The organism is Nocardiopsis endophytica (assembly GCF_027706725.1).
Lineage (GTDB): Bacteria > Actinomycetota > Actinomycetes > Streptosporangiales > Streptosporangiaceae > Nocardiopsis_A > Nocardiopsis_A endophytica.
Genome location: NZ_JAQFWQ010000012.1, coordinates 1 through 55,792, shown reverse-complemented (window position 1 = coordinate 55,792; position 55,792 = coordinate 1). Strand labels below are relative to the sequence as shown.

Genomic DNA, 55,792 nt, shown 5'->3' with positions numbered 1-55,792 from the left:
ACGCCAAGCAGGAGAAGGTGTTCGACCCGGCGCTGAAGCACTTCGTCTTCGCCTTCCGGCCGAGTGAGCCGGTGTTCGAGGACCAGGACCTGGGGGCCGAGTGGTGGCAGATGCAGGGGTTCGCCATGGAGCACGTGCTCGCGGCGATCTCGGCCACGCCCTGGCGGGACCACCTGGTGCTGCGCGGCAGCGCGCTGATGCCCCTGTGGGTCGGCCCCGCGGCGCGCCGCCCGCGCGACCTGGACTTCGTGGTGGTGCCCGCGGACATGGAGCCGATCGGCGGGGACGCCGAGCGGATGATCGAGGACATCGTGGAGGAGGTCTGCGACGGGGTTCCGGACATGCCGGGGCTCACCTTCGACCGGGGCGGGGTCAGCACCGAGAGCATCTGGACCTACGAGCGGGCGGAGGGGCGGCGGGTCGTCATTCCGTGGTCGTGGGAGGACCTGCCGCGCGGGTCGGTGCAGATCGACGTGGTGTTCCGGGAGCCGCTGCCGGAGGAGCCGGTGCGGGCGGTGGTGGGCCGCGAGGAGGTGCTCGCGGCGAGCCCGGAGCTGTCGCTGGCGTGGAAGGTGCTGTGGCTGTTCACCGACACCTACCCGCAGGGCAAGGACCTGTACGACGCGGTCCTGCTGGCGGAGAACTCCTCCCTGGACCGTGACCTGCTGATGCGGGTGCTGGCGGGGCCGATGGCCGAGGAGCTGGGCGTCGACGCCGAGACACTGGACGAGGGCTTCCTCCTGGCCGAGGGGACGGACGCCCACATCGACGCGGAGTGGGAGCACTTCGTGCGCGAGTGCCCATGGGTCGAGGGCACGTGCGCGGAGTGGCTGGGGCGGTTCGAGGCGGCGATGGCGCCGGTGTTCCGCCGTAAGTGACGGCGGCACGAATCCGAATGGAGAACGACGGTTGAGCGACCGGACCACCGCCGGCGCGGCGCCCACCCCTGCGCCCCGCCGCCCTGAGGCCTTCTTCACGGGTGGACGCCGCTTCCGCCACGAGGACATCAAGGGTGAGGCGTTCACGACCGAGGTCCTTCCCCGGGGCGAGCTGGTGTTCCCGACGGGACGGCTGATCGCGGGCGACCCCACGGGGGTGGAGTTCCCGGAGGACTACGCGCCGTATGTGCAGGAGATCCCGCCGGGCCGGTACCCGCTGCACATCGTGGTCGCCCGACGCGACGGGGAGGAGGGGGAGCCCGAGGGGAACCGCGGCGCGAGGGTCTGCGCGGCGGTCCTCATGCTGCGCGACGAGCCGGTGGCGGAGTGGGAGATGGCCCTGCTTCCAGGTGAGGACCCGGCCGACCTGGCCGTCGGAGAAGAAGAGGATGAGGACTTCATCTTCTTCGGGTTCGGGGTGGACGGCGGTATGGGGTGCTTCTTCGACGCCTCACTGCTGGACCACTTCTCGGGAATGCTCGCCGACGACGATCCGGCCCCGGAGGCACCGAGCTGGATCACCCTGCTGTGCGGAGGCGGCCCCTACCCGCGTGTTCAGGGGACCGACACGGTGACCTTGGAAGCCCCGGACGGAACACCGGGCCTGACCGCCTTCGAAACCGGCTTCGGCGACGGCGCGTACCCGGTGTGGTTCGGACGCACGACGGATGGAGAGGTGGCGGCCGTGGTGGCCGACTTCCTGATCCTCTACGACGCCGTCCCCGAGGGAAGGGGCTGAGAGGCGCCCCTCCCCTGCCGTCAGGGGAGGGTGTCCGCCTTGAGGAGAGTAAGAAGTGCGGCCCAGTCATGACCAGCAAAGGAGAGATGACCAAGGTCAGGTGACTTGGAGTCCCGAACAGCGGCCCCGCCCGCGGACTCGGCCACCTCTACACAGTTGCCGCCGGCGTTGCTGTAACTGGCCTTATGCCAGTTCGGAGCTTCGCTCACCGGTCGAGCATGATCTTCCGATCCGAACATCATGACCTCCACACATGCGGCTTCGCTTTGAGAGTAGCTGGACTTATACCATCCACCCAGCGCCCGCCGTCCTACACTCTCGACCACGTCAGTCCTGTTCTCTCTCGAGGTCGCGAACAACCTGTTCCAGCACTCGCGACGTCGCCTTTCCTTCATCCAATGCCGATGCCCTCAACCTGTTGAAGATCGATGAGTAGTGGGCAATATTCTCCTCGTTGGTCAAGAACTGGTGCTGAGTGGCCCCCTGCAGATAGACGGTCTCCAAACCGTGCTGGTCCACTCGGAGGACCACGAATGATGTGAGGGTCAGGGCCGCGTGCGCGCCCGCGGAAAACGGTAGGACTTGCAGGGTCACCCGCGGCCCCTGAGCCAGGTCCATCAGATGGCGCACTTGGTCGGCCATCAGCCAGGGCCCACCGATCTGCTGACGAAGGGCCGCTTCGGTGACGATCATCCATACATTCGGCGGATCAGAGCGCTGAAGGATCTCCTGTCGAGTGAGGCGCACCTGGAGTTCACGCTCCACGTCGCTCTCCGGCCGACGGGTCGCCTCGATCACCGCGCGAGCATAGTCCTCCGTCTGGGCCAGACCGGGGATGAGCTGAGACTGATACATCTCCAGCGAAGTGGCCTGGGCCTCTATGTTCGCGTAGCTACGGTAGCTGCGCTCCAAGTCATATGGCTGCCACTGGTCCGGCTCCCGCGCCTGCTTCCGCAGCTCCAACAACCGGTCGAGTTGGTCCGTGGCCCCATAGATCTGGAGCAGCCGTTCGATGGTCCCTGCTCCGGGCACGGCACCACCATCCCCCGGCGTCTCCCAGCGGGCGAGGCTACTCGCTGCCGCCCGCATCGCCTTGACGACGTCGTTGAACTTCCTGTCACCCCGGAGAGCCCGCAACTCCTGCGCGAGCTGCCACTGGGCGAGCGTCGGATTAGCGCTCATTCGCACATACTCCACTTTCCCCACATCGCCGACAAACCAGGCTACTTTCAAAAGCTACTTGCACATGCTGCTGGCAGTGCGCTTCACTGTATTCACGCTCGCACAGAGCGTGCCACTGATCGCCACTGCACGGGGTGAGTACCGATGCCCCTCACACACGACTTCCCGCCCAACGTCACCACGCTGTTCCTGCCGGGCCTCTACCTGGACGAGGTCCGCACCGCACGTGACTATGTCTCGCTCGTCCTCCGTGACGAGACGGACGACTCCCGCTCCACCGCCGCGCTGCTGACCAGCGAACTCGTCACCAACGCGCTCGTCCATGGCGATGCCCGCAACTCCGCGTGCCCCAGAACCGGCCTGCTCGCCCTGCGCCGTCCGCTGCATGTCACCGTCGAAATCCTCGGCGCCCGCATCTGCGTCCTGGTCTGCGGCTCCGGCTCCCGCCGTGCCCGCGTCGCCCCTCGCCCCACCCTCACCTGGGAGTCCTCGGGCCGGGGACTGGCCCTCGTCGCCGCCCTCTCCGCCGAGTGGGGCACCCACGGCGACACGGCGTCGCGCACCGTCTGGTTCGCCCTCGACCGCGCCAAGGCCGTGGCCGCCTGACCACCACCACGCCGAGACGACACGCCCCCGTCGCCCCGGCGTTCCCCAGGCGTCCGCCCCGCCCCAGGGAGGGGGGGGGGCGGACGCCGTCCACACCCGACACGAAAGAGACCAGGTGAGACGCTCATGCCAGCCCTGCCTCCACCGCCACCGCAAGGCCAGCCCGACACCGCGACCACCGCCCGCCTGCGCGCCGTCACCGCGCGCCCGCGCGGACGCCGCTTCGCCCCCGCCGGATCCCGACAGCGCACCTATGCCGCCGCCCCGCCACCGGCATCAGCGCGCCGACCGGCGCCGGCCGTCGGCCCGGCGCCCAACGCACCGGCCTCCTACCGGGCCGACCACACCGCGCTACCTCCGTGGATGCGCCGGACGATGGAGGAACTGGGGCCCAGCCGCCCCGTCGTCGTCTCCCCGGCGCCGGCCCGGCGCCCGCGTCCCCTGAGAACACCTGCGGTCGACCACGCACCGGCCCGGCTCGCCGCGACGCCCCTTCAGCCCGCCGCCTTCGCCATCCTCTGCGCCGCCGTCCTGACCGCCTACGCGATCGGCCTGTTCGCCTGACGCCCAGCGCCCCATTCCTCACCTAGCTTGGTGCGCGGACGCGGGTGGTCAGTGGCCGTTGGGCTCAGGGCTGGAGCGTTGGACCGGCACCTGGGCAGGCAGGATCCGCAAGCGGTCGGACAGTGCCCGGACGGCCGGTCCGGGGGCCGGGTCAGAGGCCAGATCTCCTTGGAGCGAGCGCAGGCGGCGCCGGGTGGTCTCTGCGCAGCGACGCCGCGGGAACCGCCTCCAGGACCTCGTCTGCCAGCGCACAGGCCCCCTCGGCGTCACGGTCGGCGGCGGCCGCACGGGCGAGGACCACGGTGGCCGCCGCCCACCCGCCCGAGCCCGCCTGCTTGATGGCGCGGGCGTTCTGGGCGTGCCGCCGGGCCTGAGCCGAGTCCCCCAGGGCCAGGTGCGACTCCGCCAGGTGCTGATGCAGCTCGGCGCGGTCGAACCCCCAACGGTCCCGCGCGTCCTCTTCTGCGGCGTCCATGCGCAACTGCGCCCGGCGGGCCGCGTCCCGCGCCTCGCGCTCCAGCCCCATCCGCGCCAGCGGGCGCAACTCGGCCCACGCAGTCATCTGCGCCTGCTGAAGCGCCCCGCGGGCCAGGGCGGAGGCCTGGGCCGCCAGTTCAACGGCCTCGGGATCGCGCCCTTCGCAGCACGCGACCGGTCACCGGTGTGTAGTTGACTCGTCCCCGTGCGACACGACGACTTCCGAGACAGGTTCCGCCGACTGTGCGTCGACCAGCTCGGGCCCAGCATGGGCCCACGGGTCGCCGCCCTGCTCCGCAACGGCTACACCCTCCACGCCACAGAGCTGGGGCAGGCGCCCACCGGCCGGTGCCGCCTGGGCGGCCCGGCCTTGCTCGACCCCGGACACGCCTGGCCCGAGTCCGAGGACGGCCCGATGACCCTGCTGGCAGTGATGGACCTCGACGCCCTGGCCCCGGGGCTCAACGTGGCCCTGCCCGAGGGGGCCGGGGTGCTCAACTTCTTCTTCGCAGGCGATGGCGACAATTTCGACACCTACTCCGGCGACTTCGTCTTCGTCTTCGAGGACGAGTGGGACTGGAAGGTGGTGCCTGCTGCCACGGACACCGCTGTGCAGGTCGCGCCGCCCCCCACGGCGCTGGCCCTGCCTGCACGCCCCCTGCGGGCTGAGCCCGTGCTCGCCCTGCCCGACCCGGAAAGTGCCTTTGAGCGCCATAAGCAGGACCCGGAGGAATTCACGGTGTGGAAGGCGTTCGTGCAGGTCGCTGCCCGGCTACAGGAGATCGTGGACGCGGGACCGGACCCCGAGGCGTGGCCGTTCCTCAACGTCCCCCAGGCATTCGTCGAGGACATGGTGTACGGGCACCGGGCGTTCGGCTGGCCCTGGTCCATGCCGGGAGACCCCTGGCCCGACGAGCACCGGGTCCTGCTGCTCCAACTCGACTCCTTGGACGACCTGCGCTGGGCCAACGGCGGCACGGTCACCTTCGATGTCGATGCCGCAGGACTGCGCGAGGGCGACTTCAGCCGGGTGGATTGCTACATCGCTTGGTGCTGAGGCCCCTGCCCGCTCGGGCGGTACGCCCTGCCGCCGCGCCGTGTCCCGGCGCTACGGCTGACGCCCCATGACGGCGGGGGCGTCCTGCGGGGTATGCACCAGCGCCGACGGCAGGTAATCGGAGGCCACGGCCAGCCCCCGTGCCCAGAAGGCGGCATTGAGCAGGTGAAGACGGGGGGCGACCGTGGCGCGGGGCCGCCCGGCGCCCAGCACCTGCCCGCCCTGTTGGAGCAGGCCCCGTCCGACGCGGCGGTGTGTGTTCCACACCGCCGTGACCGCGCACTTCACCGCCGAGGAGCGCGCCGAGCACGTCGAGCTGCTGCGCGAGCTGTCCAAGAGGCGGCGAATCCTGTGGCTGCGCGCCGAGCCGCACGAAGAGCCGCGGCTGTGCTTCAGCGACCTGGACGGCGGGGCCGTGAGGGCCGAGGTCCTGCTGGGCGGCTACCACCCGCACGGCGCCTGGCTCGAATGGCAGGCCGCTTGACCACCGCGGTGTCGAGAGGACACGGCCCTGTCGCCCCGGCCGGGCAGATTCGACGACCACTTCGGCGGGCGGTGGGGATGCAACTCCGACCACGGAGATCATTCACGCCCGCCTACGCGATCGGCCTGTTCGCCTGAGGTTCCCGGCTACGCGCCGTCCTTCAGGTTCTTGAAGTACCGCGCCACCGGCCAGCGTTCGAAGCCGACGGCCTCGTAGGCCGCGCGGGCCGGGGCGTGGCCGGGGTCGTCTCCCGTCTCGACCATGACCATGCTCATCCCCGCGGACTTGATCCGCTCGAACGAGTGCTGCATGAGCGCGTTCCCGACGCCCCGGCGCTGGTACTGCGGATCCACCGCGAGGACGCTGACCTCGCCCATCCGGTCCTCGGGGTGCAGGCGGGTGCACACCCATCCCGCGAGAACGTCATCGACCAGGGCCAGGTCCACGTTCTCCGGTTCGCCGTCGATGACGGCGGCCATGTCGCCCACCTGACGGGCCTCCCACCCCTCCGGGTAGAAGGCGTCGTAGACGAATCCGGGCACGGCGGCCCTGGTCTTCGGGAAGACGGGCGCCCACGCGCGAACACTGAGGTCGAGCACCTCCGTGCGCCGGTCCGCGGAGTAGGGCGTGATGATCATCGTGCTTCCCCTGTTCGATTCGTCGAGCGACCCGGTTCCCCCCGGCGGCGATCATCATGCCATCCCCCTCTGGCACCCGGGTCCCGAGCATGCCGCCCGGGTGCCCTCCGGACGCCCGCGGGCCGCGTTATGTTCGCGGGATGCGACAACCTCCGGAACGACCCCCAGCGCCCCTCGACGGCCCAGCCGTCGACGTCTCCGACGCCCATGACCTGCTCACCGGTTACCTGGAGTGGTACCGCGAGGCTCTGATGCGCAAGCTGGCCGGGCTGTCCGACGAGCAGCTCCGCGCCCCCGTCGGACCTCTGGGGTGGTCACCCCTCGGCCTGGTCCAGCACCTCGGCTGGGTCGAACGGCGGTGGCTGCGCTGGGGGTTCGCCGCCGAGGACGTCCTCGCCTACCCGCCGGGCGGAGACACCGCCGAGTGGACCGTGCCCGCCGACACCCCCACCGCGGAGGTCATGGCCGCCTACCGGGCCGAAGTGGCTGCGGCGAGCGCCTGCGCGTCCGGCGCGGCCATGGACGACAGGGCCCGGCTCGGTGGCCGGTTCACCGCCCCTGACCAGGCCCCCTCGCTCGGGCGGATCCTCTTCCACCTGCTCCAGGAGTACGCACGGCACGTCGGCCACCTCGACATCGCCCGTGAACTCATCGACGGCGAAACCGGCGAGTGACACCGGGGCGGTGGGCTCAGTGGACGGGCCGCCCCGATGCAAAGAGGGCTGACTCGGGCCGCCAGTTGTCGCGGAAGTCCGCATGATCGGCGAAGCGCAGCGCCAGCGCGCGGACCGCGGGACACGGCCACGCCGGAACATTGATGTGAACGTAGTCGGCGAACAACGTATAAGGAGGAATCCGCGAGCACACGCCGCACCCGGTGAAGTCGACACCCCGTGTTTCGCAGCGGCCGCCGCCCGTTTCGAGGTAGGCCGCGTACATCCTCCGTGGTTCGTGTGTGATCAGGAAGAGGAGATCCTCCTCCTCGCTCATCCGTGTGAGCAGGAAGTCGAGGAATTCCTCAACGAGCCGGTCGTAGCGGGGCACTCCGCGAGCCTGCCATGACGTGCCCTGGACCGGCCACCCCCTCCGTCACGCGGTCGGGGTCGCCGCCTACGGCCTACGGTCACGCCCGGCCGTCTCGCCTCAGTAGTAGCCCTTCGTGCCGTCGAGGAGTTCGCGGACGAGGTCCGCGTGCCCTGCGTGCCGTGCCGTCTCCTCGACGAGGTGGATGAGCATCCAGCGGAGATTGGCGCCGCCGGCGCGGAAGTCCGGGTGGCGGCCGACGTCGTCCAGGGATGCCCTGGCGGCGATCTCGTTGCTGCGGGCGCACTGGGCCTCGTACTCTGTGAGGAGCTCGGCGAGAGGCCGATCGTCGACGTGCCAGTCGGAGTCCTCGTTCTCCCGGTCGAAGGCCGGGTTCTGCTTCTCATCGCCGCCGAGGAACAGCACCTCCAGCCACATGTGCTCGACCCAGCGCATATGGGAGACGAGACCGGCCATCGTCATGGAAGGCGACGTCGGGACGACCGAACGGTGCGCGTCCTCCTCACTCAGCCCTTCGCACTTCCAGCGAAGGATCTGCCGCTGAAGGTCCAGCCAGCCGATCAGAGCGGTTCTTTCGTCCGCCTGGAGCGGGGGGCGTTTCATTCCCGATGCCACGTCGCCGCACACTACTGGAGCTGCCGGGAGGAGGCACCTGAATTCTCGGGACGCCCTCCGGCGGCGACGGCGAGGCTTGAGGCGTGGCCCGGTGGTCTCCATGGCCGGGACGGCGGCGGGCCGAAGCGGACGCCGCACGCCCGGGGGTGGGAGGGCCCGGGCGGCTTCGACCACCCCCGCGGCGAGCGGTGGGGATGCAACACCGACCACAGACCACTCACACCCACCAACGGCAACGCACACGGCCACACCGTGGGCGGAGAGCTCAGGCCGCCCCGACCACCACGGCGGCGAGCGGCGGGGAACGCCCTCACCCCATGTGCGGGTAGCGCCAATCCGTCGGCGGACGGAATCGGCCTGTTCGATGGTCGCTGCGGCGGGCGTCGGGGGGCGACCCGCCCCCGTTCGCGCTCGCCCGCCTCGGGCCCTCCTAGTCCAGCTGGGTCTCGCCGCCGGCCTCAGGTGGGGCGTCGCGGCCGCCCTGCCGCTTCCAGGCCTCGGAGATCTCCGCGGGGAAGCGTCGGCCGCTGCGGCCCAGATGCACGCCCGGGACGATCTCCACGAGGTCCTGCGGACGCATGGCCGTCCCCTTCGTCCCGCTCAGCGGCTTCCACGTCCCCTCCGGCCGCGGCTCCGGGCGCCAGATGCGCGACCCGTGCCGCCCGAGGTTGCGCAGCCGCAGCGTGTCCTTGTCGACCGTCGCCTCCAGGTGCTTGCGGCTCATCTTCGGCAGCAGCCGCTCGGGGACCAGCGAGTGCAGGGCGATCCCCCCGTCGCCGGGCAGCCGTCCCACGACCACGGACGTGTCGACGTCCAAGGTGAAGCGCTCCACGCACTCACCGTCGACCAGCAGCTTGAGCTGGGCGATCCCGGTCCGGGGACCGTCGTCCCGAAGTTCGACGCGGTGCAGCTGGCAGATGGGCCTTCCCCTGCGCAGCCGGGGCAGCATGACCGAGCTGCCCTTGCGCCGGTCGTAGAGCGAGCACCGGTGCTCCGGGCACCGCCAGTGCCGGCCCACGATGTCCGTCCGGGGCTTGCGGTGCGACCCCTGCAGCAGTCCGAGCGGCTTGAGGTCGTCCTCCTCGCCCTTGCGGGAGATCTCCTCGGGGGTCTTGACCCCCATGTCGCGCGCCTCCAGCGCGACGGTGCGGCCGGGTGCGGGGACCGGGCGCAGGAACTGCTCGGTGTTGCCCTGGATGAAGGGGTGGCTGATCCGGTGCCCGGCGAAGCCGTCCCGCGTGATGACCGGCACGGCCGTCATCTCCGCGAGATCGAGCAGCCGCTCGTCGGCGTCCGGCAGCTCCTCGACCAGCCCTTGGCCGATCCACGACCGCAGCCGCTTGACGTCCCCGCCGTCGGGGAACTCGTGGGCCGCACGCGCCAGGCTCTCGTCGGCCACGCAGTAGACGGTGGCGCCCCGGTCGCCGATGAGCCCCGCCAGGGCCTCGATGACCAGCTCCAGCCGTTTGAGGCAGCGCTCCCCCGGCGGCCCGATGTTCTGCTGGCGTACGACGTTCGACAGGTCGACGAGGGCGTCGGCGGTCTGCGCGGAGCGGGAGAGGTGTCTCTCGACGTTCATACGGGGGCTTCCTCGGTCACCAGGCGGCGGGTTCGGAGCGGGTACGCACGAAGCGCATGACGGCCATCGGGCCGACGGCGAGCAGGGGGAGCGCGGCGAAGAACGTCAGCGGCCCCACGGCCGTCACGGCCATCGCCCACACGTTCCCTTCGTCGAAGGCGTACAGGTGCTGGCGGTTGACGTAGCCGATGGCCGTCAAGGCCGCGCAGGCGACGACCAGGAACCAGTACACGCACACGGCCACGGCCCAGTCGTGGACGGCCCGGACGCTCTTCTGTTCCAGCAGCCGCCTGTGCCGGTGCAGGACCACCGCGGCCGGTGCGAGGGCCAGAGCGACGACCAGGTTGACCGCCGTGTTCCCGACGGACGGCGCGTCGCCGAACGACGGGCCGAGGGCGGACTCGGCGGCGCTCCCGGACAGGACGAGCATGAGCAGGTCGGTGACGATCGTCAACGGCAGCCACAGCAGGCCGAAGAGGGGGCGGCCGATCAGCCAGGACCGGACCCAGGGGGCGACCTCGACGCGCCGCCCGGTGCCCGGCCCCGGCGGCGCGGAGCCGGTGGGCGCCGACGGCCCCTCCCACCCCTGACCGCCGAAGGAGGAGTCCATGACATCCCAGGGGTCCCAGCCGCCTGTGGTCCCGGACCACGGATCGGAGGCAGAGGAAGCGCTGGACGCGGAGAAGGCGTCGGAGGCATGGGACGCGTGACCGGGACCTGTCGTGGCCCCGTGAGGGTTTGAGGTGGCGGAGCCGGCGCCTCCCCAGGGTCCGGACCCGGGATCCGTCGTCCCGCCGTAGGGCGCCGAGGTGCCCCCGCCGCCTGAAGGCATGGAACCGGAGCCGCCTCCGGTCGGAGCCGTCGACGCCCCCGGGTCGAAACCCCCGGGCGGTCCCCCGGTTCCGGAACCGGTGCCAGTGGGTGCGGGGCCCGGACCACCGGGGTCCGTGGCGACACGCCCGCGCGCGGTCTCGGTGCCCAGGGCGAGCATCTGCTCCCCCATATTGGCGATGGACGTGACGACGTGCTCAGGGAGCCAGTGCCGCCCCGCACGGTCATGCTCCTCCGCCACCGCCAGTACGCGGGCGGCGGAGGGGCGCCGATCGGGTTCGGCTTCGAGGCACTCCTCCACCAAGGGGCGAAGCCTCTCCGGGACGCCGTCCAAGCCCGGGAACACCCCGCCCCTGGTCGGCATCGTCCCCGTGGCCGCGAAGGCGAGCACCAGGCCGAGGCTGTAGATGTCGCTGGCGCCGGTCAGCCGGTGTCCGGCGGTCTGCTCCGGTGAGGCGAACCCCGGTGTCCCGGGGTGGCGCCCCAGGTCGGTGATGGCCGTCCGCCCGTCCGCGTGCACGATGCCGAAGTCGATGAGCATCGGCCCCTGGGCGGAGAGCAGGACGTTGGAGGGTTTGAGGTCGCGGTGGTACAGCCCCTCCCCGTGCATGTCCTGCAGCGTGGCCGCCAGCCCGCGCGCCAGGCGCCACACGGTCCCCTCGGGCATCGGTGCGCCGTCCTCGACGGCGTGGCCGAGGGAGGGGCCGAGGACGAAGTCGGTGGCGTACCAGGGCCGTTCGGCGTCGACATCGGCCGCGACGAGGGGCACCGTGCCCCGGCCCCGCACCCGGCCGACGGTCTCCACCTCGCGGCGGAAGCGCGCCAGGGCCGCCGGGTGCTCGACCAGGCGCTCGTGAGCGGCCTTCAGGGCGACCCGGTTCCCCCAGCGGTCGACGGCCAGGAAGACCTCGCCCATCCCGCCCGCACCGAGCCGCCCCTTGAGGCGGTAGCCGCCGATCTCACGGGGATCGCCGGGGCTCAGCGGCTTCACCGCCGCGCCTCCTCTCTACGGAATCGCAGGAAGCGGACGACGGCCGCGGGCACCAGGTAGAAGGAGGCCGGGATCGCCAGGACCAGGCACAGCGACGCGTACGGGCCGAACTGGAAGTACGCATCCGTGTACTGGTCGAGAAACCAGCCCCCGCCGACGAACAGCCCGAACACCGCCCAGTGCACGAGCAGACCGGTGTGCCACAACCGCGCCAGGAACGGCGTGGGCGAGGGGAAAAGGCTCTTGACGGCCTGCAGCGCCCCTGCGAGGACGAGCAGTCCCACGTACACGCCCAATGTCGTCTTGACCAGCCACAGCTGTTCGGAGAACTGTGGTTCTCCCGCCAATGGGCCGGTCGTCACCTCGATGATGCCGAACACCATGGCGAAGATCGGGATGACCGTCAGTACGGCCCCCCAGAGGGGGTTGCCCACCACCCCCTTGTCCGAGGCCGGGCGACGGGGCGGCGACGACCGGGGACCGCCCGCGCCCGGACCCGCACCGGGGCGGGCAGCTGGGCCGGGCGGAGGGGGCGGCGGAGGCCCGGCGTCCCACCCGTCCGGCCGCACCTGTGTCCCCGCGCGGTACTGCGCGTGCGTCCACTCGCGGTACTGCGCGTGCGTCCACTCGCGGTACTGCGTGTGCGTCCACGCGCCCGGGGGCCGCTGCGCGCCCGGACCGAACCGCCCCTGCCCGCGGAACGGCCGCCGCCCGTCGGGGGGATGGGTCCCTGGGCCGCCTTCCTCCCGCAGGTTCAGATACCGCCGGCTGATCTCCCCGATGGACTCCTGGATCGCCTTCGGCAGCCAGTCGTCGGTCGGTGTGGCGTCCTGGCCGCGCGTCCAGGCGTGCAGGTCGTCCGCGCTCGGCCGGTCGGACGGGTCGTGGGCCAGGCAGCGCCGGATCACGCCCGCGAACGGCTCGTCCACCCCCTCCAGGCGGGGCTCGCTGCGCGCCGGAGGCGGGGCCCCCGTGGCGGCGTAGGCGAGGACCAGCCCGAGGCTGTAGATGTCGCTGGCCCCGCCGACCCGCCCCCCTTCGAGCTGCTCGGGGGACATGTAGGCGGGGGTCCCGATGCGGGCGCCCGTCGCGGTGAGCGTGGTGGCCTCGACGGCGTGCACGATCCCGAAGTCGATCAGCTGCGGCCCGTTCATGGACAGGACCACGTTGGCGGGCTTGATGTCGCGGTGGACGAACCCCTGCCGGTGCACGTGGCCCAGGGTCTCGGCGAGATCGGCGGCCAGCCGCCAGAGCGCGGGGAGGGGGAACCGGCCCACCTGCTTGACCGCCCCCTCCAGCGAAGGCCCGGGCAGGAACCGGGAGGCGTACCACGGGCGCCCGCCCAAGGTCCCGGAGTCGACGACCGGGAGCGTCCCCGGGGCGTCCAGCCGCTTGACGGTGGCGACCTCCCGCTCGAACCGCCGCAGGTATTCCGGCTTTCCGGAGTGCTCGGCCTGGATCGTCTTGATCGCCACGAAGTGGCCCTCGTCGCTCCGGCCGATGTAGACCGAGCCCATACCCCCGGCCCCGAGCCGTTCCAGAATGCGATAGGGCCCGATCTGCGGGGGCACCTCCCCTGGAACCCCCACCTTCCTTCCTCCGTCCCACTTTCGCCCCGCCGAACGCCGCGACGAATTGTGGCACAACGAGCCCCGAATTCCCTATACCGCGGGCAGCATCCGGCCACCGGTCCGCGGCGCCCGACGCCCTTCGTCACCGGCGGACACTCCAGAGTGACGAAAATGGAAACCGGAATCGGAAACGCGGCGGGGCCGCCCCTTCCGTGAATCGGAAAAGGCGCACCCCGCCTCACCCCATGTGCGGGTAGCGCCAATCCGTCGGCGGGACGAAGGACTCCTTCACCGCCCTGGGGCTCGCCCAGCGGACCAGGTTGAAGATGGACCCGGCCTTGTCGTTGGTGCCGGAGGCCCGCGCCCCGCCGAAGGGCTGCTGGCCGACGATCGACCCGGTCGGCTTGTCGTTGATGTAGAAGTTCCCGGCCGAGAAGCGCAGCGCCGCGTCCGCCTGCTCCACGGCCGCCCGGTCGCGGGCGATCACCGCGCCGGTCAGCGCGTACGGCGCCACGTCGGCCATCTGGGCGAGCACCTGCCCGTACCGGTCGTCGTCGTAGACGTGCACCGCCAGGATCGGCCCGAAGTACTCGGTGCGGAACACCTCGTCCTCGGGGTCGTCGCACTCCAGCACCGTGGGCTGGACGAAGTACCCCTCCGAGTCGTCGGCGCCGCCCCCGGTCAGGATCGTGATCGCGTCGGTGGCCTTGGCGCGGCGCAGCGCCTCGGCGTTCTTGGCGAACGCCCGGTCGTCGATCACCGCCCCCATGAACGTGGACAGGTCGCCGGTGACATCGCCCATGGTCAGCGCCTCGGTCTCGGACAGCAGGCCGTCCCGGAGCCGCGCCCACACGCTGCGCGGCACGTAGGCGCGCGAGGCCGCCGAGCACTTCTGCCCCTGGTACTCGAACGCCCCGCGGATCATGGCGGTGCGCAGCACGTCGGTGTCGGCCGAGGAGTGGGCGACGATGAAGTCCTTGCCGCCCGTCTCCCCCACGATGCGCGGGTAGGAGTGGTAGCGGTCGATGTTCTCCCCGGCGGTGCGCCACAGGTGCTTGAAGGTGCGGGTGGACCCGGTGAAGTGGATCCCCGCCAGGTCGGGCTGGGACAGCGCCACCCGGGACACCGCCTCGCCGTTGCCGGTGACCATGTTGATCACGCCGGGCGGCATCCCCGCCTCCTCCAGCAGCCGCATCAGCCACCACGCGGCCGTCGTCTGCGTCGGCGACGGCTTCCACACCACGGTGTTGCCCATCAGCGCCGGCGCGGTGGGCAGGTTCCCGGCGATCGCGGTGAAGTTGAACGGGGTGATCGCCAGCACGAAGCCCTCCAGCGGGCGCAGCTCCTGGCGGTTCCACACGCCGCGCGGCGACAGCGGCTGCTCGGCGTACAGGCGGCGGGCGAAGTGCACGTTGAACCGCCAGAAGTCGATCAGCTCGCAGGCGGCGTCGATCTCGGCCTGCTGCACCGACTTGGACTGGCCGAGCATGGTGGCGGCGTTGACCGTGGCCCGCCACGGCCCCGCCAGCAGGTCGGCGGCGCGCAGCAGCACGGCGGCGCGGTCGTCGATCGACATGGCCCGCCAGCCGGGCGCCGCCTCCCGGGCGGCGCCGATCGCGGCGCGCACGTCGTCGTCGGTGGCCTCGGGCATGCGGCCCAGGACATGGGAGTGCCGGTGCGGCACGACGGCGGGGAGGGTGGGACCGGCGCCCATGCGGCGCTCTCCCCCGATGGTCTGGTCGAGCTCGGCCTCGCCGCCGCTCAGCCGCACGATCTCGGCCTCCAGCAGGGCGCGCTCGGGCGTTCCCGGGGCGTGGGTCAGGTTCGGCTCGTTGACGGGCTCGGGCACGCGGGTCACGGCATCCATCGTCGCCTCCAGGACGGGTCTGCCGACTGGCATACCCTGCTCCGCGGCGCGGGTCACGCCCCGGCGGCCGACCATCGCCATCAGATCCCGACCTGCGGAAACGCGGCTTGAAGGTGACGCGGCGTCACGTTCTACGCTCGGTCCATGGCTCCCGGCGAGGCCGTCTACAAGGTCGGCGAACTGGCCCGGGCGTCCGGGCTCACGATCCGGACGCTGCGCTACTACGACCGGATCGGGCTGCTGCGGCCCACCCGGCGGACCGGTGGCGGGCACCGGGTGTACGGCGAGGGGGAGGTGCGGCGGCTCTACCGCATCCTGCTGATGCGCGGCGCGGGGCTGTCGCTCGGGGAGATCGGGCGGGCGCTGGACGACCCCGGCTGGGACCTGCCGGGGGCGGTCCGCGGCCACCTGTCCTCCCTGGACGGGCGGCTGGCCGCCGCGCACCGGCTGCGGGACCGGCTGTCGGCGATGGCGGCCACGCTCGACCGCGCCGACGTGCCCACGGCGGTGGAGTTCTTCGAGGCGATGGAGGAGATGACCATGCTGGACAGCGCGGTGCGGCGCCGGGTGTCGATCCTGGTGTACGACGACATCGAGGCGGTCCACGGCCACCTGGTCCGGGTGTTCGGCCTGGGCGCGGGGCCGCTGGCCCACGACGACGAGGGCAGGTGCGTGCACGGGGAGGTGGACGCGGGCGACGGCGTGATCTGGCTGCACCGCGAGGCCCCGGAGTACGGGTTGGAGTCCCCCCGGACCCTGGGGGCCGCCACGGCGACCACGGCGGTGATGGTGGAGTCGGTCGACGAGCACCACCGCCGCGCGGTCGCGGAGGGCGCGGAGATCGTGTACCCGCCGGTGGACCAGCCCTACGGGTACCGCGAGTACTCCGCCCGCGACCCGGAGGGCGGCCTGTGGTCGTTCATGGCGCCGCTGGGGTGAAGGCCTAACCGGAACCCCCGGGGAGGCGGCGGGGCCGCAGCGCGTTGTTCGAACCGCGCTGCACTGAGTAGCGTCGGACACCGACAGGAGACGCCCGCGCTCCGCTCCGCCCCGCCGTCCCCCCCTGGAGCGATATCCGCATGCCCCACCCCGCCCCGCTGTCCATCGAAGACCCCACCGAGATCGGCGGGTAGGGCACGCCCGCTACGGGCCCCTACTCCACCAGGTACTTCAGCTCCTGGACCGCGTACCACATCAGGTCGTGGTCGTCCTGGTGCCCGGCCTCGGGGTCGGCGACGGCACGGCCGATGCCCTCTTCGGCTCCGGCGTCGTCCACGTGCGCGGACGCCAGCTTCTTGTACGGCACCGACCCGTCGACCCGCACCGCCGCGGGGCCGCCCAGGTCGGCGTCCTCAGTGATCGCGGCCTCGGGCATGTCGGCGGCGAGCACGACGCGCCGCCGGGGCGCGCCGGGGTCGGCGGCCAGCAGGCGCAGGGAGGCGTCACCGGCCGAGAGCATGGCCTCGTACTCCAGCTCCTCGTCGTCGCCCCCGGTGGCCCGCAGGGCGCCGGTGACGGCGAACGCGGTCAGCGGCTCGCCCCCGACCCGCCCCTCGGCCAGGATCTCGGCGAGGACGGGCAGCGTGCACGGCAGGTAGATGCGCATGGGAGAAGTCTGCCAAAACCCACCCCCTGGACAGCCCGGGGACAGGCCGACCTGTGGACGACGTCCCTACCCGGCCGCCCGCCTCGGCGAGGAAGAGGAACGGCCTTCGCCTGTGGAGGAACGAACGGCCCCGCTGTTGTGCACACGGCCCCCGGCGTGCCTGGCCTTCTGGGCCGCCGCACGGAGCTGTGAGACACGCTGGTGCGAGATGCCGAGCATCCGGGCCGCATCGCGCTGCGACGCGCCTTGGGTCACGAGGGCCTCGATGGCCGCCCTCATGGCCTGCCCCTCCTCGGCCGCGGCCCGCTCCCGCTCGGCACGCGCCCGCTCCAGCCGTGCCAGCTCGTCGGCGACTGCCGTGATCTCCAATTCGACCTCGACGTCCGTGATCGGAAGGTCGAGAACGCCTGCGATCGCGTCGCGAGCCATCTCCCTCGCGTCGTCGAGGTCCCGTCCGAAGGTGTGGACACGGAGTTCGGGAACGTCGACAAGCCAGTGACGACCGTCCTTCTCACACTGGGCCCGGTAGGTCTTCACAGGTCCTCGACCTCCTTGATGATCCGGCGGGCAGTGGGTTCCGCGATGTCGGCATGGCGGGGTATGGCGAACCGGAAGCCGCTGACGCTGTAGATGTCGTGTCGACCGCCGTGCCGCACGAACACCAGCGTCGCCCCCTTGTCCGCCGCCGCCTTGCGCAGTGTCTCCAGTAGCTTCCGCTGCTTCATAGAGACGTGTCTATGTTACTAGGCACAACACGGCTAGCCATATAGACAACTCCGCAGTCCGCAGCGGGGAGATGCCGGGCATACCCCCTGACACCTCCCCGATGAGAGCGGTTCACCCCCGGGCCTCCGGGACACCCGAAACCACCCCGAGACGCGCCCGGGTCAGGTCCTCGCGGGGTGGAGGTCCGCTCCGAAGGCCTCGGCCAGGAGGTCGCGGGTGGTCGCCACGTCGGTGTGCAGGATGCCGGTCATCCCGAGCTCGATCGCGGCCGCGACGTTGTGCTCCAGGTCGTCGATGAACACGCACTCCCGCGGCTCCAGGCCCGCACGTTCGGCGGCCAGGTGGAAGATCTCCGGTTCGGGCTTGCGCATGCCCACCTCGCCCGAGATCACCACCGCGTCGAAGACTTCGGCGAACCGCTCGCGCGGGTAGCCGTTGCCCCACGAGTTCGACAGCAGCGCGGTCCGCACGCCCCGGCCGCGGGCCAGGCCCAGCACCTCGTACATCTCGTCCACGGGGTGGAAGGCCGAGAACATCCGGGCGATGAGCCCTTCCGCGGGGACCGGGCCGCCGTCCACCAGGCGCAGTTCGGCGGCCAGGGTCCGCTCGAACTCGGCGACGGGGAGCTCGCCCCGCTCCAGGGCGTGGATGGCGTTGCCGCCGCCCTCGGTCTCCCGCAGCCCGGCGAACCACTCCCGCATGACGGCGCCGTAGTGGTCGCGGTCGATGCGGTCGGCCGCCAGCCATGCGTCGATGGTGGGGCCCAGCGGGTCGGTCAGCACCCCGCCCCAGTCGGTGATGATGCCGCGCAGCGCGTGGGGCATGCGATCGCCTCCTCCGCCCCCGGGGGTCGGCGGTACCGGGGGACCGGCATTCTTCCCCGCCGGCCGCCCGCGAACCCTTCCCCCGCCCCGGGAAAATCGTCCGCCACCGGAAGATACCGACCGGTCGGTGAAGTGGCATACTCGACACCATGGACTTCGGACTCAGCCCCAAGGCCCGCGACCACCTGGCCCGCCTCGAAGAGTTCATGGACGACTGCGTCTACCCCGCCGAGCCCGAGTACCGGCGCTGGCGCGCCGAGGCCGGCCCCGACGACCACCGCCTCCCCCCGGTCATGGAGGAGCTGAAGGCTCAGGCGCGCAAGCGCGGCCTGTGGAACCTCTTCCTGCCCGACGTGGGCGGGCTGAGCGTCTCCGAGTACGCCCCGCTCGCCGAGGTGACCGGCCGCTCCCCCCTGGCCCCGCAGGCGCTGAACTGCTCGGCGCCCGACACCGGCAACATGGAGGTGCTGCACATGTTCGGCACCCCCGCGCAGAAGGAGCGGTGGCTGGAGCCGCTGCTGGACGGCCGGATCCGGTCCGCCTTCGCGATGACCGAGCCCGACGTGGCCTCCTCCGACGCCACCAACATCGCCACGTCGATCGTGCGCGACGGCGACTCCTACGTGGTCAACGGCCGCAAGTGGTGGATCAGCGGCGCCGCCGACCCGCGCTGCGAGGTCTTCATCCTCATGGGCAAGACCGACCCGGACGGCCCGGTGCACCGGCAGCAGTCCATGATCCTGGTGCCCCGGGACACCCCGGGCGTGGAGATCGTGCGCGCCCTCCCGGTCTTCGGCTACCAGGACCAGGAGGGCCACTGCGAGATCCGGTTCACCGACGTGCGGGTGCCCGCCGAGAACCTCATCTCCGGGGAGGGCGACGGCTTCATGATCGCCCAGGCCCGGCTCGGCCCCGGCCGCGTCCACCACTGCATGCGGGCGCTGGGCGTGGCCGAGCGCGCGCTGGAGCTGATGGTCGACCGCGCGAAGAACCGCGTGGCCTTCGGCGCCCCGCTGGCCGAACAGGGCGTGGTGCAGCAGCAGATCGCCGAGTCGCGGCTGGCCATCGACCAGGCGCGGCTGCTCGTCATGAAGACCGCCTGGCTGATCGACGAGTACGGCACCAAGGAGGCCCGCAACGAGATCGCGGCCATCAAGGTCGCCGCGCCCCGCGCCGCACTGGAGACCGTCGACCGCGCCATCCAGGTGCACGGCGGCGCCGGCGTGAGCGACGACGTCCCGCTGGCCCTGATGTACGCGCACACCAGGGCGATGCGCATCTTCGACGGCCCCGACGAGGTCCACCTGCGCTCGCTGGCGAAGCGGGAGCTGAAGAAGCGCTCCTAACGCTTGTTGATCTCGGGGAAGTCGGGCCTATGGTGTCCGTTTTTACCCCGAGTTCCCCGAGATCAACGGCAGGGGCGCGGGCTCAGTACGACAGGCCGTCGCCGTACTCCATCCCCGTCTCCGGGATCGGGACCGGCAGCTTCCCCTTCGGGTCCACCTCTCCGGCGATGGCGCGGGCCGCCGCCGTCCGGGACACCGGGACCGACGAGTACACCGCCAGGTACGCGTCGACGTCCGGAAGCGCCTGCAGGTCGTACGGCGTCCCCTGGGCCACCACGGCCACCGGCGCTCCCCCGGACGCCGCCTTCTCGACGGCCCGGCGCTGCTCGGCGTCGCCGCGCGCCCCGTTCGTGCCGACCACCACCAGGTCCGCACCGGACGCCGAACCGGTGGTCCGCACGCCCAGGTCCTCCAGCGCCGCCGAGATCTCCTCGGCCCCGGCGCCCTGCACTGCGACCTGCGCCCCCTCGTCCACCGGCAGCACGCCGCCCTCGTTGCGCAGCATCGTCACCGACGCGTCGGCGAGGTCCTGGGCGGCCTGGGCGGTGTCGTCGGAGGAGAACACCTCCGCCGCCTTGCCCGCGTCGACCGGCCCGGCGTCGAGGATGCCCCGCTTGGCCTTCAGCTCCAGGATCCGGCGCACCGACTCGTCCAGCCGGTCCTCGCTGATCCGCCCCTCGTCCACCGCCGAGCGCACCGCGGAGAACGCCGCCTGCGGGTCCGGCGGCATCAGCAGCTGGTCGGCCCCGGCCTCGACCGCCCGGACCGCGACCTCCCCGTCGTCGTGGGTCTGCCGCACGCCCTCCATGTTGAGGGCGTCCGTGGTGACCACCCCGTCGTAGCCCAGCTCGTCGCGGAGCACCCCGTCGATGACCTTCGGCGAGAGCGTGGCCGGCTCACCCGAGTCGTCGAGCGCGGGCATGACCACGTGCGCGGTCATGATCGCGTCGGCCCCGGCCTCCACCGCGTCGGCGACGGGCGGCAGGTCGTCGCGCTCCCAGTCGGCCCGGTCCTTCTCGATGACGGGCAGGCCGGTGTGGCTGTCGGTGCCGGTGTCCCCGTGCCCGGGGAAGTGCTTGACCACCGGCACCACGCCGCCGTCGGCGAACGCCCCCGCCTCGGCCGACGCCATCTGCCCGACCAGCCCCGGGTCGGCCCCGAACGAGCGGATGCCGATCACCGGGTTGTCGGCGTTCGTGTTCACGTCGGCGACCGGCGCGTAGTCCAGATTGATGCCCACCGCCGCCAGCTCGGCGGCGGTGGCCGAGGCCAGCGCCTCGGCCTGCCCGGTGTCCCGGGTCGCGCCGACCGCCATGGCGTCGGGGAAGCGGGTGCCCTCCTCCAGCCGGGCCACCATGCCCTGCTCCTGGTCGACGCCGATCATCAGGGGCACCCCGGCCCCCTCCGCGGCGGCCGTCTCCTGCAGCCCGTTGGACAGCTCGGCGATCTCGGCCGGGGAGCCCAGGTTCTCCGGGAAGTAGATCAGCCCGCCGGGCCGGTGGTCGGCGATGGCCCGGGCGTTCTCGTCCGGCGTGGTGCCCGCGGCGTTGAGCACGAACAGCTGCCCCACCTGGTCGTCCAGGGACATCTCCCCCAGCACGGACTCGGCGCGCTCGGCCGCCTCGGCGTCGGTGGCCGGGGGCGCCGACCCGCCGCCGTCCCCGGGCCCGTCGCCCCCGGAGGTGCAGGCGGTGGTCAACAGCAGCAGGCCCGCACCGAGCGGCGCGAGGCGGCGGAGCGCGGACATGGCGGTCTCTCCGGCGGGGTCGACGGGAACGGTCGGCGGGGGAAAGGCGCGGGCCGCGTCCTGGGCCCGCTGATGGACTGTACCGCCGCCGACGGCCCGCACCGGCCCGCGCTCCGGCGCGTCACCCGCCCGACGGCACCGTCCGTGTGTAGTGGTCGGCGATCTCGTCGCTGGTGGTCAGCCACACCCCGGGGTGGTTGGCCACGTACTCCAGGGCCCGGTCGAGGTACTTGTGCCGGAACGCCTGCCCGATGACGAACGGGTGCAGCGCCAGCGCCATGACCCGCCCGCCGTCGGCGGCGTCCTCGTAGAGCTGGTCCACCTGGTCCTCGACGATCCGGACGAAGTCCGGGCCGCTCAGGCTCTTGCCGAGGAACAGGCCGATGTCGTTGAGCTCCACCGAGTACGGCACGCTCAGCATCCCGGGCACCTTCAGCCGGTAGGGCCGGTCATCGTTGGTCCAGTCGAGCACGTAGTCCAGGCCGAGCTCGGCCAGCAGCCCCGGCGTCCGGAAGGACTCGGTGAGCGCCGGCCCCATCCACCCGCGGGGCCGCCGCCCGGTGGCCCTCTCGATGGTGCCGACCACCTCGGCCAGGTAGGCGCGCTCCTCGCCGGGGTCCACATCCTGCTGGAAGACGGCGTTGTTCCTGCCGTGGGCGAGCCAGGCCCAGTCGCGCTCCCGCCCCGCCTCGATGATCTGCGGGTAGTGCACGGCGGCCTCGGAGTTCAGCAGCGCGCTGGCACGGATGCCGTGCCGGTCCAGGGCACCGAGCAGGCGCCAGAACCCCACCCGGGGGCCGTAGTCGCGCCAGCCGTAGTTCAGCGGGTCCGGCACCAGGTGCGCGGTCCCCGGGAAGGTGCTGGTCGAAGGGGCGTCGACCGGGTAGTGCTCGATGTTCAGTCCGACGTAGAACGCCACCCGGGCACCCCCGGGCCACTGGAGCGGTTCCCGCTCGGTGATGGGGCTGTAGTCGAAGAGCTGCTGGTCCATCTCGGATCCCCTCGCAATGCGGGCGTCGCTGCTTTCGGGGACTACCCTCGAACCCTCACACATGTGTGAAGGTCAAGGGGGGACATGCGGATCGGAGAGCTGTCGCGGCGCACCTCGACGTCGCGCCGACTGCTGCGCTACTACGAGGAGCAGGGGCTGATCGCCGCGGATCGCGCCCCCAACGGCTACCGGGAGTACGACGAGCGCTTCGTCGACCGGGTCCTGCAGATCAGGGGGCTGCTCGACGCGGGGCTGCCGACCAGGATCATCAGGCAGATCCTGCCCTGCCTCGACAAGCCGCGGACCATCTACTTCCCCGACGCCACCCCCGAGATGCTCGCGACACTGCGCCACGAGCGGGACCGGATGACCGAGCGGATCCGGTTCCTGACCCGCAACCGGGACGCGATCGACGACTACCTGGACGCGGTGATCGCCTACGGCGGAGGGGACGGAGGACCGGACTCCGACGTGGGCCCCCGTCCGGCCGCGCTCACCTGAGCTCCTGGGCCAGAGCGATGATGACGCCCTCGGGGCCGGTCATGTAGCAGAGGCGGTAGACGTCCTCGAAGTCGGCGATCTCGCCCACGAGCTCGCCCCCGTGGCCGCGCAGGCGCTCCACGGTGTCCTCGATGTCGTCGACGGCGAACATGACGGTGCGCATCCCGATCACGTTCGGCTGCGAGGGCCCCGGCTCGGGGACGGCCGCCTCCGGGGCGCGGTACCGCGCCAGCTCGATCTTCCCGTTGCCGTCGGGGGTCCGCAGCATGGTGACCTCCGACCGCATGCCCTCGATCCCGACGACGCGGCCCGCCCACTCGGCGTCGATGGGCATCGCCCCCTCGACCTCCATGCCCAGCTCGACGAAGTACGCCGTGGCCGCCTCGATGTCGCCGACGACGATGCTGACGTGGTCCATCCTCTGAATCGCCATGGGGCGACCGTAGAGGGCACCGACGACGGTTTCCGGGAGGAACGGCGCCGGGGCCGCCCACCGGGTCGGTGGGCGGCCCCGGGCAGGTCCCCTACAGCCCCAGCTCGGCCACGCCGGGCAGGGCCTCGCGGGCCGCGCGCTTGGCCTCGTCGGCGCCCGGAGCGTCCAGGGCGGCGCTCGCGGCCGCCTTGCACTCCTCCAGGGTCGCGCGGCCCAGCGCCGCACGGACCAGCGGCAGCGCCGACGCCCCCATCGACAGGGTGGTCACCCCGGCGCCCACCAGGACGCAGGCCAGCAGCGGGTCGGCGGCGGCCTCCCCGCACACCCCGCACGGGCGGTCCGCCGCGGCGGCGGCGCGCGCCGTGGTGGCGATCAGCTCCAGCACCCCCGGCTGCCAGGGGTCCTGGAACCGGCCCAGCCCGCCCGCCTCGCGGTCGGCGGCGCAGGCGTACTGGGTCAGGTCGTTGGTGCCGATGCTGAAGAAGTCCGCGCTGCGGGCCAGGTGGCGCGCGCCCAGCGCGGCCGCCGGAACCTCCACCATGACGCCCGCGTGCTCGATCCCGGCCTCCCGCGCGCGCTCGGCGAACCAGGCGGCGTCCTCGGCGTCGGTCACCATCGGCGCCATCACGTTGAGCACCGCCTGCGCACCGCCGGCCGCCTCGGCCAGCGCCGAGAGCTGGGAGGAGAGCATCTCCGGGTGGCGGCGCATCATCCGCAGGCCGCGCACGCCCAGGGCCGGGTTGGGCTCCTCCCCGGGCGGCGGCAGGAAGGCCAGCGGCTTGTCGGCACCGGCGTCCAGGGTGCGCACCACGACCTTGCTCCCGGCCGGGAACGCGTCCAGCACCGTCCGGTAGGCCTCCACCTGCTCCTCGTGGCCGGGGGCGTCGCCCCGGTCCAGGAACAGGAACTCGGTCCGGTACAGGCCCACCCCTTCGGCGCCGTTCTCCAGCGCCGCCGGGAGGTCCTTGGGACCGCCGATGTTGGCCAGCAGCGGCACCCGGTGGCCGTCGGCGGTGGCGCCGGGCCCACCGCTGTTCGCCGCGGCGGCCTCGCGGGCGGCCTGGCGGGCGGTGGCCCGCCCGACCTGCTCGTCCGTGGGGTCGGCGACGACCAGGCCGCCGGTCCCGTCGACGAGCAGCTCGGTGCCGTCGGTGATGCGGTCGGCCGCCTCCCCCGCGACCACCGCGGGCAGCCCGAGGGAGCGGGCCAGGATCGCCGAGTGGCTGGTGGGCCCGCCCTCGCGGGTGACGAACGCCAGGACCTTGGCCGGGTCGAGGGTGGCGGTGTCGGCCGGCGCCAGGTCGGCGGCGACCAGCACGAACGGGGTGTCGGACTCGGGCACCCCGGGGACCGGCACCCCCATCAGCCGGGCGACGATCCGGTCGCGCACGTCGTCCAGGTCGGCGACCCGGGCGGCCATGTACTCCCCGGCCGAGGCGAGCATGTCCCGGTACACGGCGAAGGCGTCGGCGACCGCGCGGGCGGCGGCCGCGCCCTCGCCGACGCGGCGGCGCACGTCGTCGGCCAGGGCCGGGTCGCGCGCCATCAGCGCCTGCGCCGACAGCACCTCCTGGGCCTGCCCTCCGGCGCGCTCACCGCGCGCGGACAGGTCCTGGGCGGTGGCCTCCATCGCCTCCAGCGCCCGGTCCGTCTCGGCCCCGGCATCGCCCTCGAAGCCGCCCGCGGGCGGCTCGGGCACCGAACGGGCCAGGCGCAGCGCCGGGCCGTGCCCGACGCCGGGGCTGACCCCGGTGCCCTGCAGCTCCTCGCCCGCCGACCGCCCCATCAGGCGGCACCCGCGATCTCGGCCAACCGGTCGAGCACCGTGTCGGCGTCCTCGCCGTCCACGCGGATGGTGATCTCGTCACCGTGGCGCACGTCCAGGCCCATCACGGCCAGGATGCTCTTGGCGGACACGGGGGCGCCGTCCCCCTTGGCGACGGTCGCCTCCCCCGGCGCCTTCGAGGCGGCCTCGACGAACAAGGCCGCGGGGCGGGCGTGCAGCCCGACCTCGGATTCGACTTTCACGCGGCGCTCTGCCACAGCTGGCTCCTTGGTTTCCTCATGCCTCGGCGCGGCCGGTCCCGGCGGGCGGGGGCCAGCCCGTCTCCGTCAGGTGATCGACCACCAGGTCGGCACCGTACAGTGTCTCTCGGGCGTGGGTGGTGGTGATCCCCACCACACCCATTCCGGCCCTGCGGCCGGCCTCCACCCCGGCGGGGGTGTCCTCGAAGACGGTGATCCGCTCGGGCGGCACCCCCAGGATCCGCGCCCCCGCCAGGTACCCCTCCGGGTCGGGCTTGCCCGCCGCCACGTCGCCGGCGGTGACCAGCCCGGTGAACAGCTCGGCGATCCCGGCCATGCCCAGCGCGGTCTGGGCCCACTCGCGCCCGGCGGAGGTCACCAGCGCGATCGGCACGCCGCGGGCGTGCAGGGACTGCACGAACTTCACCGACTCGGGCAGCACCTCCACCGGCGGCAGGTCCGGCGCGGACCCGATGCGCTGCAGCTCGACCAGGAGCACGTCCCAGGTCACCCCGGGGAACAGGGAGGGGTCCTCGGCGATGACGTCGGGCCCGCGCCGCCCCATGAAGCGGTGCAGCACCTCCCGGTCACAGGGCCGTCCGTGCTCCTGGAGCAGGCGCGCCCAGACCTCCATGGACCGGGGCTCGCTGTTGACGATCGTGCCGTCCAGGTCGAAGAGGGCACCGCGCCCGGCGGCGCCGTCCGTGCTCACCGCCATGCGAACAGGGCGGTGGCCCCGGCCTGCACCGCGCCGGACTCCACCGTGTCCAGCACCGTGTCCTTGGGGGCGTCCAGGGCGACGACGGGCACCGCCGGGGAGCGGCCGCCCTGCTCGACCTCGGCGGGGTTCCAGCGCACCAGCGGCGCACCGGCCTCGACCGCGTCGCCCTCGGCGGCCAGGGTCTCGAAGCCCTCCCCCTTGAGATCGACGGTGTCGATGCCCAGGTGGACCAGGACGCCCTTGCCGTCGGCGCCCGCGATGACGAAGGCGTGCGGGTGCAGCTTGACGATGGTGCCCGCGATGGGCGCGACCGCGGTCTGCGGGGCGCGCTCCGGGTCGACCGCGGTGCCGGGGCCGACCATCCCCTGGGAGAAGACGGGGTCGGGGACGCCGGCCAGTCCGGTGGCGTTCCCCGGGACGGGAGAGAGGACTTCGAGCATGGTGGGCACCTCCCGGTGCGGGGCGCGGGCCGGGTGTGCGGCCCGCGCCGGGTGCGGATGTCAGTCGAGGATGTCGTTGATGTCGTCGGTGAGCGCGTCGGCCTCCGGGCCGACCACGACCTGGACGACCTTGCCCTGGGAGAGGACGCCGTGGGCGCCGGCCGCCTTCAGGGCCGCCTCGTCCACCTTGGACGGGTCCTCCACCTCGGTGCGCAGGCGCGTGATGCACGCCTCGATCTCGGTGATGTTGTCGGCGCCGCCGAGCCCGGCGACGATCGCGGCTGCCTTGTCGGCCATTGTGGTTCCTTGCCTTCTTCGAGGTTCCGGCGGGCCGCCCGCGCCCGCGGGCGGTCGGGGACCGGCGCGACCTGCCGGTCCAAGCAGAGCTTAAGCGCACGCGGCGTGCGGCCGAAGCCTTCGGCCGCCCCGCCCGCCGCGTGGGCCTCAGGAGGTCTGAGTGACCTTGCCCAGCCCGCGGGGCGCGTCGGGGTTGTAGCCCAGGCGGCGCGCCAGCCGCTCGGTGAGCAGCTGGGCGGGGACGATCAGGCCGATGGGCGCGGTCCACTCGGGCATGTCCGGCCCGGGCAGGGCCAGGTCGCAGGCCGACGCCAGGGTGGAGCCGCCGCCGATGCCGTAGACCGGGGCCCCGGCCGAGGAGACCCGCTCGGCGAGGGCGGCGGTGCCCGGCAGGGTCGGCCCGGAGTTCGCCGCCACCAGGATCGCCGGGGTGTCCTGGTCGACCACGGCGATGGGGCCGTGCAGCAGGTCGGCGTAGGACAGGCCCATCGCGTGCAGGTAGCAGGCCTCCTTGAGCTTGAGGGCGGCCTCCAGCGCGGTGGAGAAGGCCATGCCGCGCCCGGAGACGACCGCGCCGGGCACCGGCGCCAGCCGCTCGGCCAGCTCGTCGACCCCGTCGCCGGGGGCGGCCAGCAGCTCCTCGATGGCGTCGGGGACGGCGTTGAGCTCGCCGGGGTCCAGGTCGGCGCCCAGGCCCAGGGCCAGCACCGCCAGCGCGGCGAGCTGGGTGGTGTAGGTCTTGGTGGCGGGCACCGCCAGCTCGTCCCCGGCCCGGGTGACCAGGGCCAGGTCGGCGGCCTCGGCCAGGGGGGAGCCCAGGCCGTTGGTGACGGCGACGGTGCGGGCGCCGCAGTCGGCGGCCCAGGACATGGTGTCGACGATCTCCTCGGTGCGGCCGGACTGGGAGATCGCCACGGCGAGCACCCCGTCCAGGTCGACCTTGGAGCCGTAGGTGGTGGCGATGGACGGCGAGGCCAGGGTGGCCAGCCGTCCGGCGTGCGCCTGCAGCAGGTAGGAGCCGTACACGGCGGCGTTGTCGGAGGAGCCGCGGGCGATGAACAGCACCTGCCGGGTGCTGCGGCCCAGCTCGCCCAGGGCGCCGGTGAGCGGCGTCAGCTCGTCAAGGGTGCGGCGCAGCGCAGCGGGCTGCTCGGCGATCTCGGAGCGCATCACGCTCGTCGTCGTGGTCATCAGGCATCTTCCCCATCGCTGGTGCCGCCGGGAGGCGCCGGCGCCCGTGTTAATCGCTGATCGGCCGGGAACGGATCGGCACACGACGATGTACTCTGGTCTAGTCCGGCCTATACCAGTCATACCAGAACGTCCCACCAGCGAACAGGCGACTCGATCATGATCGACCCCACGAGCCCCGTGCCCAAGTACGCGCAGCTGAGGGACCTGCTGCTGGACTGGATCGACGAACGCGGACTCGCCGTGGACGACCCGATCCCCTCCGAGCGCGAGCTCGGCAACCGCTACGGGCTCTCCCGGATGACCGTCCGCCAGACCGTGGACGTGATGGTCTCCGAGGGCAAGCTCTACCGCGTGCCGGGCAAGGGCACCTTCGTGGCCCGGCCCAAGATCGCCATGCCCCTCGAACTGGCCTCGTTCACCGAGGATATGCGGGCACGCGGGTTCACACCCGGATCCCGCGACCTGGCGCGCCGCACCTCCCCGGCCTCCGCGCACACCGCGCGGCTGCTCGACCTGCCCCCCGGGGACCCGGTCCTCCACATCGAGCGGCTGCGCACGGCCGACGGTGAACCGATGGCGGTGGAGCGCACGACGCTGCCGCTGGCACCGCTGCCCGGACTGGAGCGCGTCCCCCTCGCCGACCGCTCCCTCTACCGGATCCTGGAAGAGGAGTACGGGATCCTCCTCGACTCGGGCGAGCAGACCATAGAAGCAGGGATCTGCGACCCCGCAGACGCGAAGCTGCTCGGGCTGGCCACGGGCAGCCCGGTGCTGTCCATGCAGCGCCGCAGCTTCTGCAAGGGGGTCTGCATGGAGCTGGCCGTGTCCAGCTACCGCGCGGACCGCTACCAGCTGCATTCGCGTCTGGACCCGCGGCGCCCCTCCGGCGGCTGACCCCGGGCGGCCGTCCCGCCCGCGCACCCGCCGCCGGACGCGCCCCGCACACGCGTCGGCGCCGCCATCCCATCCGTCCGCACCACATGGAGGACCAGTTGAGTTCCACGAAATCCGCCGAGAGCGGCGCGGGAGCGGGATCCTCGCTCCTCGGGCTGCTCCAGCGCATCGGGCGAAGCCTGATGATGCCCATCGCCGTGCTGCCGGCGGCGGCGATCCTGCTGCGGCTGGGCCAGGGCGACATGCTCGGCGCCAACGGGCCCGAGCCCGGCGGCCTGGCCGACGTCTCCGGCATGGGCTGGATGGAGCCGGTCGCCGGGGTGATCGGCACCGCCGGCGACTCGCTCTTCCAGGCGCTGCCGCTGCTGTTCGCGGTCGGTGTGGCCATCGGCTTCGCCAAGAAGGCCGACGGCTCCACCGCGCTGGCCGCCGTGGTCGGCTACATGGTCTTCGACCGGGTGACCAAGTACCTGTTCTTCAACTTCGACCCCAGCGGCGAGCTGAAGGGGTCGGTCACCGCGTTCGACGACGCCGGCGGCGAGGTGATCAACTGGGGCGTCAAGAACCCCACCGACGTGCTCGGCGGCATCGCGATCGGCATCCTGGCCGCGGTGCTGTGGCAGCGCTACTACAGGATCAAGCTGCCCTCCTGGCTGGGCTTCTTCGGCGGGCGCCGGTTCGTCCCGATCATCACCGCGGTCTCGTCCCTGCTGCTGGCGGTCGTCTTCGGCTTCGTCTGGCCCACCGTCGGCGGCTGGATCAACGACCTGGGCACCTGGATCGTGGCCTCGGGCCCGCTGGGCGCCGGCGTCTACGGCGTCGTCAACCGCCTGCTGCTGCCCTTCGGCCTGCACCACATCGTCAACTCCGTGGTCTGGTTCGTCTTCGGCAGCTACGAGAACCCGGCCACCGGCGAGGTCGTCAACGGCGAGATCAACCGCTACCTGGCCGGGGACCCCACCGCCGGCGGCTTCCTGTCCGGCTTCTTCCCGGTGCTGATGTTCGGCCTGCCCGCCGCCGCCATCGCGATGTGGCGCGCCGCGCACCCGAGCCAGCGGGCCGCGGTCGGCGGCATCATGATCTCGGCGGCGCTGACCGCCTTCGTCACCGGCATCACCGAGCCGATCGAGTTCGCGTTCATCTTCATCGCGCCGGTGCTGTTCGCGGTGCACGTGGTGCTGACCGGCATCTCGATGGCGATCCTGAACGCGCTCGACGCCCACCTGGGCTTCGGGTTCTCCGCGGGCCTGATCGACCTGCTGCTCAACTCCTTCAAGTCCAACACCACCGGACTGGTGTGGATCCTGGGGCTGGGCGTGGTGTACTTCGCGCTCTACTACGCGGTGTTCACGTTCCTGATCAAGAAGCTCAACCTGCCCACGCCGGGCCGTGAGCCGATCGAGGAGGGCGCCTCCGTGGCGGCCAACCCCGACCAGCCGGGCGGCCCGGCCGCCCCGGCCGACGGCGGGACCGCCTCCGGCGGCAAGGGCGAGGGCACGGGCTGACGCCCGGGCGCCGAGCCCGCACGCATGAGGGGAGCCCCCGGCCGACCGGCCGGGGGCTCCCCTTCTTCACGCGGCTACTTGTTCTTCGGGTCGCCGTGGCACTTCTTGAACTTCTTGCCCGACCCGCAGGGGCAGGGGGCGTTGCGCGGCGTCCCGGCGTAGGAGTCCTCCACCGTCTCGGTCCGCTTGTCCACCCCGCCGTCCTCGGAGGGGGCGGAGTACTGCAGCCGGTCCGGGCCGCGGTCGCCGCCGAAGCCCGGGACCACGACCTCCTCGGCGGCGGACTCCGAGGCGTCGGCGCCGTCCTCGCCGGTGTCGGTGGCGGCCCCGTCCTCCTCGGTGTCCACCCCGGCGGCCTCGGCCTCCTCCTTGGAGGCGGTGCCGACGGCCGCGGACACCGCGGCGCCGTTGGCGGCCGCGGCCGCCGCGGCGGAGGAGGCGCTGACCTTCTCCTTGCCCTTGACCTGCACCTCGACGGTGAAGATGTGGCCGACCGCCTCCTCCTTGATGGCGGCCAGCATCTCCTGGAACATGTCGTAGCCCTCCCGCTGGTACTCGATCAGCGGGTTGCGCTGGGCCATGGCGCGCAGGCCGATGCCCTCCTGGAGGTAGTCCATCTCGTACAGGTGCTCGCGCCACTTGCGGTCCATCACCTGCAGCACGATGCGCCGCTCGACCTCGCGCATCGCCTCCGAGCCCAGTTCCTCCTCGCGCTTGGCGTAGGCGGCGTGCGCGTCCTCGCGGACCCGCTCGGAGATCAGGTCCGGGGACAGCGAGCCCAGCCCGCCGTTCTCCTCGATGAGGTCGTCGACGGTGAAGGTGATCGGGAAGACCTGCTTGAACGCGGTCCACAGACGGTCCAGGTCCCAGTCGCCGGCGTCGCCCTCGGCGGTGGCCGAGCGCACGTAGGCGTCCAGCACGTCGTCGATCATCCCGGCGACCTGCTCCTGCAGGTCGGCGCCCTCCAGCACCTTGCGGCGCTCGGAGTAGATGACCTTGCGCTGCCGGTTGAGCACCTCGTCGTACTTCAGGACGTTCTTGCGGATCTCGAAGTTCTGCGCCTCGACCTGGGTCTGCGCGCTCTGGATCGCCTTGGTGACCATGCTGGAGGCGATCGGCTGGTCGTCCGGGAAGTTGGTGCGCTCCATGATCATCTCGACCCGGGCGCTGTTGAACATCCGCATCAGGTCATCGCGCAGCGACAGGTAGAACCGGCTCTTGCCGGGGTCGCCCTGGCGCCCGGAGCGGCCGCGCAGCTGGTTGTCGATGCGCCGCGACTCGTGCCGCTCGGTGCCCAGCACGTACAGCCCGCCGGCCTCGACGACCTGCTCGTGCTCGGCGGCGACCTCCTTCTCGGCCTTCTCCAGCGCCTCCGGCCAGGCGGCCTCGTACTCCTCGGGGGTCTCCAGCGGGGCCAGGCCGCGCGCCTGCAGCTCCTCGTCGGCCATGAACTCGGCGTTGCCGCCGAGCATGATGTCGGTGCCGCGGCCGGCCATGTTGGTGGCCACGGTGACCGCGCCCAGGCGCCCGGCGCGGGCCACGATCGAGGCCTCACGCGCGTGGTTCTTGGCGTTGAGCACCTCGTGCGGCACGCCCTGGCGCTTGAGCATCTTGGACAGCAGCTCGGACTTCTCCACGCTGGTGGTGCCGACCAGGACCGGCTGGCCCTCCTCGTGGCGCTCGGCGATGTCCTCGACGATCGCGTCGAACTTGCCCTCCTCGTGCTTGTACACGAGGTCCTTCTCGTCCACGCGGACCATCGGCTTGTTGGTGGGGATGGGCACCACGCCGATGCCGTAGGTCTGGTGGAACTCGGCCGCCTCGGTCTCGGCGGTACCGGTCATGCCCGAGAGCTTCTCGTAGAGGCGGAAGTAGTTCTGCAGCGTGATCTTGGCGAGCGTCTGGTTCTCGTCCTTGATCTTCACGCGCTCCTTGGCCTCGATGGCCTGGTGCATGCCCTCGTTGTAGCGGCGGCCCCGCAGCACGCGCCCGGTGAACTCGTCGACGATGAGCACCTCGCCGTCGTTGACGATGTACTCCTTGTCCTTGCGGTAGAGCTCCTTGGCCTTGATCGCGTTGTTCAGGAAGGAGACCAGCGGCGTGTTCGCGGGCTCGTACAGGTTCTCGATGCCCAGCTGGTCCTCGACCTTGGCGACGCCGGACTCGTTGATGCCGACGGTGCGCTTCTTCTCGTCGACCTCGTAGTCCTCGTCCCGGCGCAGGCGCGGGGCGAGCTTGGCGAAGACCTCGTACCAGCGGGAGTTCTGCTGGGCCGGGCCGCTGATGATCAGCGGGGTGCGCGCCTCGTCGATGAGGATGGAGTCGACCTCGTCGACGATGGCGAAGTGGTGGCCGCGCTGCACGAGCGCGTCCGGCGAGTGCGCCATGTTGTCGCGCAGGTAGTCGAAGCCGAACTCGTTGTTGGTGCCGTAGGTGACGTCGGCGGCGTAGGCCGCGCGGCGCGCCTCGGGCTTCATGTCCGGGCTGATCACCCCGACCTCGAGGCCGAGCAGCTGGTAGATGCGGCCCATGTTCTCGGCGTCGCGGCGGGCCAGGTAGTCGTTGACGGTGACCACGTGCACGCCGTCGCCGGTGAGCGCGTTCAGGTACACCGGCAGGGTGGAGGTCAGGGTCTTGCCCTCACCGGTCTTCATCTCGGCGATGTTGCCGAGGTGCAGCGCGGCCCCGCCCATGATCTGGACGTCGAAGTGGCGCTGGCCGAGGGTGAGCTGGGCGGCGCGGCGGACCGTGGCGAAGGCCTCGGGGAGCAGGTCGTCGAGCTTCTCTCCGTCCTTGAGGCGCTCCCGGTACTCGTCCGTGAGCTCGCGGAGCTCGGCCTCGGTGAGGTCGGCGAAATCTTCCTCGATCGAGTTGACCTGGTCCGTGAGCTTCTTCAGCTTGCGCAGGATCTTGCCTTCTCCCGCGCGGAGGACCTTGTCGATTATGCCTGGCACTTGCTCTGCGCTCCTCAGCAGATCGGGGCCCGCGTCCGGAGGCGGGACGGTGTCCTTGACCCCCAGCCTTCCATCCTAGGTGAGCTTATTGCCTCACCGTCCCGCCCGCGTCTCACACCTACGGCGCCGGGCGTGCGGGCAGGGGTCCGCCTCGGGGTATATCCCGAGGAGAAGGGGTGTCCGCGCAGGCCGCGGACCACGGTTCAGGGGCACGGCGAAGGGGGGAGCCCGCCATGACCGATCGGCGCGAGCGCGAGGAGGCCGCCGGACGGGACGCCGGACGCTACGACGCCCGCATCCGCGGCTACCAGCGGGAAGGGGGGCGCTTCGCACCGACCAGCAGCCACCGCGGCCGGGGCCGCTCCTGGGCCGGGGTGGCGCTGGTGGTGGCCGGCGCCCTGGCCGCGGCGCTGGCGATGGTGACCGGGACGCCGTGGCTGCTGGCCGCGGCGGCGGTGGCGGCCCTGGCCGGGCTGGCCGTGTGCGTGGCCGGGGACATCTTCACCGACGTGGTGCTGGACGACCCGCACCGGGAGTCGGAGGAGCCGCACACCACGCCGCTGCACAAGATCAAGGAACGGGACCGGGAGCTGGAGGCCGAGCGCCGCCGGGCCGGTGCCTGAGCCCCGCACGGGGGGACCGACAGGAGCGACAGGCGGAGGGGCGGCGCGCCGGGCGCGCCGCCCCTCACCACCGGTGGTGCACGGGGGCCGGGTCAGTCCGTCAGCCGGATGACGCCGTAGTTGAAGCCCTTGCGCCGGTAGACGACGCTGGGGGCGTCCTTGTCCTCGTCGTGGAACAGGTAGAAGTCGTGGCCCACGAGCTCCATCTCCATGAGGGCCTGGTCGATGCTCATGGGCTTGGCCGAGTGCGACTTCTCCCGCACGATGAGCGGGGCCTCGCCCTGGGTGTCCAGCTCGACGAACTCGTCGTCGAACCGCGCCTCCTCACCGGAGGGCTGCGCCGGGGCGGACGGCGCCGGGACCGCGACCGCGCCCGGGGCACCCGGTTCGGCCAGGTCGGCGGTGGCGGCCGCCACCGAGACCGGGGCGCGCCGCCCCTTGCCGACCTTGCGCCGGTCCACGGCCTTGCGCAGCCGGGACTCCACCCGGTCCAGCGCGAGGTCGAGGGCGCCGTAGCGGTCGTCGGCCGACGCCTCACTGCGGATGACCGGGCCGGTGGAGTGGATCGTCAGCTCGATGCGCTCGCTCTGGGACGCCTGACGCGGGTTGCGCTCCCGGGAGACCTCGACGTCCACGCTCATGCCCTTGCGCTCCCACTTGGAGAGCTTGGTGAGCTTGTTCTCGACGTGCTGCCGGAACTTGTCGCTGATCTCGGTACGTCGCCCCTTGACGATGATGTCCACAAGACCCCCTTGATCGCTCAGCCGCCGCGGCGCGGCGGCCAGGCCGTTGGTGCATCCCCGCGCGCGGAGCGCGCGGGAAGGGCTCCTCCTTCCGCCCGACCGGCCCCGCCGGGGTCCGGACGGCTCGCGACGGCTCGCTATGGCTTTGCGTATACCCCGGATCGCGGCCATGATCACCCGTGCATCGTGTGGCAGAGGCCCAGTTCACGGTAGGGAACACCACATTCGGGACGTCCGCGCCCCAGGGCGCGGCCCGGTCCGGGGGAAGAGGATGCCACCCGCCCGGCCGACCTGGTCTTCGTCCCCACATCCGCCTGCTGAGGGGTCCGCCGCTTCGCGTGCGACTACTGCCCTTCTCCCGCGGCCGAGGGTCATCCGGACCCTCTGCGAGGCAGGTCTTACCTCTAAGGCGCACCGTGATCGGTCGACGAAAAGTCGCCTTACGTGGGCCGTTTCGCCTGCGCCTGGCATCGGCTTGCCGCGGTCCGCTCCGCCTTCCGGCGCAGCGCACCCCGGCGCAACCACGGACCCGGGCGGGTGCCATGTCCGAAACGCTAACCCGAGAACCGCCTCTTGTCAGGTGGAGAATTCGCCCCGGAGCTCCTGGAAACGGCCCGGATGGCCCGTCCCGCCACCGGAGTGGGCCCCCTCCGGGGGTGCGGGCAAAAAGTTTTTTCACCGCCGTTCCCGCCCGGCGGCCCCTCGGACCCCGTGCGCCACATGCGCCCCATGGGCCCCACGGACGCGTGCTCAGCGGCGCTCCGCCAGCACCGCCGCCGACCGGACGCGCACCCCCGCCGTGCGCAGGGCGCGCGCCGCCTCCGCGAGGGTGGCCCCGGTCGTCACCACGTCGTCGACGAGCACCGCGTCCGCGTCCGCCGCGCGCGACGCGCCCCGCCGGACCTCCAGGGCCCCGGCCAGGTTCCCCCGCCGTTCCCCGCGCCCCAGGCCCACCTGGTCGGCGACCCTGCGGCGGTGCCGCAGCAGGGGCCGCTGCTCCGCCGCGCGGCCCCGGCGGCGCAGTTCGCGCACGGCGGAGCGGGCGAGCGGGAGGGTCTGGTCCCCGCCGCGGCGGCGCACGCTCTGCGGACGCGCGGGGACCGGCACCAGCAGGAGAGGGCGCGGCCCCGGCGCGGAGGCCGCGACGGCGGCGGCGAGCCGGGCCCCCGACCGCGCGGCGAGCGCGCGGGCGCCGCCGTGCTTGTAGGCGAGGAGCAGGGCGCGGTCCACTCCGGTGTAGGGGCCGGCGGCCCAGGCGGGAGGGCATCCGGGGCGCGGAGAGCAGCGGTGCGGCCGTGCGGCCAGGGCGTCCGCGCACTCGGGGCACACGAGGGCGCCCGGCCGCCCGCAGGCGCGGCAGCACTGGCCCAGCGCCAGCCCGCCGAGCGCCCGGAGGCACGGGAGGAGGGACGGAAAGGACGTCATGCCGCCACCGTGCACGCCCCGGGACGGCCGCGGGGGACGGACCGCGCCCCTGTGGACGGACGCCCGGGCGCCCGGCGCCCTACCCCGGGAAGACCGGGTCCGAGCCCTCGGTGGCGCGCTGCCACATGACGCGGTCGGCGGTGAGCCAGAGCTGGTCGTCGTCGGCCCCCGCCAGCAGCGGGAGGTCGGGGGCGGCCGCGATGGTGCGGGCGCCGGTCAGCGGGCCGACGCTGGAGGGGGCGGTGCCGCCGTCCAGGGGGACCAGGTACCCGCGGACGGCCCCGTCGCGCTTGGTGCCCAGGACGGCGAGCTGGTCCCCGCCGCGCCAGGCCACGTCGACCACCTCGCCGACGTCGCGCGCCAGGGCCATGAACCCGCCGAGGCGCACGCCCCCGTCGGAGTCGACCGACACCCGGCCCACCCACAGGCGGCCGCCGGCGTCGCCCTCCTCGGTGATGACGGCGGCGCGGGTGCCGTCCCGGGACAGCCGGAGCTGCGTCACCGTCCGGTCGTTCAGGCCGGGGACCGTGACCTCCACCGGCTCGGTGCCCTCGCGCAGCGTCCACACCCGTGTGGACGGCTCCTTCTCCTCGTCCCCGTCACCGGAGTCCGAACCGCCGTCCGATCCGCCGGAGTCCGAGCCGCCGGAGTCCTCCTCCTCGTCGTCCCCGGACGCGGCCTCCGTCCGCTCCACGGCCCACAGGTTGCCGTAGCCGTCCCAGGACAGCGCGCTGAAGTCCCCGCCCTCCAGGACGGGGCGGAACGACTCGTCACCGCTGTCGGCCAGCATCACCCGGTCGTTCTCCGCGTCCACGGCCGCGAAGTGCTTCTGGTCCAGCGAGACGGCGTACCCGGTCAGCCCCCCGCCGGTCTGGCCGGGCGCCCCCGGCACGGCGGCGATCTCGGGGCTGGCGCCGTCCTCTTCGCCCTTCATGCTCCACAGGCGGCCCTCGCGCACGAAGTAGGCGTTCAGGCTGCCCTCGACCCCCGAGGGGTCCTCGTCCTTCCACTGCTCGGTGCCGCCCTGCAGGGACTCCTCCTCGTCCCCGGGGATGCGGCTCTCCTCCCCGCCCGCGCGCAGCACCACCTCCTGCACCTCGGGGAGCTGCTTGAGGGTCCAGGCGAGCTGGGCCTCCATGTCGGCGCGGTCGGCCGCCGAGGGCGCGCGGCCGCCGAGCTCCACCGTCACCCGGCCGCCGTCGAAGGCCACGTCCGCGGTGGCCTTGTCCGGGAACGCCGAGACCACGGCCGGCGACAGCCACCGGGTCGGCCCGGCGACCGCCTTCTTGGCCAGCCGGGTGGCCACGTCGTCGGAGGTGACCGGGAGGAACACCGGGTCGGGCACCAGGGTGGAGCGGTCCCGGTTGAAGAAGTACAGGTTGAGCGGGCGGTACACCCGCTCCACGTCGCCGCGGGCCAGGATGAGCCGGTCGGGCAGGTCGGCGATGCGCCACTCGCCGTCCTCGTCGCGCTCCAGCTCGAAGTCGACGTCGATGATCTCGCCGCCGTCCCCGGCCACGTAGTGCCCGTCGGAGCCGATGGAGGCCGCCTCGGGGGTGCGCATCCGCACCGTGGCGCTGTCGTCGTCGGCGCCCGGCTCCACGTCCAGGGAGACCGAGTCCATGCTCTCGTAGACCAGCGCCGAGTCGTCCGGCGACCAGGAGGCCCGGCGGTCGGGCAGCAGGAAGCGCCGCGGCGCGGCGTGGTTGTCCTCGAAGCTGGCCATGTCCTTGAGGAAGCCCTCGACCAGACCGACCTCGCTGACCCCCGGCTGCGGACCGGCGGGCAGCATGCGCACGTAGGAGTCGGAGGCGGCGGGCGACTCGCCGCCGCGGTCGCTCTGCGCGATGGGGCCGGCCGAGGGCACCGTGGCGCAGCCACCGGCGATGAGCACCGCCAGGGCGCCCGCCGCGGCGCCGGTACGGGCCCGGGCGCGTCTCATCCGACCTCCCCCGCGGCGGGGGTCCGCCCCTGCTCGGCGGCGGGACCGGGCTCGGCCTCGGGCGCCTCCCCCGGCGCGGGGCGGGCGGCCCGCCCCCGGCCCATGGAGCGCTCCGGCGGGACCAGCGGCAGCGGCGACCCGCGCAGCTCCTTGCCGGAGGCGCGGGGCAGGGAGAGGCGGAACTGCGACCCGGCGCCCGGCTCGCCCCAGGCCTGCAGCCACCCGCCGTGCAGCTGGGCGTCCTCCTTGGCGATCGACAGGCCCAGACCGGTCCCCCCGGTCGTGCGGGCGCGGGCCGGGTCGGCCCGCCAGAAGCGGTCGAAACACAGGTGCTCCTCGCCCTCCTTGAGCCCGACGCCGAAGTCGCGGACGGCCACCGCCACCGCGTCCCGGTCGCAGGCGGCGGTCACCACCACGTCCCGGCCCTCGCTGTGCTCGATCGCGTTGACGACCAGGTTGCGCAGGATGCGCGTGATGCGGCGGGAGTCCATGTCGGCGGTGCAGGGCTCGGCCGGGAGGCGGAGCACCACCTTGATGCCGCGCTTCTCGGCGATCTGCTCGGAGTCGCCCACCGCCTTGAGCACGCAGTCGCGGATGTCGACCGGCTCCACCGCCAGGGTGGCGGCCCCGGCGTCGTGCCTGCTGATCTCCAGCAGGTCGGCCAGCAGCTCCTCGAACCGCTCCAGCTGCCCCTGGAGCAGCTCCACCGACCGGTTCATCGCCGGGTCGAGGTCGTCGCGCTGCTCGTAGAGCAGGTCGCCGGCCATCCGGATGGTGGTGAGCGGGGTGCGCAGCTCGTGCGAGACGTCGGAGACGAACTGGCGCTGGGACTTGGACAGCTCCTCCAGCTCCTGGATCTTCTCCTGGAGGTTCCCGGCCATCTCGTTGAAGGAGACCGCCAGCCGGGACAGGTCGTCGGTGCCGCGCACCTGCATGCGCTCGTTCAGGTCGCCCTCGGCCAGCCGCTCGGCCGACCCGGCCGCGGCCCGCACCGGGCTGACCACCTGCCGGGTGACCAGGTAGGAGATCACCCCCAGCACCAGGGTGAGCAGCGCACCCACCATGAACAGGGTGTTCTGCACCAGGTCGAGGATGTTCTGCTCGTGCGAGAGCGGGAAGACGTAGTACAGCTCGTAGGTGTGCGACAGCGGCGCGCCCACCACCAGGCCCGGCTCGTCGGCGGCGAACTCGCGGCGGATGGTGGTGTAGGTCCAGTAGGAGGGCTCGCCCGTCCCCGAGGCCTGCACCTGCTCGCGCAGCCGCTCGGGCACCGAGGAGCTGCGCACGTCCCCTGCGACGTACCCGCGGCTGCCGGCCACGCTGGGCAGGATCATCACGTCGTAGGTGCCCGACTCCGCGCGGCCCCCGGACAGCTCGTCGACGATGTCCTCGAGCTGCTGGTCCGGGTCGACCGACTGGTCGCCGTCCTGCAGGGCGTTGATCGCGCTGCTCATCCCGGCGGCGTGGTCGCTCAGCGCCGCCTCGCGCTGGGCCTCCAGCAGCCCGCTGCGCACCTGCTGCACCAGGAAGAACCCGAGCACGGCGGCGACCGCCACCGAGATCACCAGCGTGCTGGCGACCACCCGCAGCTGCAGCGAGGAGCGCCAGCGCTGGTGCACCCAGCGCACCAGGCCCCGGGCGGCCCGCTGGGCCGCCAGGTAGCCGCGGAGCAGCCCCGCGCTCACCCGGTGCAGCCGTCCGGGGGCGGCCTCCTCGGCCCCCTCCCCGTCCGGCCCATCGGGTTCGCCGGTGCCGCCGCTCACCACTGCCGCTGTCCGGTTCCGGTCAGGCCGCGCCGCCGGCCTTGTAGCCGACGCCGCGCACGGTCACCACGACCTCGGGGTGTTCCGGGTCCTTCTCGATCTTCGCGCGCAGGCGCTGGACGTGCACGTTGACCAGGCGGGTGTCGGCGGCGTGCCGGTAGCCCCACACCTGCTCCAGCAGCACCTCGCGGGTGAAGACCTGGCGCGGCTTTCGGGCCAGCGCCACCAGCAGGTCGAACTCCAGCGGGGTGAGGCTGATCGGCTCGCCGTCGCGGCGCACCGCGTGCCCGGCCACGTCGATGGTGATGTCGCCGATCTGGAGCACCTCGGGGGCGGGCTCCTCGGTGCGGCGCAGGCGCGCGCGCACGCGCGCCACCAGCTCCTTGGGCTTGAAGGGCTTGACGATGTAGTCGTCGGCGCCCGACTCCAGGCCGAGCACCACGTCGACGGTGTCGCCCTTGGCGGTCAGCATCACCACCGGGACGCCCGACTCGGCGCGGATCTGCCGGCACACGTCGATGCCCTCGGTGCCGGGGAGCATCAGGTCCAGCAGGACCAGGTCGGGCTTGGACTCGCGGAAGGCCTCCAGCGCCTTGTCCCCGTCGTGCACGAACGTCGGCTCGAAGCCCTCGCCTCTGAGGACGATGCCGAGCATCTCGGCGAGGGCGAGGTCGTCGTCGACGACCAGTACGCGTCCCTTCATCAATGCTTCCGGCACCCGGTCCGCCTCCCCCGAGGGGGACGCGTCACCCAGCGCCTTCTCCTTTCTGGACACTCAAGCGGCGAACTGCGGTCACTAATGCCGGGGTCCCTGGCGGGAGCCGTGTTCTCACCCACACCTTGCCATCTCCCCGGCGGGTCCGGCTGCGGTTCGCCCCGGTCGCCCCGCGGCCTCCGCCCGATCGCCTCCCCGATCGCTGTGCTCCCCGCCCCGCCCGCCGTCCGTGGACGCCGCCCGTGCGGTCCGCCTCCGAACATCGCGCGACTTGGTCGGTAGATAACCGAAAGCATACAAAACGAACGGACGGACGCGCCGCTCACGAGGGGGGCGGACGGGCGTTCCACCCGGGCCGCGCCCGCTCCGGGGGAGTTCTGGCATAGCGTGGGTGTCCCCACGCGACGGACGGACGGCGGAGGAGAGATGACGCACGACGAGGGCCGCCCCGGAGGCGAGCCGGGTCCCGAGGGGGCGCCGTCCCCGGGCCCATGGGCCGTCCCCGGCGGAGGGGGGACGACGCCCCCGCCGCAGGGCCCCGCCGCGCCGCCGCCGGGGTTCGCGCCGCCCGGTCCCGCCGCACCTCCGGGGTTCGCGCCTCCGGGCGGGCACGCGCCGCCCGGCGGGTACCCGCCCCCGGGCAGCCCTCCCCCGCCCCCGGGCGGGTACCCGGGCCACGGCGCCCCCGGCTGGGGCTGGGGACCGCCGCCGGTGCCGCGCCCCGGCATCATCGCGCTGCGCCCGCTGACCCTCGGCGACATCTTCAACGGCGCCTTCACCTACATCCGCGGCAACCCCCGCACCGTGCTGGGGATCGCGGTCCTGCTGTCGGCCGTCATCGCGCTGCTGCCCTCGATCGGCAGCGGCAGCATGCTCAACGACATCGACCGGGTCACCGCCCAGGTCGACGGCGGAGGGTCGGCCGACGCCTTCCCGTTCTCCATCGGCACGCTGGTGCTCAACGCCGCCGGGCTGGTCGTGCAGTTCGTCGGCGCGGCGGTCCTGTCCGGTGTGCTGGCCGCGGTGGTGGGCATGGCGGTGCTCGGCCAGCGGCCCACGATCCGCGAGGCGTTCACCTGGTTCGCCCCGCGCACCGGTGCCGTCCTCGGGGTGGCCGGGCTGCTGCTGCTCATGGGCGTGGGCTGGTTCGTGCTGTTCTTCGGCGCGCTCATCGGCGGGGTGTACGTGGCCGTCGAGATCGAGCCCTGGATCGGCGTGCCGATCATGCTCGGCGGCATGCTGCTCACCGTCGTGCTGGGGGTGTGGGTGTACGTGCGGACGGCGCTGGCGATGCCCGCCGCCGTGCTGGAGCGGATGGGCGCCGGGCGGGCGCTGGCCCGGTCGTGGCGGCTGACGCAGCGCTCCTGGTGGCGCACCTTCGGCATCCTGCTGCTGGCCTCGCTGGTCACCCAGATGGTCGCGAGCGTGCTGGCCACGCCGTTCTCCCTCGGCGGGACGCTGGGGATGACGCTCATCCCCGATCCGGCGCTGGCCGCCGTCGTCTACGGGGCGACGATCTTCCTGGGGGCGGTCATCGGGGGCGCGGTGACCTCCCCGTTCCTTAGCGGGGTGACCGGGCTGCTCTACGTCGACCTGCGGATGCGGCGCGAGGCCCTCGACCTGAGGCTGCAGGCCGCCGCCCAGGAGGGCCGCGGCATCGGGCCCGAGGTCTACCTGCCCGAGCAGCCCTCCGCGCCGCCCGCCGCCGGGGCCCCGGGGGCCGCGCCGTGGTGAGCCGTGAAGAAGGCGCCCGCATCGCCGCCGAGGAGCTGTCCGACCCCGCCTACGGCAACGCCGAGCCCGGGTGGATCCAGCGCGTCTTCACCGCCCTGGGGGACCTGCTGCAGGAATTCCTCAGGGGCGCCTCGGGCAGTCTGCCCGGCGGCTGGTGGACCCTGGGGCCGCTGCTGGCAGTGCTGGTGCTCGTCGTCATCGCGCTCATCGTCTACGCCCGCCCGTCCCGCAACGCGCGCACCGCGCAGGCCCTGTTCGGGGACAGCGCCCCGGCGACCCCGGCCGACCACCGCGCCGCCGCCGAGCGGCACGCCGCCGGCGGCGACTACTCGGCGGCGGTCCGCGAGCGGCTGCGCGCCGTCGCCCTCGAGCTGGAGGAGCGCGGCGTGGTGGCACCGCGCCCGGGTCGGACCGCCACCGAGCTGGCGGCCGACGCGGGCGAGGCGATGCCCGCCCAGAAGGACGCGCTGGAGGCCGCCGCGGCGGTGTTCAACGACTGCGCCTACGGGGACCGGCCCGCCACGCCCGACGGCTACCGCACGCTGCGCGAGCTCGACGAGGCGCTGTCCGCCGCGCGCCCCCGGGAGGACGCCCGGTGACGACCGCCGCCCCGACCGCCCCTTCGGCCTCCGACGCTCCGCCGACCGCTCCCCCGTCGCAGGCGGGCGCCCGCTGGCGGCGCGCCCGCGGCCCCATCGCGGTCGTGGCGGTGCTGGTGCTGCTGTCCTTCGCCGTGTCCCTGGGGGCGCGCCCCGAGCGCACCGGTTCGCTGGAGCCCGAGGCCAGCACCCCGGAGGGCTCGCGCGCGCTGGTGAACATCCTGGAGGAGCGGGGCAGCGAGGTGACCGTGGCCCGCGACAGCGCCTCGGCGCTCGATGCCGCCTCCGGTGACGCGCTGGTGGTGCTGTCCTCGAGCCACAGGCTGACCCGGGGCGAGCTGGAGCGGCTCGCCGGCTCCGGCGCCGACGTGCTGGCCGTGCAGCCCACCGGACCCGCCCTGCGCCTCCTCGCCCCCGGCGTCGAGACGGCCGGGCGCGGTGACGGGGTCACCCCGGAGCCCGAATGCCGCCTGCCCGCCGCGCGCGCGGCGGGGTCCGCCGATGCCGGCGGCGAGTCGTACAGCGGCGGCACCACCGGGTGCTATCCGGTCGACGGCGGGGACGGCCTCGTCGTCGCCGAACGCCCGGACGGCGCCGCCACCACCGTCCTGGGCGACCGCGCGCCGCTGACCAACGCGAACCTGGGGCAGGAGGGCAACGCCGCCCTGATGCTCAACCTGGTCGACGGCCGGGACGTCGTCTGGTTCCTGCCCGACGTGCCCGTGCAGAGCGGGCAGAGCACCATGTGGGACCTGCTTCCGCCGTCACTGCGCTGGTCGCTGGTGCCGCTGGGCGCGGCTCTGCTGCTGCTGGCGCTGTGGCGGGGCCGCCGCCTGGGGCCGCTGGTCACCGAGCGGCTGCCGGTCGTCGTCCGGGCCGCCGAGACCACCGAGGGGCGGGCGCGGCTCTACGCCGCGCGTCGCGCCCGGGACCGGGCCGCCGCGGCGCTGCGCGCGGACGCCGCCGAGCGGCTGCGCACCGCCGTCGGGCTCGCGGCCGACACGGACGCCGACGCGGTCGCCGCGGCGGTGGCCCTGCGCACCGGGGACGACCCGGTCCAGGTGCGGCGGCTGCTGTACGGTGCCCCGGAGGACGGGGTGCCGGCCGACGACACGGCGCTGGCGGCCCTGGCCGACGACCTCGACCGCCTGGAGCGGCGGCTGTCCCCCGGCGCCTGAGCGGCCCGCGCCGGGCCTCTGGCGCCACCGCTTGACCACCGAGCCTCCACCACCGAGAGAGGGAAGCACACCGTGACCGCCTTCACCCCGCAGGGCGCGCCCAGCGCAGAACAGGCGCGGCAGGCCCTGGGCGCCGTGCGCCACGAGGTCGCCAAGGCCGTGGTCGGCCAGGACGAGACGGTGACCGGCCTGGTCGTGGCCCTGCTGTGCCGGGGCCACGTGCTGATGGAGGGCGTTCCCGGCGTCGCCAAGACGCTGCTGGTGCGCACCCTGTCCGCGGCGCTGGACCTGGACCACAAGCGCACCCAGTTCACCCCGGACCTGATGCCCGGCGACGTGACCGGGTCGATGGTCTACGACGCCCGCACCGCCGAGTTCGAGTTCCACCGCGGGCCGGTGTTCACCAACCTGTTCCTGGCCGACGAGATCAACCGCACCCCGCCCAAGACGCAGGCGGCGCTGCTGGAGGCCATGGAGGAGCGGCAGGTGACGGTGGCGGGGGACCCGTCGCCGCTGCCCGACCCGTTCGTGGTGGCCGCCACCCAGAACCCGGTGGAGTACGAGGGCACCTACCCGCTGCCCGAGGCCCAGCTCGACCGGTTCCTGCTCACGCTGGTGGTGCACCTGCCCGAGCGGGACGACGAGGTGGGGGTGCTGGCCCGGCACGCCGCCGGGTTCGACCCCTCCGACCTGGAGGCGGCCGGGGTGCGGCCGGTCGCCGGGCCGGCCGAGCTGGCCGCGGCGCGCGCGGCCGCGGCGTCGGTGCGCGTCTCCCAGGAGGTGCTGGGCTACATCGTGGACCTGTGCCGGGCCACCCGGCAGTCGCCGTCGCTGCAGCTGGGCGCGTCCCCGCGCGGGGCGACCGCGCTGCTGCGCACGTCGCGGGCGTGGGCGTGGCTGTCGGGCCGGGACTACGTGACGCCGGACGACGTGAAGGCGCTGGCGCGGGCGACGCTGCGGCACCGGGTGGCGCTGCGCCCGGAGGCCGAGCTGGAGGGCGCCACCGCCGACGGGGTGCTCGACGGCGTGCTGGCCGCGGTGCCGGTCCCCCGGTGATGGCGGTCACGGGCCGCGCGGTGGCGCTCGCCTTCGCCGCCGTTCCGGTGGTGCTGGCCGCCGGTGCGCTCGCCGCCTGGGCGGCGTGGGCGTCGGTGGCCCTGGTCGTCGTGCTCATCGGCGCCGACGCGGCGCTGGCGCCCAGTGCGCGCCGGGTGCGCCTGGAGCGGTCCGGCGACACCTCGGTCCGGCTGGGCGAGACGGCGCGGGTGGAGCTGGTGGTGGCCAACCCGTCCGGGCGGGCGCTGCGCGGCGTGCTGCGCGACGCCTGGCCGCCGAGCACCGGGGCGGACCCGGCCCGGCACCGGCTGCGGGTGCCGGGCGGCGAGCGGCGCCGCCTGGAGACCGTCCTGCGGCCGAAGCGGCGCGGCGACCACGCGTCGGCCGGGGTGACGGTGCGCTGTCTGGGCCCGCTGGGGCTGGCGGCGCGGCAGGCCACGCACACGGTGCCGTGGTCGCTGCGGGCGCTGCCGCCGTTCCACAGCCGCCGCCACCTGCCGGGCAAGCTGGCCCGCCTGCGCGAACTGGACGGGCGCACGAGCGCGCTGGTGCGCGGGCAGGGCAGCGAGTTCGACTCGCTGCGCGAGTACGTGCCCGGGGACGACGTGCGCTCCATCGACTGGCGGGCGACGGCCCGCCGGGAGTCGGTGGTGGTGCGCACCTGGCGGCCCGAGCGGGACCGGCGCATCCTGCTGGTGCTGGACACCGGCCGCACCTCGGCCGGGCGGGTGGGCGACGAGCCCCGGCTGGACCACTCGATGGACGCGGCGCTGCTGCTGGCGGCGCTGGCCGCCAAGGCGGGCGACCGGGTCGACCTGCTCGCGTTCGACCGCCGGGTGCGGGCCCAGGTGCGCACCCGGGGGCGGGGCACGTCGGTGCCGGCGATGGTGCAGGCGATGGCCCCGCTGGAGGCGGCGCTGGTGGAGTCGGACCCGGCGGCGATGGCCGCCTCGGTGCTGGGCGGCCAGGGCCGCTCGCGGCGGCTGGTGGTGCTGCTGACCGACCTGAACGCCTCGGCCCTGGAGGAGGGCCTGCTGCCGATGCTCCCGGCGCTGACGTCGCGCCACACGGTGATGCTGGCGGCGGTGTCGGACCCGGCGGTGGAGGCGATGGCCGCCGAACGCGGGGACGCCCACGCGGTCTACCGCTCGGCGGCGGCGCGCAGGACCATGGCCGACCGCAGGCGCGTGACGGCCGAACTGAGGAAGCGCGGCGTGGAGGTCGTGGACGCCCCGCCCGAGACCATCGCGCCGGCCCTGGCCGACGCCTACATCACCATGAAGGCCCAGGGGAGGCTGTAGACGACGTTCGGGGCGAGGATGCGCCCCGCCCCGAACGGTGGCTCACTCCGCCGAAGGGCGGTCCTCCGGTAGGTCGTCCAGGAGCTCGTCAGCCGACGCGACGACACCGGCCCGCCGGAGGAGGACTTCGAGGACGTCCTGATCCGTGCAGGCGAGAACGCGCCTCCGCGCCGCATCTGAGACGGGGATCCGCCGCCCCTCCAGAACCGTGAGCACGGCGTGCGCCGCCATTTCCACACGGCCCTCCACACGGCCCTCTTCACGGCCTTGCAGCCGCATCTGGGACGGGTAGTGGTAGGTCGCTCCGGCCATCAGTTCCCTCCAGAACTCTCGCGCCGGGCCTTCATCGAGGCCGGTCTCCGTGAACTCGGCGATGTACTTCGCGGTCGCCACTTCGATCGTGTCCAGCGCCTCGGCCAGCGCTTTCAGTATGCCATCCCGATCCGGCCCCTTCCGGTGAACGAGCGCGGAGAACACCGCCAGCATCACGTCTCCGGCGGCCCGTTCGGGATCGGTGACGGTCTCGACATTGTCCGGCCCCAGCACGATCGGGGTCGTCATCTGGGTCGCGTGCCATGGAGATCCGATGACGATGGGGTCACGCGCCCAGGATGCCGTCGCCCTCGACGGACACGCGACGAGCAGCGTCACGCCGCATCCGAACTTCTCGTACAGGTAGGAGACGTAGTAGGGCCAGCTCCCCCGCTTGTCCCCGTCCTTCTCGGACTGCGACTCGATGATCAGGATGTGCCCCTCGGCGCCGTACTCCAGCCACAGGACGGAGTCCGCACGGCGCTCGATGACCTTGATCTCGGAGAGATCGGTGTTGAGCACCGACACCGCGTCGGGGGCCGGTGGACCATTGCCGAAGAGGTGCTCGAACGTGCGCCCCAGAAGATGCGGATCCTCGCAGAAGATCCGGTGCAGGGCCTCATGCGGTGGTTTGACCATGGCGGAGAAGCTAATAAGCGGTCACGGCAGGCCGCAGGCGCTTCTTCGAACCTGTGTATTAACGTTCCGGCCGGAACCCCTTGCGGTCGTGTCGTACCGGGTGCCGAGCAGGGGCCGCTTCTACGCCGCCGTGGGGGCCGAGGCCGGGGCGGATTCGATGTCGCCGGACTCGCCCTCCTTGTGGGCCTTCCTGCCCAGGGTGAACACGTACAGCAGGAACACCGCCTCGGCCACGACGCCGATGCCGATCCGCAACCACGTGGTGTGCACCCACCCGGTCACCAGGCCTTCGATCAGGCCCGAGACGAACAGGACCAGCACCAGGCCCAGCGCCACGGCCATCGCCGCGCGCACCTCCTCGGCCAGGGCGCGGCCCCTGGGGCGGCCGCCCGGGTCGATGATGGTCCAGCCCAGCTTCATGCCCACCCCGGCGGCCACGAACACCGCCGTCAGCTCCAGCATGCCGTGCGGCAGGATCAGGCCGAGGAACACGTCCCCCTTGCCGTTGGCGAACATGATGCCCGCCGCCGCGCCCAGGTTGGCGCCGTTGATCGCCAACACGTAGACGGTGGGCACGCACAGGAACACCCCGAGGGCCAGCGCCTGCGCCGCCGCCCAGGCGTTGTTGGTCCACACGCGCGCGGCGAACGACGCGCCCGGGTGCTCCACGTAGTAGTTGGCGAAGTCGTGCTCGACGTAGGCCCGGATCTCCTCCGGGGTGCCGACCGCCGCCATCGCCGCCGGGTCGGTGGCCAGCCACCAGGCGATCGCCGCGGCGAAGCCCACGGTTCCCGCGGTCGCCCAGATCCACCACCAGCGCAGCCGGTACACCACGGCCGGGAAGGTGCGGGTGAAGAACCGCGTCACGTCCTTCCAGGCCGGGGTGTGCGCCCCCACCACGGCGGCGCGCGCCCGCGCGACCAGGCCGGACAGCCGCCCCACCAGGGCCGGGTCGGCCCCGGCCGAGCGCACCGCGGACAGCTGGGTGGACACGCGCTGGTACAGGTCGACCAGCTCGTCCACCTCGGGGCCGGTCAGCCGGCGGCGCCGGCGGACCAGCGCCTCCAGCCGCTTCCAGTCCTCCCGGTGCGCGGCGGCGTAAACGTCGATCTCCACGTCAAGCGACCCTACCGGTGATGCCAGACTAGGGAGGAGGCACACAGGCGAGGACGAAGGGGGCGGACGTGGTCTTCGACGCGCACGGCCCGCCGGACGGGCGGGAGCCGCTCGTCACCGGCGACGCGGTGGTGCTCGACCTGCGCCCGGCGGGCTTCGCCACCCGGCTGGTGGCGCTGGGCATCGACATCGCGGTGCAGGGGCTCCTGCTCCTCGGGGTGGTCCTCACCGCCTTCGCGATCGCCGACGGGGTCGACCCGGCCGCGACCACCGCGGTGTCCCTGCTGCTCATGGTGCTGATCATGGTGGGGTACCCGGTCGCCTTCGAGACCGCCACCCGGGGCCGCTCCCTGGGCAAGATGGCGCTGGGCCTGCGCGTGGTGGGGTCGGACGGCTCCCCCGAGCGCTTCCGGCAGGCGCTGGTGCGCGGCCTGATCGGCGCCATCGAGATCTGGACGCTGTCCGGGATGATCGCGCTGATCAGCTCGATCCTGGACCGGGACGGCCGCCGCGTGGGCGATTTCGCCGCCGGGACGCTGGTCGTCTCCGAGCGCAGCCGCCGCACCGGGCAGGGCGACGTCCCGATGCCCCCGCACCTGGCCGAATGGGCGGCCGCCGCCGAGCTGAGCGGCCTGGACCCGGACACCGCCGCGATGGCCCGCCAGTACGTGCTGCGCTTCGGCGAGCTCACCCCGCACACCCGGCACGAGATGGGGGTGCGCATCGCCGGCCTGGTCGCCTCCCGGGTCGGGCCGCCCCCGCCGCCCGGCACCACGCCGCCCGACTACCTGGCGGCGGTGCTCGCCGAGCGGCGCCGCCGGGAGGCCGAGCGCCTCACGCGCGCCAGGAGCGCAGGTACTCCACCTGCTCAGGGGTGAGCGCGTCGGTGCGCACGCCCAGGGCCTCCAGCTCCAGGCGGGCCACCTCGGTGTCGATGCCGGCGGGCACCTCGTGCACCCCGGCCTCCAGGGACTCCCCCTCGGCCGCGATCCAGGCGGCCGTCAGCGCCTGGCCGGAGAAGGACATGTCCATCACCGCCGCCGGGTGCCCCTCGGCCGCGCCCAGGTTGACCAGGCGCCCTTCGGCCAGCAGCACCACCCGGCGCCCGTCGGCCAACACGTACTCGTCAGCCTCCGGGCGCACGTCCCGGCGCACCTCGACCGCCATGGCCTCCAGCGCGTCCAGGTCGATCTCCACGTCGAAGTGGCCGGAATTGGCCAGCACGGCGCCGTCCTTGAGGGCGGCGAGGTGTTCGGCGCGGACCACGTCCCGGTTGCCGGTGACGGTGACGATGACGTCGCCGACCGGTGCGGCCTCGTCCATCGGCAGCACCGTGTAGCCCTGCATCGCCGCGTCCAGCGCCTTGACCGGGTCGACCTCGGTGACCACCACGCGGGCGCCCATGCCGCGGGCGCGCTCGGCCAGGCCCCGGCCGCAGTAGCCGAACCCGGCCACCACGAAGGTGCGCCCGGCGAGCATGGCGTTGGTGGCGCGCAGGATGCCGTCGATCGTGGACTGGCCGGTGCCGTAGCGGTTGTCGAACATCCGCTTGGTGGCGGTGTCGTTGACCGCCACCATGGGCAGCCTCAGCACCCCCTCGGCGCTCATGCCGCGCAGCCGGATCACGCCGGTGGTGGTCTGCTCGCAGCCCCCGGCGGCCTCCTCGATCAGGTCGGGCCGCTCGGTGTGGGCGATGTTGACCAGGTCGCACCCGTCGTCGAAGAGCAGGTGCGGGCGGTGCTCCAGGACGGTGAGCAGGTTGCGGTCGTAGGCGTCCTCGTCCATGCCCGCGCGCGCGTGCACGGAGACGCCGTACTCGGCCACGAGCGCGGCCGCCGTGTCGTCCTGGGTGGACAGCGGGTTGGACGCGGCGAGGGCGATGTCGGCGCCCCCGGCGCGCAGCGCCCGCAGCAGGTTGGCCGTCTCGGCCGTGACGTGCATGCATGCCGACACGCGCATGCCCTCCAGGGGCCGCTCCTCGGCGAAGCGCTCCCGGATGCGCCCCAGGACGGGCATGGCGCGTTCGGCCCATTCCACGCGGCGGACCCCGGCCTGCGCCAGGCCGAGGTCCGCCACGTCGTGGTCAGGCAGTGCCATCGCGAAAGTGTGCCGTGCGAGGAGTCGCCGCGAAGGCCCTCCTAGTAGCGGTAGTGGTCCGGCTTGTACGGGCCGGCCACGTCCACGCCGATGTAGGCGGCCTGCTCCTTGGTCAGCTCGGTGAGCTTGACGCCCAGGGCGTCCAGGTGGAGGCGGGCGACCTTCTCGTCGAGGATCTTGGGCAGGGTGTACACCCCGACCGGGTACTCCTCGGTCTTGGCGTACAGCTCGATCTGGGCCAGCACCTGGTTGGTGAAGCTGTTGGACATCACGAAGCTGGGGTGCCCGGTGGCGTTGCCCAGGTTCAGCAGGCGGCCCTCGCTCAGGACGATGATCGAGTGGCCGTCGGCGAAGGTGTACTCGTGCACCTGCGGCTTGATCTCGTCCTTCTTGATGCCCGGGATCTTCTCCAGGCCGGCCATGTCGATCTCGTTGTCGAAGTGCCCGACGTTGCCGACGATGGCCTGGTGCTTCATCCGCTCCATGTGGTCGGCGCGGATGATGTCGAAGTTGCCGGTGGTGGTGATGAAGATGTCGGCGGTGTCCACCACGTCCTCGATGCGGACGACCTCGTAGCCGTCCATCGCCGCCTGGAGGGCGTTGATCGGGTCGATCTCGGTGACGACCACCCGGGCGCCCTGGCCGCGCAGGGACTCGGCCGAGCCCTTGCCGACGTCGCCGTAGCCGCAGACGACCGCGACCTTGCCGCCGATCATGACGTCGGTGGCGCGCATGATGCCGTCCGGCAGCGAGTGGCGGATGCCGTACTTGTTGTCGAACTTGCTCTTGGTGACCGAGTCGTTGACGTTGATGGCCGGGAAGAGCAGCTTGTCCTCGCGCGCCATCTCGTAGAGGCGGTGCACGCCGGTGGTGGTCTCCTCCGAGACGCCCTTGACGCGCTTGCCGATCTCGGTCCACTTGTTCGGGTCGGCCTTGACGCTCTTCTGCAGCAGCGTCAGGAAGATCCGGAACTCCTCGGAGTCGGCCGTGGACGGGTCGGGCACCGCGCCGGCCTTCTCGAACTCCGCGCCCTTGTGCACGAGCATGGTGGCGTCGCCGCCGTCGTCGAGGATCATGTTGGGGCCCTCGCCGCCGGGCCAGGTGAGCGCCTGCTCAGTGCACCACCAGTACTCCTCCAGGGTCTCGCCCTTCCAGGCGTAGACCGGCACGCCCTTGGGGTTGTCCGCGGTGCCGTCGGGGCCGACGACGACCGCGGCGGCCGCGTGGTCCTGGGTGGAGAAGATGTTGCAGCTGACCCACCGGACCTCGGCGCCCAGGGCGACCAGGGTCTCGATCAACACGGCGGTCTGCACGGTCATGTGCAGCGAGCCCATGATCTTGGCGCCCGCGAGGGGCTTGGAGTCGCCGTACTCGGCGCGGGTCGCCATGAGGCCGGGCATCTCGTGCTCGGCCAGACGGATCTCCTTGCGCCCGAAGTCGGCGAGGGACAGGTCCGCGACTTTGAAGTCGAATGACATGCGTGTCTTCACTCCTCGTGGTGGATGCGCACCGAGTCTAGAGGCCGATCCTGCCGCAGGGCACGGCCTCGGGCGCGAATTTGACGGGGAAATGTCAGATTGGTGCGGCCGGGCCCGGTGGGGGCCGCCGCGGTCGGTTAGGGTCGGGCCATGTCCTCTCCCAGCCCGGGCCGCCGCGCGGACGCGGTGCCCATTTCGGAGGCCGCCGACGCGCTCGGCACCAGTCCGCGCAGCCTGCGCTACCGGGAGGCGCTCGGCCTGCTGCCGACCACCAAGGAGCAGCCGACCGGGCGGGGCCACCGGCACCGCCGCTTCTCCTCCGACGACCTGCGCACCATCGCCGCGGGGCTGGAGCTGGAGCGGGGGTTCGACATCACCCCGGCGGCGCTGGCGTTCGCGCTGCGAATGCTGGCCGAGCCGGAGACGCTGGCGCGGGTGCGGGCCTACGGCGAGCGCCTGGGGCGGCTGGCGCCGCCGCGGGCGCGGGCGATGGACTTCGAGAAGCGCAAGGCGCTGCGGCTGCTGCAGGCCAAGGGGCGGACGGCGGAGCCGCGCGGGCCGGAGCCGCGCTGAGGGGGCGGCGCCCCGCTGGTGGGCGGCGCCGCGTTCGTGGGCGGCGCCGCCCGCCTCACCAGCCCGTCGCCGCTAGGAGGCGCTCCTCCAGCTCCGGCGCCATGGTGCGCATGTACGTCGCGCCGATGTGGCTGCTGTCCCAGTACACGAGGACGTTGCCGATGACCGGCGGGCACTCGCCGCCGCTGCACAGCAGGTCGTTGAGGTCGAGGACGGACACGTTGCCGGGCAGGTCGGCGCCGTCCAGGGGCGAGTCCGGTGCCATGGACACGTCCGCCGGGGCGGTGCACTCGTCCGGCGTCCCCTCCCCCAGGCACTCCACCGCGTCGAAGCCGAGCCGCGGGGTGTCGCGCACCGCCACCACCTCCACGCCCATCGCCTCCAGCTCGCGCCAGCGGTCGACGTAGCCGTCCACGACCTGCTCGCCGCCGTAGCCGGCCGAGGTGTCGATGCTGGTGGTGGTTCCGGTGGTGAACACCGCGTCGGGACGCATCTCCTCCAGCTCGGCCATCACGCCGCGGTTCCACTCCGCGCAGGAGGTGTAGGGGTCGCCCTTGTAGGTCTGCGGGGCGTCGGTGAACAGGCAGGCGCCCTTGACGATGTTGACGATGCGCCAGTCGTGCTCGGCGGCGATCTCCTCCAGCGCCGGGAACCAGTGCGCGGAGTGGGAGCCGCCGACCAGGGCGATGGTGCGCTCGGGGTCGTCGGAGCCGTATGCGCAGGTGATGACCTCGGCGTCGAAGGTGGTCTGGTTGCAGCCGTCGTCGTAGGTGACGGGGACGTCGTCCGCGGCCTCGGCGGGGGGCGGGTAGACGGGGGCGTCGGGCACGGCGGCGCCGTCGGCGAGGGCGGCGGCGCCCGGGTAGACGTCGGGGTCGGAGGCGAGGGCCTCGCGGGCGCGGCGTTCGGCGTCCATCTGCAGCGACCAGGCGCCCGCCGCGAGCAGGACGGGCAGCAGGCAGGCCAGCCCGACGGCGGCGGCCCGCGCCGGCCCGGGGAGGCGGCGCCGGGTGCGCGCCCCGGGCTCCGCGCCCGCCTCCTCGCCCTCGGCCGCCTTCCCGCTCTCCTCCGCCTTCCGCCGCTCCTTGTCCCCCTGCCGCCGCTTGGAGAACGCGACGACGCGGTCGGCGAGCGGCGTGGTGGCGGCGGCCAGGAACACCGAGACCACCATCACCGCGAGCCCGCCGTGCAGGCTGGCGAGGGTGCGGTCGGTGGCGTGCAGGTAGAACACCAGGACCGGCCAGTGCCACAGGTAGAGGGCGTAGGAGAGGGACCCCAGGTAGCGCAGGGGGCGCAGGGTCAGCAGGCGGTCGGCGCCCCACCGGGAGCCGCTGGTCCCGGCGGCGATGACCGCCGCCGCGGCGAGGGTCGGCCACAGGGCGATGTAGCCGGGGAACTCGGTGGAGACCTGGAGCAGGAGCCCGCAGGAGACCAGCGCGGCCAGGCCGAGCCAGCCCAGCACGACGCGCAGCGCGCGCGGGAGGTCCAGGCGCGGGAGGGCCAGGAAGAGCAGGCCGCCCAGGGCCAGCTCCCACAGGCGGGCGCCGGTGTCGAAGTAGGCCCAGGGCTGGTCGGTGCGGGTCATGTACACCGAGTAGGCGAGCGAGGCGGCGAAGACGGCGGCGACGGCGACGGCCGCCCCGGCGCGGACCGTGCGCCCGGCACGGCGCGCGGCCCAGGCCGAGAGGGCGATCAGCACCAGCCACAGGGGATAGAACTGGCCCTGGACGGACAGCGACCAGAAGTGCTGGAGGGGGCTGACGGCCCCGCTGCGGGAGAGGTAGTCGACCGAGTCCAGGGCCAGGTGCCAGTTGAGGTGGTAGGCGGCCGCGGCGACGGTCTCGGAGAGGGTGTCGCGCCACCGGTCCTCGGGGAGGAGGAACCGGGTCGCCGCCAGGACCGAGGCGAGGACGAGGGCGGCGGCGGGCATGAGCCGGGCGCACAGCCGCCCGAGGAAGGCGGCGGCACCCACCCCGCCCGAGCGCTCGACGGACCGCACCAGCGAACCGGTGATCAGGAAACCACTGACCAGCAGGAACACGTCCACGCCACCGGAGACCCGGCCGAACCAGATGTGGTAGGCGGCGACCAGCAGGACGGCGACGGCCCGAAGCCCGTCGATCTCGGGCCGGTGCCCCCCGGCGGAGGGTGCTGGGGCTGCTGCGGACCGCGGGGAGGAGGAGGCCCTCCCCCGAACGTCCGCGAGGAGGGACTGCACGGCGGCGCTGCTCGCTTTCGGGTGCGCGGTAGGGGCTCGACCTGGGCGGTCCGAGGGCGAGGCAACATGCTGCCCCCGCCCGGTTACCGGCGTGCGTCGAGAAGCTGAACCCCAGCGCTCACCCCCGAGAAACCCGTGACGCCGGAGGCGGTGGGGGTGATACCGGGTCGGCGCCGACGAAGGTCGGCGGCCCTCAGCGCAGCGTCGTCGGCCGCGGGCCACGCGGGTGGTCGCCGAAGAGGGCGGCGACGGAGACAGCCAGGCAGTTCCCCGGCCCCGCCTGCCGTCCGGCGGGCCCCTCGCGGTCCGGGTGGGCAGGCGGCTGAGCAGGTACCCCGCTTCAGGGCCCCGGCCGGGCGGCGGACCGACGGAGTGTGAGGCGGAGGGCGGCGACGACGGAGGTGGGTGGCCCCCACCGCAGCGTTGTCGGCCGTGGCGCGTGCGGGCGGTCACCGGAGAGGGCGGCGACGGAGCGAGCCGGGCGGTTCCCGGGCCCTGCCTGCCGTCCGGCGGGCTGCTCGCGGTCCGGGTGGGCGGGCGGCTGAGCAGGTACCCCGCTTCAGGGCCCCGGCCGGGCGGCGGGCGGCCGGAGTGCAAGGTCGCAAGGGCAGCAACGACGAAGGTCAGCGGCCCTACCTGCAGCGTCGTCGGCCGCGGCGCGTGCGGGTGGTCGCCGTTGAGGGCGGCGACGGAGCGAGCCGCGCGGTTCCCCGGCCCTGCCTGCCGTCCGGCGGGCTGCTCGCGGTTCGGGCGGCGGCGCGGCCGGGTGGGCGTGTGGCCGCCCGCGCCCATGGCGGCCGTGCGCCCGGTGCGCCCCTGCCCGGCGATGATCTCGACGAGGGTGCTGCCATTCCGGCGGTTTTGACAGCACTTCCGTCGAGATCATCGCGGGG

General features: G+C 73.1%; 55 protein-coding genes (1 of these 55 cut by a window edge). 20 read left to right on the top strand and 35 right to left on the bottom strand.

Annotated elements, in window-relative coordinates; translation table 11 throughout:
• A protein-coding gene (locus tag O4J56_RS06495; protein WP_270684332.1) for a nucleotidyl transferase AbiEii/AbiGii toxin family protein crosses the window boundary here: on the top strand, positions 1–878 show its 3' portion. Its footprint begins 778 nt before the window's first position; only the last 878 of its 1,656 coding nucleotides appear in the window; the start codon falls outside the window, past its left edge; its stop codon occupies positions 876–878.
• A gap of 31 nt (positions 879–909) precedes the next feature.
• Positions 910–1,677 (top strand): DUF4241 domain-containing protein, encoded by a 768-nt coding sequence (locus O4J56_RS06490; RefSeq protein ID WP_270684331.1) that lies wholly within the window; start codon positions 910–912, stop codon positions 1,675–1,677.
• Positions 1,678–1,697: 20 nt separating this feature from the next.
• On the opposite strand, the gene O4J56_RS32020 is transcribed toward O4J56_RS06490, so the two are convergent.
• A complete protein-coding gene (locus O4J56_RS32020; protein ID WP_333563785.1) occupies positions 1,698–1,916 on the bottom strand; it encodes a DUF397 domain-containing protein in 219 nt (72 codons plus the stop codon).
• Between the two features lie 88 nt (positions 1,917–2,004).
• The gene (locus tag O4J56_RS06480) at positions 2,005–2,859 is read right to left on the bottom strand and encodes a helix-turn-helix domain-containing protein (RefSeq protein ID WP_270684328.1); all 855 of its coding nucleotides are present in this window, start codon (positions 2,857–2,859) and stop codon (positions 2,005–2,007) included.
• A 144-nt stretch (positions 2,860–3,003) separates the two neighbouring features.
• Between O4J56_RS06480 and O4J56_RS06475 the strand changes: the two genes are divergently transcribed.
• Both O4J56_RS06475 and O4J56_RS06470 read left to right on the top strand, forming a co-directional pair.
• On the top strand, positions 3,004–3,465 hold the full coding sequence (locus tag O4J56_RS06475; RefSeq protein WP_270684326.1) for an ATP-binding protein: 462 nt from the start codon (positions 3,004–3,006) through the stop codon (positions 3,463–3,465).
• A gap of 375 nt (positions 3,466–3,840) precedes the next feature.
• The gene (locus O4J56_RS06470; RefSeq protein ID WP_270684325.1) at positions 3,841–4,029 is read left to right on the top strand and encodes a hypothetical protein; all 189 of its coding nucleotides are present in this window, start codon (positions 3,841–3,843) and stop codon (positions 4,027–4,029) included.
• A gap of 151 nt (positions 4,030–4,180) precedes the next feature.
• Here the strand turns inward: O4J56_RS06470 and O4J56_RS06465 are convergent, their stop codons facing one another.
• A complete protein-coding gene (locus O4J56_RS06465) occupies positions 4,181–4,591 on the bottom strand; it encodes a hypothetical protein (protein ID WP_270684324.1) in 411 nt (136 codons plus the stop codon).
• A gap of 120 nt (positions 4,592–4,711) precedes the next feature.
• On the opposite strand from O4J56_RS06465, the gene O4J56_RS06460 reads away from it, so the two are divergent.
• Positions 4,712–5,563, top strand: coding sequence for a DUF1963 domain-containing protein (locus O4J56_RS06460; RefSeq protein ID WP_270684323.1), 852 nt, complete (start codon positions 4,712–4,714; stop codon positions 5,561–5,563).
• A gap of 51 nt (positions 5,564–5,614) precedes the next feature.
• Here the strand turns inward: O4J56_RS06460 and O4J56_RS06455 are convergent, their stop codons facing one another.
• Positions 5,615–5,830, bottom strand: a complete 216-nt coding sequence (locus O4J56_RS06455; protein ID WP_270684321.1) for a hypothetical protein — start codon at positions 5,828–5,830, stop codon at positions 5,615–5,617.
• On the opposite strand from O4J56_RS06455, the gene O4J56_RS06450 reads away from it, so the two are divergent.
• Entirely contained in the window at positions 5,820–6,047 is a 228-nt protein-coding gene (locus O4J56_RS06450) for a DUF2332 family protein (protein WP_270684319.1), read from the top strand. The genes O4J56_RS06455 and O4J56_RS06450 overlap by 11 nt on opposite strands.
• Positions 6,048–6,193: 146 nt before the next feature.
• Here the strand turns inward: O4J56_RS06450 and O4J56_RS06445 are convergent, their stop codons facing one another.
• On the bottom strand, positions 6,194–6,685 hold the full coding sequence (locus tag O4J56_RS06445) for a GNAT family N-acetyltransferase (RefSeq protein WP_270684317.1): 492 nt from the start codon (positions 6,683–6,685) through the stop codon (positions 6,194–6,196).
• A 140-nt stretch (positions 6,686–6,825) separates the two neighbouring features.
• Here O4J56_RS06445 and O4J56_RS06440 point away from each other — a divergent pair, with 140 nt between their 5' ends.
• Positions 6,826–7,359 carry a DinB family protein gene (locus O4J56_RS06440; protein ID WP_270684315.1) on the top strand — a complete coding sequence of 178 codons (534 nt, stop codon included), beginning with the start codon at positions 6,826–6,828 and terminating at the stop codon, positions 7,357–7,359.
• Positions 7,360–7,375: 16 nt separating this feature from the next.
• Here O4J56_RS06440 and O4J56_RS06435 read toward each other — a convergent pair whose 3' ends face one another.
• From O4J56_RS06435 to pruA, 6 genes are all read right to left on the bottom strand, one after another.
• Positions 7,376–7,729, bottom strand: a complete 354-nt coding sequence (locus O4J56_RS06435) for a hypothetical protein (protein WP_270684314.1) — start codon at positions 7,727–7,729, stop codon at positions 7,376–7,378.
• A gap of 99 nt (positions 7,730–7,828) precedes the next feature.
• Entirely contained in the window at positions 7,829–8,332 is a 504-nt protein-coding gene (locus tag O4J56_RS06430) for a DinB family protein (RefSeq protein WP_270684313.1), read from the bottom strand.
• 442 nt (positions 8,333–8,774) lie between these two features.
• Positions 8,775–9,923 carry an FHA domain-containing protein gene (locus O4J56_RS06425; protein ID WP_270684312.1) on the bottom strand — a complete coding sequence of 383 codons (1,149 nt, stop codon included), beginning with the start codon at positions 9,921–9,923 and terminating at the stop codon, positions 8,775–8,777.
• A gap of 16 nt (positions 9,924–9,939) precedes the next feature.
• A complete protein-coding gene (locus tag O4J56_RS06420; protein WP_270684311.1) occupies positions 9,940–11,745 on the bottom strand; it encodes a serine/threonine-protein kinase in 1,806 nt (601 codons plus the stop codon).
• On the bottom strand, positions 11,742–13,334 hold the full coding sequence (locus O4J56_RS06415) for a serine/threonine-protein kinase (protein ID WP_270684309.1): 1,593 nt from the start codon (positions 13,332–13,334) through the stop codon (positions 11,742–11,744). The genes O4J56_RS06420 and O4J56_RS06415 overlap by 4 nt, the downstream gene beginning before the upstream one ends.
• 220 nt (positions 13,335–13,554) lie before the next feature.
• Positions 13,555–15,183 carry an L-glutamate gamma-semialdehyde dehydrogenase gene (pruA, locus tag O4J56_RS06410; RefSeq protein WP_270684368.1) on the bottom strand — a complete coding sequence of 543 codons (1,629 nt, stop codon included), beginning with the start codon at positions 15,181–15,183 and terminating at the stop codon, positions 13,555–13,557.
• Positions 15,184–15,327: 144 nt separating this feature from the next.
• Here pruA and O4J56_RS06405 point away from each other — a divergent pair, with 144 nt between their 5' ends.
• On the top strand, positions 15,328–16,122 hold the full coding sequence (locus O4J56_RS06405) for a MerR family transcriptional regulator (RefSeq protein ID WP_270684308.1): 795 nt from the start codon (positions 15,328–15,330) through the stop codon (positions 16,120–16,122).
• 214 nt (positions 16,123–16,336) lie between these two features.
• Here O4J56_RS06405 and O4J56_RS06400 read toward each other — a convergent pair whose 3' ends face one another.
• From O4J56_RS06400 to O4J56_RS06385, 4 genes are all read right to left on the bottom strand, one after another.
• On the bottom strand, positions 16,337–16,789 hold the full coding sequence (locus O4J56_RS06400; protein WP_270684306.1) for a DUF6912 family protein: 453 nt from the start codon (positions 16,787–16,789) through the stop codon (positions 16,337–16,339).
• Positions 16,790–16,855: 66 nt separating this feature from the next.
• Entirely contained in the window at positions 16,856–17,326 is a 471-nt protein-coding gene (locus O4J56_RS06395; protein ID WP_270684305.1) for a type II toxin-antitoxin system HicB family antitoxin, read from the bottom strand.
• Positions 17,323–17,514, bottom strand: a complete 192-nt coding sequence (locus O4J56_RS06390; protein WP_270684303.1) for a type II toxin-antitoxin system HicA family toxin — start codon at positions 17,512–17,514, stop codon at positions 17,323–17,325. The genes O4J56_RS06395 and O4J56_RS06390 overlap by 4 nt, the downstream gene beginning before the upstream one ends.
• Positions 17,515–17,676: 162 nt before the next feature.
• Complete coding sequence (locus O4J56_RS06385; RefSeq protein WP_270684301.1) at positions 17,677–18,339, bottom strand: HAD family hydrolase; 663 nt, start codon at positions 18,337–18,339, stop codon at positions 17,677–17,679.
• A gap of 149 nt (positions 18,340–18,488) precedes the next feature.
• Between O4J56_RS06385 and O4J56_RS06380 the strand changes: the two genes are divergently transcribed.
• Entirely contained in the window at positions 18,489–19,685 is a 1,197-nt protein-coding gene (locus O4J56_RS06380; protein ID WP_270684299.1) for an acyl-CoA dehydrogenase family protein, read from the top strand.
• An 82-nt stretch (positions 19,686–19,767) separates the two neighbouring features.
• Here the strand turns inward: O4J56_RS06380 and O4J56_RS06375 are convergent, their stop codons facing one another.
• Both O4J56_RS06375 and O4J56_RS06370 read right to left on the bottom strand, forming a co-directional pair.
• Complete coding sequence (locus tag O4J56_RS06375; RefSeq protein ID WP_270684298.1) at positions 19,768–21,432, bottom strand: glycoside hydrolase family 3 protein; 1,665 nt, start codon at positions 21,430–21,432, stop codon at positions 19,768–19,770.
• 121 nt (positions 21,433–21,553) lie between these two features.
• Positions 21,554–22,423, bottom strand: a complete 870-nt coding sequence (locus O4J56_RS06370) for a polysaccharide deacetylase family protein (RefSeq protein WP_270684296.1) — start codon at positions 22,421–22,423, stop codon at positions 21,554–21,556.
• 84 nt (positions 22,424–22,507) lie between these two features.
• Here O4J56_RS06370 and O4J56_RS06365 point away from each other — a divergent pair, with 84 nt between their 5' ends.
• Complete coding sequence (locus O4J56_RS06365; RefSeq protein WP_270684295.1) at positions 22,508–22,924, top strand: MerR family transcriptional regulator; 417 nt, start codon at positions 22,508–22,510, stop codon at positions 22,922–22,924.
• On the opposite strand, the gene O4J56_RS06360 is transcribed toward O4J56_RS06365, so the two are convergent.
• The 7 genes from O4J56_RS06360 to O4J56_RS06330 form a co-directional block, all read right to left on the bottom strand.
• On the bottom strand, positions 22,917–23,357 hold the full coding sequence (locus tag O4J56_RS06360) for a VOC family protein (RefSeq protein WP_270684293.1): 441 nt from the start codon (positions 23,355–23,357) through the stop codon (positions 22,917–22,919). The genes O4J56_RS06365 and O4J56_RS06360 overlap by 8 nt on opposite strands.
• Positions 23,358–23,448: 91 nt before the next feature.
• Positions 23,449–25,143, bottom strand: a complete 1,695-nt coding sequence (gene ptsP, locus O4J56_RS06355; protein ID WP_270684291.1) for a phosphoenolpyruvate--protein phosphotransferase — start codon at positions 25,141–25,143, stop codon at positions 23,449–23,451.
• Positions 25,143–25,400, bottom strand: a complete 258-nt coding sequence (locus O4J56_RS06350) for an HPr family phosphocarrier protein (RefSeq protein WP_270684290.1) — start codon at positions 25,398–25,400, stop codon at positions 25,143–25,145. The genes ptsP and O4J56_RS06350 overlap by 1 nt, the downstream gene beginning before the upstream one ends.
• A 19-nt stretch (positions 25,401–25,419) precedes the next feature.
• Positions 25,420–26,100 carry an HAD family hydrolase gene (locus O4J56_RS06345; protein ID WP_270684288.1) on the bottom strand — a complete coding sequence of 227 codons (681 nt, stop codon included), beginning with the start codon at positions 26,098–26,100 and terminating at the stop codon, positions 25,420–25,422.
• Positions 26,091–26,543, bottom strand: coding sequence for a PTS sugar transporter subunit IIA (locus tag O4J56_RS06340; protein ID WP_270684286.1), 453 nt, complete (start codon positions 26,541–26,543; stop codon positions 26,091–26,093). Before O4J56_RS06340 ends, O4J56_RS06345 begins: the two co-directional genes overlap by 10 nt.
• A 60-nt stretch (positions 26,544–26,603) precedes the next feature.
• Positions 26,604–26,840: a glucose PTS transporter subunit EIIB gene (locus O4J56_RS06335; protein WP_017626437.1), complete on the bottom strand. Its 237-nt coding sequence runs from the start codon at positions 26,838–26,840 to the stop codon at positions 26,604–26,606.
• Between the two features lie 147 nt (positions 26,841–26,987).
• Positions 26,988–28,031, bottom strand: coding sequence for an SIS domain-containing protein (locus O4J56_RS06330; protein ID WP_270684284.1), 1,044 nt, complete (start codon positions 28,029–28,031; stop codon positions 26,988–26,990).
• Positions 28,032–28,190: 159 nt separating this feature from the next.
• Between O4J56_RS06330 and O4J56_RS06325 the strand changes: the two genes are divergently transcribed.
• Together O4J56_RS06325 and O4J56_RS06320 are read left to right on the top strand one after the other, a co-directional pair.
• Positions 28,191–28,928, top strand: a complete 738-nt coding sequence (locus tag O4J56_RS06325; protein WP_408639090.1) for a GntR family transcriptional regulator — start codon at positions 28,191–28,193, stop codon at positions 28,926–28,928.
• 98 nt (positions 28,929–29,026) lie between these two features.
• Positions 29,027–30,433 (top strand): PTS transporter subunit EIIC, encoded by a 1,407-nt coding sequence (locus O4J56_RS06320; RefSeq protein ID WP_408639089.1) that lies wholly within the window; start codon positions 29,027–29,029, stop codon positions 30,431–30,433.
• Positions 30,434–30,507: 74 nt separating this feature from the next.
• Here the strand turns inward: O4J56_RS06320 and secA are convergent, their stop codons facing one another.
• Positions 30,508–33,387: a preprotein translocase subunit SecA gene (gene secA / locus O4J56_RS06315; protein WP_270684280.1), complete on the bottom strand. Its 2,880-nt coding sequence runs from the start codon at positions 33,385–33,387 to the stop codon at positions 30,508–30,510.
• Between the two features lie 233 nt (positions 33,388–33,620).
• On the opposite strand from secA, the gene O4J56_RS06310 reads away from it, so the two are divergent.
• A complete protein-coding gene (locus O4J56_RS06310) occupies positions 33,621–34,010 on the top strand; it encodes a hypothetical protein (protein ID WP_270684278.1) in 390 nt (129 codons plus the stop codon).
• Positions 34,011–34,102: 92 nt separating this feature from the next.
• Here the strand turns inward: O4J56_RS06310 and hpf are convergent, their stop codons facing one another.
• From hpf to mtrA, 5 genes are all read right to left on the bottom strand, one after another.
• Positions 34,103–34,753, bottom strand: coding sequence for a ribosome hibernation-promoting factor, HPF/YfiA family (hpf, locus tag O4J56_RS06305; protein WP_270684277.1), 651 nt, complete (start codon positions 34,751–34,753; stop codon positions 34,103–34,105).
• Between the two features lie 750 nt (positions 34,754–35,503).
• Complete coding sequence (locus O4J56_RS06300; RefSeq protein ID WP_270684275.1) at positions 35,504–36,178, bottom strand: ComF family protein; 675 nt, start codon at positions 36,176–36,178, stop codon at positions 35,504–35,506.
• A gap of 79 nt (positions 36,179–36,257) precedes the next feature.
• Complete coding sequence (locus O4J56_RS06295; RefSeq protein WP_270684273.1) at positions 36,258–38,120, bottom strand: LpqB family beta-propeller domain-containing protein; 1,863 nt, start codon at positions 38,118–38,120, stop codon at positions 36,258–36,260.
• On the bottom strand, positions 38,117–39,886 hold the full coding sequence (gene mtrB / locus O4J56_RS06290; RefSeq protein WP_408639088.1) for an MtrAB system histidine kinase MtrB: 1,770 nt from the start codon (positions 39,884–39,886) through the stop codon (positions 38,117–38,119). Before mtrB ends, O4J56_RS06295 begins: the two co-directional genes overlap by 4 nt.
• 19 nt (positions 39,887–39,905) lie before the next feature.
• Complete coding sequence (gene mtrA / locus O4J56_RS06285; protein ID WP_017538510.1) at positions 39,906–40,586, bottom strand: MtrAB system response regulator MtrA; 681 nt, start codon at positions 40,584–40,586, stop codon at positions 39,906–39,908.
• Between the two features lie 438 nt (positions 40,587–41,024).
• On the opposite strand from mtrA, the gene O4J56_RS06280 reads away from it, so the two are divergent.
• From O4J56_RS06280 to O4J56_RS06260, 5 genes are all read left to right on the top strand, one after another.
• Positions 41,025–42,332 carry a glycerophosphoryl diester phosphodiesterase membrane domain-containing protein gene (locus O4J56_RS06280; RefSeq protein WP_270684268.1) on the top strand — a complete coding sequence of 436 codons (1,308 nt, stop codon included), beginning with the start codon at positions 41,025–41,027 and terminating at the stop codon, positions 42,330–42,332.
• Positions 42,329–42,931 carry a DUF4129 domain-containing protein gene (locus O4J56_RS06275; protein WP_270684266.1) on the top strand — a complete coding sequence of 201 codons (603 nt, stop codon included), beginning with the start codon at positions 42,329–42,331 and terminating at the stop codon, positions 42,929–42,931. The genes O4J56_RS06280 and O4J56_RS06275 overlap by 4 nt, the downstream gene beginning before the upstream one ends.
• The gene (locus tag O4J56_RS06270; protein ID WP_270684265.1) at positions 42,928–44,109 is read left to right on the top strand and encodes a DUF4350 domain-containing protein; all 1,182 of its coding nucleotides are present in this window, start codon (positions 42,928–42,930) and stop codon (positions 44,107–44,109) included. Before O4J56_RS06275 ends, O4J56_RS06270 begins: the two co-directional genes overlap by 4 nt.
• 72 nt (positions 44,110–44,181) lie before the next feature.
• Positions 44,182–45,165 carry an AAA family ATPase gene (locus tag O4J56_RS06265; protein ID WP_270684263.1) on the top strand — a complete coding sequence of 328 codons (984 nt, stop codon included), beginning with the start codon at positions 44,182–44,184 and terminating at the stop codon, positions 45,163–45,165.
• On the top strand, positions 45,165–46,466 hold the full coding sequence (locus O4J56_RS06260) for a DUF58 domain-containing protein (protein WP_270684261.1): 1,302 nt from the start codon (positions 45,165–45,167) through the stop codon (positions 46,464–46,466). The genes O4J56_RS06265 and O4J56_RS06260 overlap by 1 nt, the downstream gene beginning before the upstream one ends.
• A 42-nt stretch (positions 46,467–46,508) precedes the next feature.
• Here O4J56_RS06260 and O4J56_RS06255 read toward each other — a convergent pair whose 3' ends face one another.
• Complete coding sequence (locus O4J56_RS06255) at positions 46,509–47,417, bottom strand: hypothetical protein (RefSeq protein WP_270684259.1); 909 nt, start codon at positions 47,415–47,417, stop codon at positions 46,509–46,511.
• Between the two features lie 120 nt (positions 47,418–47,537).
• The gene (locus O4J56_RS06250) at positions 47,538–48,533 is read right to left on the bottom strand and encodes a stage II sporulation protein M (protein ID WP_270684258.1); all 996 of its coding nucleotides are present in this window, start codon (positions 48,531–48,533) and stop codon (positions 47,538–47,540) included.
• Between the two features lie 68 nt (positions 48,534–48,601).
• On the opposite strand from O4J56_RS06250, the gene O4J56_RS06245 reads away from it, so the two are divergent.
• Positions 48,602–49,411: an RDD family protein gene (locus O4J56_RS06245; RefSeq protein ID WP_270684257.1), complete on the top strand. Its 810-nt coding sequence runs from the start codon at positions 48,602–48,604 to the stop codon at positions 49,409–49,411.
• Here O4J56_RS06245 and ahcY (O4J56_RS06240) read toward each other — a convergent pair.
• Both ahcY (O4J56_RS06240) and ahcY (O4J56_RS06235) read right to left on the bottom strand, forming a co-directional pair.
• Complete coding sequence (ahcY, locus tag O4J56_RS06240; protein ID WP_270684255.1) at positions 49,368–50,630, bottom strand: adenosylhomocysteinase; 1,263 nt, start codon at positions 50,628–50,630, stop codon at positions 49,368–49,370. The two genes, O4J56_RS06245 and ahcY (O4J56_RS06240), sit on opposite strands and share 44 nt — an antisense overlap.
• A gap of 41 nt (positions 50,631–50,671) precedes the next feature.
• Positions 50,672–52,108, bottom strand: coding sequence for an adenosylhomocysteinase (gene ahcY / locus O4J56_RS06235; protein WP_270684253.1), 1,437 nt, complete (start codon positions 52,106–52,108; stop codon positions 50,672–50,674).
• Between the two features lie 150 nt (positions 52,109–52,258).
• Here ahcY (O4J56_RS06235) and O4J56_RS06230 point away from each other — a divergent pair, with 150 nt between their 5' ends.
• Positions 52,259–52,681 (top strand): MerR family transcriptional regulator, encoded by a 423-nt coding sequence (locus O4J56_RS06230; protein WP_270684251.1) that lies wholly within the window; start codon positions 52,259–52,261, stop codon positions 52,679–52,681.
• A gap of 55 nt (positions 52,682–52,736) precedes the next feature.
• Here O4J56_RS06230 and O4J56_RS06225 read toward each other — a convergent pair whose 3' ends face one another.
• On the bottom strand, positions 52,737–54,899 hold the full coding sequence (locus O4J56_RS06225; RefSeq protein WP_270684250.1) for an acyltransferase family protein: 2,163 nt from the start codon (positions 54,897–54,899) through the stop codon (positions 52,737–52,739).
• Between the last annotated feature and the right edge of the window lie 893 nt (positions 54,900–55,792).

Bases quoted from the DNA above. Each gene is read 5' to 3' on its own strand.
- O4J56_RS32020 (WP_333563785.1), bottom strand. From the start codon at position 1,916: ATGTTCGGATCGGAAGATCATGCTCGACCGGTGAGCGAAGCTCCGAAC.
- O4J56_RS06480 (WP_270684328.1), bottom strand. From the start codon at position 2,859: ATGAGCGCTAATCCGACGCTCGCCCAGTGGCAGCTCGCGCAGGAGTTG.
- O4J56_RS06475 (WP_270684326.1), top strand. From the start codon at position 3,004: ATGCCCCTCACACACGACTTCCCGCCCAACGTCACCACGCTGTTCCTG.
- O4J56_RS06470 (WP_270684325.1), top strand. From the start codon at position 3,841: ATGGAGGAACTGGGGCCCAGCCGCCCCGTCGTCGTCTCCCCGGCGCCG.
- O4J56_RS06465 (WP_270684324.1), bottom strand. From the start codon at position 4,591: ATGACTGCGTGGGCCGAGTTGCGCCCGCTGGCGCGGATGGGGCTGGAG.
- O4J56_RS06445 (WP_270684317.1), bottom strand. From the start codon at position 6,685: ATGATCATCACGCCCTACTCCGCGGACCGGCGCACGGAGGTGCTCGAC.
- O4J56_RS06440 (WP_270684315.1), top strand. From the start codon at position 6,826: ATGCGACAACCTCCGGAACGACCCCCAGCGCCCCTCGACGGCCCAGCC.
- O4J56_RS06430 (WP_270684313.1), bottom strand. From the start codon at position 8,332: ATGAAACGCCCCCCGCTCCAGGCGGACGAAAGAACCGCTCTGATCGGC.
- O4J56_RS06425 (WP_270684312.1), bottom strand. From the start codon at position 9,923: ATGAACGTCGAGAGACACCTCTCCCGCTCCGCGCAGACCGCCGACGCC.
- pruA (WP_270684368.1), bottom strand. From the start codon at position 15,183: ATGGATGCCGTGACCCGCGTGCCCGAGCCCGTCAACGAGCCGAACCTG.
- O4J56_RS06405 (WP_270684308.1), top strand. From the start codon at position 15,328: ATGGCTCCCGGCGAGGCCGTCTACAAGGTCGGCGAACTGGCCCGGGCG.
- O4J56_RS06400 (WP_270684306.1), bottom strand. From the start codon at position 16,789: ATGCGCATCTACCTGCCGTGCACGCTGCCCGTCCTCGCCGAGATCCTG.
- O4J56_RS06390 (WP_270684303.1), bottom strand. From the start codon at position 17,514: ATGAAGCAGCGGAAGCTACTGGAGACACTGCGCAAGGCGGCGGCGGAC.
- O4J56_RS06385 (WP_270684301.1), bottom strand. From the start codon at position 18,339: ATGCCCCACGCGCTGCGCGGCATCATCACCGACTGGGGCGGGGTGCTG.
- O4J56_RS06380 (WP_270684299.1), top strand. From the start codon at position 18,489: ATGGACTTCGGACTCAGCCCCAAGGCCCGCGACCACCTGGCCCGCCTC.
- O4J56_RS06375 (WP_270684298.1), bottom strand. From the start codon at position 21,432: ATGTCCGCGCTCCGCCGCCTCGCGCCGCTCGGTGCGGGCCTGCTGCTG.
- O4J56_RS06370 (WP_270684296.1), bottom strand. From the start codon at position 22,423: ATGGACCAGCAGCTCTTCGACTACAGCCCCATCACCGAGCGGGAACCG.
- O4J56_RS06365 (WP_270684295.1), top strand. From the start codon at position 22,508: ATGCGGATCGGAGAGCTGTCGCGGCGCACCTCGACGTCGCGCCGACTG.
- O4J56_RS06360 (WP_270684293.1), bottom strand. From the start codon at position 23,357: ATGGCGATTCAGAGGATGGACCACGTCAGCATCGTCGTCGGCGACATC.
- ptsP (WP_270684291.1), bottom strand. From the start codon at position 25,143: ATGGGGCGGTCGGCGGGCGAGGAGCTGCAGGGCACCGGGGTCAGCCCC.
- O4J56_RS06345 (WP_270684288.1), bottom strand. From the start codon at position 26,100: ATGGCGGTGAGCACGGACGGCGCCGCCGGGCGCGGTGCCCTCTTCGAC.
- O4J56_RS06340 (WP_270684286.1), bottom strand. From the start codon at position 26,543: ATGCTCGAAGTCCTCTCTCCCGTCCCGGGGAACGCCACCGGACTGGCC.
- O4J56_RS06335 (WP_017626437.1), bottom strand. From the start codon at position 26,840: ATGGCCGACAAGGCAGCCGCGATCGTCGCCGGGCTCGGCGGCGCCGAC.
- O4J56_RS06330 (WP_270684284.1), bottom strand. From the start codon at position 28,031: ATGACCACGACGACGAGCGTGATGCGCTCCGAGATCGCCGAGCAGCCC.
- O4J56_RS06325 (WP_408639090.1), top strand. From the start codon at position 28,191: ATGATCGACCCCACGAGCCCCGTGCCCAAGTACGCGCAGCTGAGGGAC.
- O4J56_RS06310 (WP_270684278.1), top strand. From the start codon at position 33,621: ATGACCGATCGGCGCGAGCGCGAGGAGGCCGCCGGACGGGACGCCGGA.
- O4J56_RS06300 (WP_270684275.1), bottom strand. From the start codon at position 36,178: ATGACGTCCTTTCCGTCCCTCCTCCCGTGCCTCCGGGCGCTCGGCGGG.
- O4J56_RS06295 (WP_270684273.1), bottom strand. From the start codon at position 38,120: ATGAGACGCGCCCGGGCCCGTACCGGCGCCGCGGCGGGCGCCCTGGCG.
- mtrA (WP_017538510.1), bottom strand. From the start codon at position 40,586: ATGAAGGGACGCGTACTGGTCGTCGACGACGACCTCGCCCTCGCCGAG.
- O4J56_RS06280 (WP_270684268.1), top strand. From the start codon at position 41,025: ATGACGCACGACGAGGGCCGCCCCGGAGGCGAGCCGGGTCCCGAGGGG.
- O4J56_RS06260 (WP_270684261.1), top strand. From the start codon at position 45,165: ATGGCGGTCACGGGCCGCGCGGTGGCGCTCGCCTTCGCCGCCGTTCCG.
- O4J56_RS06255 (WP_270684259.1), bottom strand. From the start codon at position 47,417: ATGGTCAAACCACCGCATGAGGCCCTGCACCGGATCTTCTGCGAGGAT.
- ahcY (WP_270684255.1), bottom strand. From the start codon at position 50,630: ATGGCACTGCCTGACCACGACGTGGCGGACCTCGGCCTGGCGCAGGCC.
- ahcY (WP_270684253.1), bottom strand. From the start codon at position 52,108: ATGTCATTCGACTTCAAAGTCGCGGACCTGTCCCTCGCCGACTTCGGG.
- O4J56_RS06230 (WP_270684251.1), top strand. From the start codon at position 52,259: ATGTCCTCTCCCAGCCCGGGCCGCCGCGCGGACGCGGTGCCCATTTCG.